This window comes from Neiella holothuriorum (assembly GCF_019457915.1).
GTDB lineage: Bacteria > Pseudomonadota > Gammaproteobacteria > Enterobacterales > Neiellaceae > Neiella > Neiella holothuriorum.
Genome location: NZ_JAHZSS010000003.1, coordinates 1 through 57671 on the forward strand (window position 1 = coordinate 1; position 57671 = coordinate 57671).

The 57671-nt window shown below is 47.3% G+C and carries 57 protein-coding genes (1 of these 57 running past the window's edge); 27 read left to right on the forward strand and 30 right to left on the reverse strand.

Annotated features, from left to right (window positions below; all coding sequences use genetic code 11):
- Positions 1–206 precede the first annotated feature (206 nt).
- Entirely contained in the window at positions 207–2885 is a 2679-nt protein-coding gene (adhE, locus tag K0504_RS03525; protein ID WP_220102788.1) for a bifunctional acetaldehyde-CoA/alcohol dehydrogenase, read from the reverse strand.
- 628 nt (positions 2886–3513) lie between these two features.
- Between adhE and K0504_RS03530 the strand changes: the two genes are divergently transcribed.
- Positions 3514–4149 (forward strand): YchE family NAAT transporter, encoded by a 636-nt coding sequence (locus tag K0504_RS03530; protein ID WP_220102789.1) that lies wholly within the window; start codon positions 3514–3516, stop codon positions 4147–4149.
- A 43-nt stretch (positions 4150–4192) separates the two neighbouring features.
- Here K0504_RS03530 and K0504_RS03535 read toward each other — a convergent pair whose 3' ends face one another.
- On the reverse strand, positions 4193–5482 hold the full coding sequence (locus K0504_RS03535) for an anti-phage deoxyguanosine triphosphatase (protein ID WP_220102790.1): 1290 nt from the start codon (positions 5480–5482) through the stop codon (positions 4193–4195).
- Positions 5483–5606: 124 nt separating this feature from the next.
- Between K0504_RS03535 and K0504_RS03540 the strand changes: the two genes are divergently transcribed.
- A complete protein-coding gene (locus K0504_RS03540; protein WP_220102791.1) occupies positions 5607–6641 on the forward strand; it encodes an HAD family hydrolase in 1035 nt (344 codons plus the stop codon).
- Positions 6642–6724: 83 nt separating this feature from the next.
- On the opposite strand, the gene rsgA is transcribed toward K0504_RS03540, so the two are convergent.
- Entirely contained in the window at positions 6725–7768 is a 1044-nt protein-coding gene (rsgA, locus tag K0504_RS03545) for a ribosome small subunit-dependent GTPase A (protein ID WP_220102792.1), read from the reverse strand.
- A 405-nt stretch (positions 7769–8173) separates the two neighbouring features.
- Positions 8174–9388, reverse strand: a complete 1215-nt coding sequence (locus K0504_RS03550) for a pyridoxal phosphate-dependent aminotransferase (RefSeq protein WP_220102793.1) — start codon at positions 9386–9388, stop codon at positions 8174–8176.
- Positions 9389–9679: 291 nt separating this feature from the next.
- On the opposite strand from K0504_RS03550, the gene K0504_RS03555 reads away from it, so the two are divergent.
- Positions 9680–10240 carry a GNAT family N-acetyltransferase gene (locus K0504_RS03555; protein WP_220102794.1) on the forward strand — a complete coding sequence of 187 codons (561 nt, stop codon included), beginning with the start codon at positions 9680–9682 and terminating at the stop codon, positions 10238–10240.
- Between the two features lie 33 nt (positions 10241–10273).
- Here K0504_RS03555 and K0504_RS03560 read toward each other — a convergent pair whose 3' ends face one another.
- From K0504_RS03560 to ubiG, 7 genes are all read right to left on the reverse strand, one after another.
- Positions 10274–10534 (reverse strand): hypothetical protein, encoded by a 261-nt coding sequence (locus K0504_RS03560; RefSeq protein WP_220102795.1) that lies wholly within the window; start codon positions 10532–10534, stop codon positions 10274–10276.
- A gap of 191 nt (positions 10535–10725) precedes the next feature.
- Positions 10726–11187: a hypothetical protein gene (locus tag K0504_RS03565; protein WP_220102796.1), complete on the reverse strand. Its 462-nt coding sequence runs from the start codon at positions 11185–11187 to the stop codon at positions 10726–10728.
- A 147-nt stretch (positions 11188–11334) separates the two neighbouring features.
- On the reverse strand, positions 11335–11628 hold the full coding sequence (yfaE, locus tag K0504_RS03570) for a class I ribonucleotide reductase maintenance protein YfaE (RefSeq protein WP_318837925.1): 294 nt from the start codon (positions 11626–11628) through the stop codon (positions 11335–11337).
- The gene (gene nrdB, locus K0504_RS03575; protein ID WP_220102797.1) at positions 11625–12758 is read right to left on the reverse strand and encodes a class Ia ribonucleoside-diphosphate reductase subunit beta; all 1134 of its coding nucleotides are present in this window, start codon (positions 12756–12758) and stop codon (positions 11625–11627) included. The genes yfaE and nrdB overlap by 4 nt, the downstream gene beginning before the upstream one ends.
- An 83-nt stretch (positions 12759–12841) precedes the next feature.
- Complete coding sequence (nrdA, locus tag K0504_RS03580; RefSeq protein ID WP_220102798.1) at positions 12842–15118, reverse strand: class 1a ribonucleoside-diphosphate reductase subunit alpha; 2277 nt, start codon at positions 15116–15118, stop codon at positions 12842–12844.
- A 309-nt stretch (positions 15119–15427) separates the two neighbouring features.
- Positions 15428–16078, reverse strand: coding sequence for an HAD family hydrolase (locus tag K0504_RS03585; RefSeq protein WP_220102799.1), 651 nt, complete (start codon positions 16076–16078; stop codon positions 15428–15430).
- 35 nt (positions 16079–16113) lie between these two features.
- Complete coding sequence (gene ubiG / locus K0504_RS03590) at positions 16114–16815, reverse strand: bifunctional 2-polyprenyl-6-hydroxyphenol methylase/3-demethylubiquinol 3-O-methyltransferase UbiG (RefSeq protein WP_220102800.1); 702 nt, start codon at positions 16813–16815, stop codon at positions 16114–16116.
- Between the two features lie 129 nt (positions 16816–16944).
- Between ubiG and K0504_RS03595 the strand changes: the two genes are divergently transcribed.
- Both K0504_RS03595 and K0504_RS03600 read left to right on the forward strand, forming a co-directional pair.
- Positions 16945–17295, forward strand: a complete 351-nt coding sequence (locus tag K0504_RS03595; RefSeq protein WP_220102801.1) for a hypothetical protein — start codon at positions 16945–16947, stop codon at positions 17293–17295.
- Between the two features lie 2 nt (positions 17296–17297).
- Positions 17298–18476 (forward strand): alpha/beta fold hydrolase, encoded by a 1179-nt coding sequence (locus K0504_RS03600; RefSeq protein WP_220102802.1) that lies wholly within the window; start codon positions 17298–17300, stop codon positions 18474–18476.
- Position 18477: 1 nt separating this feature from the next.
- Here the strand turns inward: K0504_RS03600 and nhaA are convergent, their stop codons facing one another.
- On the reverse strand, positions 18478–19668 hold the full coding sequence (nhaA, locus tag K0504_RS03605) for a Na+/H+ antiporter NhaA (protein WP_220102803.1): 1191 nt from the start codon (positions 19666–19668) through the stop codon (positions 18478–18480).
- 181 nt (positions 19669–19849) lie between these two features.
- Positions 19850–21439 (reverse strand): sodium/proton antiporter NhaB, encoded by a 1590-nt coding sequence (gene nhaB / locus K0504_RS03610; protein ID WP_220102804.1) that lies wholly within the window; start codon positions 21437–21439, stop codon positions 19850–19852.
- Positions 21440–21711: 272 nt separating this feature from the next.
- Here nhaB and fadR point away from each other — a divergent pair, with 272 nt between their 5' ends.
- A complete protein-coding gene (fadR, locus tag K0504_RS03615; protein WP_220103039.1) occupies positions 21712–22437 on the forward strand; it encodes a fatty acid metabolism transcriptional regulator FadR in 726 nt (241 codons plus the stop codon).
- A 69-nt stretch (positions 22438–22506) separates the two neighbouring features.
- Here fadR and K0504_RS03620 read toward each other — a convergent pair whose 3' ends face one another.
- The 6 genes from K0504_RS03620 to K0504_RS03645 form a co-directional block, all read right to left on the reverse strand.
- Positions 22507–23184, reverse strand: a complete 678-nt coding sequence (locus K0504_RS03620; RefSeq protein WP_220102805.1) for an OmpW family outer membrane protein — start codon at positions 23182–23184, stop codon at positions 22507–22509.
- 332 nt (positions 23185–23516) lie between these two features.
- Positions 23517–23831 (reverse strand): hypothetical protein, encoded by a 315-nt coding sequence (locus K0504_RS03625; RefSeq protein ID WP_220102806.1) that lies wholly within the window; start codon positions 23829–23831, stop codon positions 23517–23519.
- Positions 23832–23993: 162 nt separating this feature from the next.
- On the reverse strand, positions 23994–24407 hold the full coding sequence (arfB, locus tag K0504_RS03630; protein ID WP_220103040.1) for an alternative ribosome rescue aminoacyl-tRNA hydrolase ArfB: 414 nt from the start codon (positions 24405–24407) through the stop codon (positions 23994–23996).
- Positions 24408–24496: 89 nt separating this feature from the next.
- Positions 24497–25111, reverse strand: a complete 615-nt coding sequence (locus tag K0504_RS03635; protein WP_220102807.1) for a thioredoxin family protein — start codon at positions 25109–25111, stop codon at positions 24497–24499.
- Between the two features lie 52 nt (positions 25112–25163).
- Positions 25164–27254 (reverse strand): protein-disulfide reductase DsbD family protein, encoded by a 2091-nt coding sequence (locus K0504_RS03640; RefSeq protein ID WP_220102808.1) that lies wholly within the window; start codon positions 27252–27254, stop codon positions 25164–25166.
- Between the two features lie 120 nt (positions 27255–27374).
- On the reverse strand, positions 27375–28178 hold the full coding sequence (locus K0504_RS03645) for an acyl-CoA thioesterase (RefSeq protein ID WP_220102809.1): 804 nt from the start codon (positions 28176–28178) through the stop codon (positions 27375–27377).
- Positions 28179–28481: 303 nt separating this feature from the next.
- On the opposite strand from K0504_RS03645, the gene K0504_RS03650 reads away from it, so the two are divergent.
- The 4 genes from K0504_RS03650 (at position 28482) to K0504_RS03665 (ending at position 31965) form a co-directional block, all read left to right on the forward strand.
- Positions 28482–28721 (forward strand): hypothetical protein, encoded by a 240-nt coding sequence (locus K0504_RS03650; RefSeq protein WP_220102810.1) that lies wholly within the window; start codon positions 28482–28484, stop codon positions 28719–28721.
- A gap of 69 nt (positions 28722–28790) precedes the next feature.
- Positions 28791–28964 carry a hypothetical protein gene (locus K0504_RS03655; RefSeq protein WP_220102811.1) on the forward strand — a complete coding sequence of 58 codons (174 nt, stop codon included), beginning with the start codon at positions 28791–28793 and terminating at the stop codon, positions 28962–28964.
- Positions 28965–29183: 219 nt separating this feature from the next.
- The gene (locus K0504_RS03660) at positions 29184–29537 is read left to right on the forward strand and encodes a GFA family protein (RefSeq protein ID WP_220102812.1); all 354 of its coding nucleotides are present in this window, start codon (positions 29184–29186) and stop codon (positions 29535–29537) included.
- Positions 29538–29634: 97 nt separating this feature from the next.
- On the forward strand, positions 29635–31965 hold the full coding sequence (locus K0504_RS03665) for a putative bifunctional diguanylate cyclase/phosphodiesterase (RefSeq protein ID WP_220102813.1): 2331 nt from the start codon (positions 29635–29637) through the stop codon (positions 31963–31965).
- Positions 31966–32016: 51 nt separating this feature from the next.
- On the opposite strand, the gene K0504_RS03670 is transcribed toward K0504_RS03665, so the two are convergent.
- The gene (locus K0504_RS03670; protein WP_220102814.1) at positions 32017–32292 is read right to left on the reverse strand and encodes a DUF1289 domain-containing protein; all 276 of its coding nucleotides are present in this window, start codon (positions 32290–32292) and stop codon (positions 32017–32019) included.
- 130 nt (positions 32293–32422) lie between these two features.
- Positions 32423–33244, reverse strand: a complete 822-nt coding sequence (locus K0504_RS03675) for a transporter substrate-binding domain-containing protein (RefSeq protein WP_220102815.1) — start codon at positions 33242–33244, stop codon at positions 32423–32425.
- 374 nt (positions 33245–33618) lie between these two features.
- Here K0504_RS03675 and thrS point away from each other — a divergent pair, with 374 nt between their 5' ends.
- The 10 genes from thrS to K0504_RS03725 all read left to right on the forward strand — a co-directional run bounded on the left by thrS (position 33619) and on the right by K0504_RS03725 (position 42902).
- Complete coding sequence (thrS, locus tag K0504_RS03680) at positions 33619–35547, forward strand: threonine--tRNA ligase (RefSeq protein ID WP_220102816.1); 1929 nt, start codon at positions 33619–33621, stop codon at positions 35545–35547.
- Between the two features lie 3 nt (positions 35548–35550).
- Positions 35551–36093 (forward strand): translation initiation factor IF-3, encoded by a 543-nt coding sequence (infC, locus tag K0504_RS03685; protein ID WP_220103041.1) that lies wholly within the window; start codon positions 35551–35553, stop codon positions 36091–36093.
- A gap of 99 nt (positions 36094–36192) precedes the next feature.
- A complete protein-coding gene (rpmI, locus tag K0504_RS03690; RefSeq protein WP_087504852.1) occupies positions 36193–36390 on the forward strand; it encodes a 50S ribosomal protein L35 in 198 nt (65 codons plus the stop codon).
- A gap of 12 nt (positions 36391–36402) precedes the next feature.
- Positions 36403–36759, forward strand: coding sequence for a 50S ribosomal protein L20 (gene rplT, locus K0504_RS03695; RefSeq protein ID WP_220102817.1), 357 nt, complete (start codon positions 36403–36405; stop codon positions 36757–36759).
- A 617-nt stretch (positions 36760–37376) separates the two neighbouring features.
- A complete protein-coding gene (locus tag K0504_RS03700) occupies positions 37377–39443 on the forward strand; it encodes a TonB-dependent receptor (RefSeq protein ID WP_220102818.1) in 2067 nt (688 codons plus the stop codon).
- Positions 39444–39566: 123 nt separating this feature from the next.
- Positions 39567–40346 carry a TatD family hydrolase gene (locus K0504_RS03705; protein ID WP_220102819.1) on the forward strand — a complete coding sequence of 260 codons (780 nt, stop codon included), beginning with the start codon at positions 39567–39569 and terminating at the stop codon, positions 40344–40346.
- Between the two features lie 97 nt (positions 40347–40443).
- The gene (locus tag K0504_RS03710; protein WP_220102820.1) at positions 40444–40971 is read left to right on the forward strand and encodes a GNAT family N-acetyltransferase; all 528 of its coding nucleotides are present in this window, start codon (positions 40444–40446) and stop codon (positions 40969–40971) included.
- Positions 40972–40976: 5 nt separating this feature from the next.
- The gene (locus tag K0504_RS03715; RefSeq protein WP_220102821.1) at positions 40977–41471 is read left to right on the forward strand and encodes a GNAT family N-acetyltransferase; all 495 of its coding nucleotides are present in this window, start codon (positions 40977–40979) and stop codon (positions 41469–41471) included.
- A 113-nt stretch (positions 41472–41584) separates the two neighbouring features.
- On the forward strand, positions 41585–41953 hold the full coding sequence (locus K0504_RS03720; protein ID WP_220102822.1) for a SpoIIAA family protein: 369 nt from the start codon (positions 41585–41587) through the stop codon (positions 41951–41953).
- A gap of 94 nt (positions 41954–42047) precedes the next feature.
- Positions 42048–42902: a diguanylate cyclase gene (locus tag K0504_RS03725; RefSeq protein ID WP_220102823.1), complete on the forward strand. Its 855-nt coding sequence runs from the start codon at positions 42048–42050 to the stop codon at positions 42900–42902.
- Between the two features lie 69 nt (positions 42903–42971).
- On the opposite strand, the gene asnS is transcribed toward K0504_RS03725, so the two are convergent.
- On the reverse strand, positions 42972–44372 hold the full coding sequence (asnS, locus tag K0504_RS03730) for an asparagine--tRNA ligase (protein WP_220102824.1): 1401 nt from the start codon (positions 44370–44372) through the stop codon (positions 42972–42974).
- A 172-nt stretch (positions 44373–44544) separates the two neighbouring features.
- On the opposite strand from asnS, the gene K0504_RS03735 reads away from it, so the two are divergent.
- The 3 genes from K0504_RS03735 to K0504_RS03745 all read left to right on the forward strand — a co-directional run bounded on the left by K0504_RS03735 (position 44545) and on the right by K0504_RS03745 (position 49126).
- Positions 44545–44907: a hypothetical protein gene (locus K0504_RS03735; protein WP_220102825.1), complete on the forward strand. Its 363-nt coding sequence runs from the start codon at positions 44545–44547 to the stop codon at positions 44905–44907.
- A gap of 68 nt (positions 44908–44975) precedes the next feature.
- Positions 44976–45806 (forward strand): HDOD domain-containing protein, encoded by an 831-nt coding sequence (locus K0504_RS03740; protein ID WP_220102826.1) that lies wholly within the window; start codon positions 44976–44978, stop codon positions 45804–45806.
- A gap of 86 nt (positions 45807–45892) precedes the next feature.
- Positions 45893–49126: a mechanosensitive ion channel domain-containing protein gene (locus K0504_RS03745; RefSeq protein WP_220102827.1), complete on the forward strand. Its 3234-nt coding sequence runs from the start codon at positions 45893–45895 to the stop codon at positions 49124–49126.
- 3 nt (positions 49127–49129) lie between these two features.
- Here K0504_RS03745 and K0504_RS03750 read toward each other — a convergent pair whose 3' ends face one another.
- From K0504_RS03750 to K0504_RS03760, 3 genes are read right to left on the reverse strand one after another with little or no spacing between them, the layout of a single operon-like run.
- On the reverse strand, positions 49130–50287 hold the full coding sequence (locus K0504_RS03750; protein WP_220103042.1) for a glutathionylspermidine synthase family protein: 1158 nt from the start codon (positions 50285–50287) through the stop codon (positions 49130–49132).
- Between the two features lies 1 nt (position 50288).
- Entirely contained in the window at positions 50289–50858 is a 570-nt protein-coding gene (locus K0504_RS03755) for a DUF1190 domain-containing protein (RefSeq protein ID WP_220102828.1), read from the reverse strand.
- Between the two features lie 17 nt (positions 50859–50875).
- On the reverse strand, positions 50876–51280 hold the full coding sequence (locus tag K0504_RS03760) for a DUF350 domain-containing protein (RefSeq protein WP_220102829.1): 405 nt from the start codon (positions 51278–51280) through the stop codon (positions 50876–50878).
- Between the two features lie 201 nt (positions 51281–51481).
- Here K0504_RS03760 and K0504_RS03765 point away from each other — a divergent pair, with 201 nt between their 5' ends.
- Together K0504_RS03765 and rmuC are read left to right on the forward strand one after the other, a co-directional pair.
- Positions 51482–51754 (forward strand): hypothetical protein, encoded by a 273-nt coding sequence (locus K0504_RS03765; RefSeq protein ID WP_220102830.1) that lies wholly within the window; start codon positions 51482–51484, stop codon positions 51752–51754.
- 96 nt (positions 51755–51850) lie between these two features.
- Positions 51851–53323 carry a DNA recombination protein RmuC gene (gene rmuC, locus K0504_RS03770; RefSeq protein ID WP_220102831.1) on the forward strand — a complete coding sequence of 491 codons (1473 nt, stop codon included), beginning with the start codon at positions 51851–51853 and terminating at the stop codon, positions 53321–53323.
- A gap of 66 nt (positions 53324–53389) precedes the next feature.
- On the opposite strand, the gene K0504_RS03775 is transcribed toward rmuC, so the two are convergent.
- From K0504_RS03775 to K0504_RS03785, 3 genes are all read right to left on the reverse strand, one after another.
- A complete protein-coding gene (locus K0504_RS03775; protein ID WP_220102832.1) occupies positions 53390–53530 on the reverse strand; it encodes a hypothetical protein in 141 nt (46 codons plus the stop codon).
- Between the two features lie 256 nt (positions 53531–53786).
- Positions 53787–54086 (reverse strand): YciI family protein, encoded by a 300-nt coding sequence (locus K0504_RS03780; RefSeq protein ID WP_220102833.1) that lies wholly within the window; start codon positions 54084–54086, stop codon positions 53787–53789.
- A 3-nt stretch (positions 54087–54089) separates the two neighbouring features.
- Positions 54090–54665, reverse strand: a complete 576-nt coding sequence (locus tag K0504_RS03785; RefSeq protein ID WP_220102834.1) for a septation protein A — start codon at positions 54663–54665, stop codon at positions 54090–54092.
- A 137-nt stretch (positions 54666–54802) separates the two neighbouring features.
- On the opposite strand from K0504_RS03785, the gene K0504_RS03790 reads away from it, so the two are divergent.
- Positions 54803–55114, forward strand: a complete 312-nt coding sequence (locus tag K0504_RS03790) for a DUF3392 domain-containing protein (RefSeq protein WP_318837926.1) — start codon at positions 54803–54805, stop codon at positions 55112–55114.
- Between the two features lie 46 nt (positions 55115–55160).
- Entirely contained in the window at positions 55161–56177 is a 1017-nt protein-coding gene (locus K0504_RS03795; RefSeq protein WP_220102835.1) for an SMP-30/gluconolactonase/LRE family protein, read from the forward strand.
- Here K0504_RS03795 and K0504_RS03800 read toward each other — a convergent pair.
- Both K0504_RS03800 and trpA read right to left on the reverse strand, forming a co-directional pair.
- Positions 56166–57128 (reverse strand): substrate-binding domain-containing protein, encoded by a 963-nt coding sequence (locus K0504_RS03800; protein WP_220102836.1) that lies wholly within the window; start codon positions 57126–57128, stop codon positions 56166–56168. The genes K0504_RS03795 and K0504_RS03800 overlap by 12 nt on opposite strands.
- Before the next feature lie 99 nt (positions 57129–57227).
- On the reverse strand, positions 57228–57671 hold the 3' portion of the coding sequence (trpA, locus tag K0504_RS03805) for a tryptophan synthase subunit alpha (protein ID WP_220102837.1). It continues 378 nt past the right edge of the window; the window shows 444 of its 822 coding nt (coding positions 379–822); its start codon lies off the right edge, out of view — the gene reads right to left on this strand; it ends in the stop codon at positions 57228–57230.

A 57671-nucleotide genomic window follows, 5' to 3' on the forward strand; every position in this document is an offset into this window, starting at 1 on the left:
TGTTTATAGGTCATATCGCCTTTTTCAACTTGCTCAACAACAGACAATTTAAAGGCTAGTGAATAATCGCGCTGAGTGCGCTTTCTTATTGAAGAAATTCGCTTTTCCATCATAGGTCTCCAATGTGTAAACCTATTTCAGGACGGGACACTAGGCACAAAAAAGCCGCTCATAGGAGCGGCTTTTTTAGCTGTCGAGTAAGTTAATTACTTTTTAGCAGCAGCTTTCTTTTTTACAGGCGCTTTTTTAGCAGCAGCTTTTGCCATTGCATCGGCACTATCTTCAGGCTCTTGATATTTACGGCCGTAGTAAGTGTCTAGCAATACTTGCTTGAGTTCGCTAACGAGTGGGTAGCGCGGGTTAGCACCAGTACACTGATCATCGAACGCATCAACAGCAAGTTGATCAACTTTAGCTAGGAAGTCAGCTTCATTAACGCCAGCTTCTTGAATTGACAATGGAATGTTCAATTCTATCTTCAACTCTTCAAGCCAATCTAGCAAGGCATTCAATTTCGCTTCAGTGTTACCTTCAGTGAAACCTAAATGTTCAGCAACTTCTGCATAGCGAGCGCGGGCTTTCGGACGGTCATACTGAGAGAAAGCCGTTTGTTTGGTTGGCGTGTTGGTTGCGTTGAAGCGAACCACGTTAGCCAGCAATAAGGCATTCGCCAAACCGTGTGGGATATGGAATTCCGCACCGAGTTTGTGAGCCATTGAGTGACACACACCCAAGAAGGCGTTCGCAAATGCGATACCAGCGATGGTTGCTGCGTTGTGAACTTTTTCACGAGCAACAGGATCTGCTTTACCGTTTTTGTATGAGCTAGGCAGGTATTCTTTCAGCAGTTTCAGCGCTTGTAACGCTTGACCGTCTGAGTATTCGTTAGCCAGAACCGATACATATGCTTCCATCGCGTGAGTTACTGCGTCGTAACCACCGAAAGCACATAAAGAAGCTGGCATGTCCATAACCAAGTTGGCATCAACAACAGCCATGGTAGGAGTCAACTCGTAGTCAGCCAATGGGTATTTCTGGCCAGTTTTGTCGTCAGTAACAACTGCGAACGGAGTAACTTCTGAACCCGTACCTGAAGTGGTAGTGATACATACCAAGTCAGCTTTAGCGCCCATTTTAGGGAACTTGTAAATACGTTTACGGATGTCCATAAAGCGCATCGACAGATCAGCGAAGTCAGTTTCTGGGTGCTCGTACATAACCCACATGATTTTCGCAGCATCCATTGGTGAACCACCACCAACAGCCAGAATCACATCAGGCTTGTAGCTGTGACATGCAGCAGCACCTTTTTCTACGATAGATAGTGTTGGGTCTGCTTCTACGTCGTGGAATATTTCCACTTCCATGCCTTTGTCTTTCAGGATGGCGCGTAGATCATCGATGTAACCGTGGTTAAACAGGAAGTCATCGGTCACGATCATTGCACGTTTCTTACCGTCCAAATCGTCCATTGCTACTGGCAGTGAACCGCGACGGAAGTAAACAGATTTAGGTAGTTTGTGCCACAACATGTTTTCAGCTCGCTTAGCAACAATTTTCTTGTTGATCAAGTGTTTTGGACCAACGTTTTCAGAAATGGCGTTACCACCCCAAGAACCACAACCCAACGTCAGAGATGGGGCTAAGTTAAAGTTGTAGAGGTCACCAATACCACCGTGTGAAGACGGAGTATTCACCAGAATACGAGCGGTCTTCATTTTGTCGCCGAAGTAAGCGATGCGATCAGCGTTAGCGTCTTGGTCAGTGTAAAGAACAGATGTGTGACCAACACCGCCGATATCCAACACGATGCCAGCTTGGCGAACCGCGTCTTCAAAATCTTTGGCTTTATATACGCCCAGCGTAGGAGACAGTTTCTCGTGCGAGAATTCGTCATCGTAAGATGCTTCTAAGCCTTCACCAATCAGAATCTTGGTGGCTTTAGGAACAGTTACGCCGGCAAGCTCAGCAATTTTATAAGCAGGTTGACCTACGATTTTTGCATTCAAAGCACCGTCGATCATCAGTACTTTACGTACTTTGTTGGCGTCGGTTTTATTCAATACCGCAGCGCCGTATTTGGCGAAACGCTCAATCGTAGCGTCATAGACATCTTCAACAACGATAGCGGCTTGCTCAGAAGCACAGATAACACCGTTATCGAATGTTTTAGACATTAAGATAGAAGAAACAGCACGTTTGATATCGGCAGTTTCGTCAATAACTACAGGTGTGTTACCAGCACCTACACCAATTGCAGGCTTACCTGATGAGTAAGCAGCTTTCACCATGCCTGGACCACCAGTAGCAAGGATCAAAGCGATGTCTTCGTGCTTCATCAACGCGTTAGACAGCTCAACTGAAGGTTGGTCAATCCAACCGATAATGCCTTCAGGAGCTCCAGCGGCAACAGCTGCATCAAGAACAAGCTTGGCAGCGTAGTTAGTTGCATTTTTAGCGCGCGGGTGTGGCGAGAAGAAACAGCCGTTACGCGTTTTTAAGCTGATGAGTGCTTTAAAGATAGCTGTCGACGTTGGGTTCGTAGTTGGTACGATGGCACAAACAATACCAACTGGCTCAGCGATAGTAATAGTACCGCCTTCGTCGTTTGACTCGATGACACCGCAAGTTTTGTCATCTTTGTATTTGTTGTAGATAAACTCAGAAGCGAAGTGGTTTTTAATCACTTTATCTTCCATCACGCCCATACCAGTCTCTTCGGCGGCCATTTGAGCCAATTCGATACGAGCGGTTGAGGCAGCAAGAGATGCTGCACGGAAGATTTTGTCGACTTGCTCTTGAGAGAAAGACGCGAACTCTTTTTGGGCTGCTTTTACGCGTGCAATTGCCGCATTGAGTTCTTCTACATTAGTCACTTGGGACATTGTGTAACTCCGTTAAAGTTGAAATTTCTTGCCTAAACCAGCTTGCTTTTAGGTACCTGATATACGGTCCATCGCAATTATAGTAAAGAGTAATAAACTCTGTTTAAGCCTGAAATCTCGTGTGGGTTGCGCCAATTATATTTTTATTGGCCTGACCAAAATTGACTTCAATCAACTGTAAGTTAATTACGGGAATTGGTGGGATTCCCTGCAAAAACTTTAGATTGATCACGCAATTTCGATCCTTCAGTTTCAATTCAGTAACTCATCATTGATGCGCTTACCATAACGTAAAGATTTTTAATTTCAAGACTCAAATAATATAACATTGATCTCGATTAGTTTCTCAGCTAACAGAATAGCTGGTGTTTGTAAAAGTGTCTGAAATACTGCAAAAAAATATTAAATTAAATTGTTTAAATTATGTGCTTCGATAACTTGTTATGGGCCATCGAGAAGGTGTGCTCATCCACTTGCTTACAAATCCAGCAACATTCACCCACGTTTGCATTACAAATAGTTATTCGTACGGGCCAAAAACCGTTAAAAAATTTCAATCGTCTATTTTGTTAAAGCGGCGCTAGAATGCGCTTCCTTCTTGAACGAATACCATTAAGAGCTAACAGCTATGGTTTTTGACAGTGCTTTGTATTTGCAGTTCTTCATCGGTTTGATGGCGATCCTCAATCCGTTTGGTTTGTTGCCGGTGTTTATTGGCCTCACTAGTCACCAAAGCCATGTTGAACGGGCGCGTACTAACTCAGTAGCAATGCTGACTGTGGTGGTTGCCTTAGTGCTGGTGTTGCTGGTTGGCTCACTCATTTTGAAAATGTTTGGCATTAGCATCGACAGCTTCCGAATAGCTGGTGGCGCGATGCTGGTATTAATCGCAATTAGTATGCTTAAAGGGCAGCTTAGCGAGGTTCGCCGTAACCCTGATGAAGTAAGTGAGTCAGAAACTCGTGAATCGGTTGCTGTGGTGCCGTTTGCCATCCCATTAATTGCAGGGCCGGGGGCGATGACCACGGTTATCGTTTATGCCGCGGAAAATCCAGAATGGCCGCACTTGGTTGGTTTTAGCGCGGGGATCGTCGCTTGTGCCATTATTTGCTGGTTATCATTTCGTGCGGCGGGCTCAGTCGTTGATATTTTAGGCCAAACGGGTATTAACATTATTACTCGGATCATGGGATTGATTATGATGGCCATGGCCGTTGAGTTTATGGCGCAAGGGCTGAAAGGAATTTTCCCCGTCTTATCGTAATGACCGAGCATTAAGAGGCGCAGCCTCGTCTGCTCGGTTTAACTCAGGCAAACAATTCTTTATGAATTCGCACTGCTGACTGATCGGTTAAGGATGAAACCCAGTCAGCAATCACCCGCATGCGACTACTGTCAGTGCTTTGCTGGCGCCAACGTTCTTTTGCATCTGCCGGTAACAAACGGGCTGGATCTGACGCGTAAGCTTCAAAAATTGCCATGATCATTTGCTGACCTTTGTACTCAGCGGTTTGTACTTGATGGGATTGAATGACATGGTCAAATACAAACTTCTTAAATATTTTCAACGCTTGCAGCGCGGTGCTCGGAAGTGTGGCGTTGTAACTCAGTAACGGCTCATCAAAATCCTGATTGCGCGAGATCTCAATGGTGGTAATAAAATAGTTTACCAATGCGCCAATGGCATTTTTGCGGATATACGGGAAACGGCTAAATAACTGTTCACTAATGCTCATGACGTTTTCATTTATCCAAGGATCGTCAACTTCCATGAGTGCTAACTCTGCTTTAACCCACTGATCGCGCCGCACCATGTTCAGGGTTATAGCGTCCTCTAAATCATGAATGCCGTAGGCGATATCATCGGCCAACTCCATGATGGAGCAGTCCAGCGATTTGAACTGGGCTTTACGGTGGCCCTCATCTTTATCTTGGCTTTTGGTGAAGTTGGTGCGCTGGTAGCTTGTAAGTGGCGCGAGTAGCCAATCAAACCAGCGTTGATCGCAGTCATACAAGGCTTTGGCCGGGTGCCAGTGGGCAGATTTCAACTCTCTTGCATTACGGATATTGGTTTGTGCGTCAGGATTTAGCTTGCTGACATCACCCATCAAAACCGGATACTTCACCAGCCCCAATAAGCTCCGCCGCGCTAGATTCATGCCAAAAAACTCGGTATAGGGCTCTAATGTGGTAACAATCCGAAAGGTCTGGCCGTTGCCTTCAAAACCGCCGTGATGGCGCATCATATAGTGCAGGGCAACTTCTCCTCCGTGGCCAAATGGCGGATGGCCTAAGTCGTGGGCTAAACAGAGCGTTTCTATTAATTCAACGGGGCCAAGCAGATCGGCTAGGTCAGGATATTTTAGTTTGAGCTGAGCATGAATGCCGGAGCCGATTTGTGATGCTTCTAAAGAGTGCGTTAGGCGTGTCCGGTAGAAATCAGAGCTGCCCACACCATGGATTTGGGTTTTGGCCTGAAGTCGACGAAATGCTGCTGAATGAAGCACTCGGGCGCGGTCACGCTGAAAAGGCGAGCGGTGATCATCGCGGCGAGCTTTGTTTTCTTCTGAGCGGCGATCTTGCCAAGCGTCTGTCATGAGCAATTCCTGATTTTGTTCATTCTTTTAACAGCTTGTCACAGTCTGTGCAGTGCAACAAGCCACGCGAGAGTTAGCTGCTAAACTGCTTGTCATAACAATGATGTTGAAATGGGAATATGCCATGTCGCTTATGAATGATTTGGTGATTGATAAACAACGTGCGAGCAGACTTCCGATGGCGGCTGCTTGGTGCATCAAGCTATCACTGATGTTTGTTTTAATGGCAAGTGGAGCATTGCAAGCATCTGAATTGAGCTTATGGCAAGGCGATGCAAAAGCGCGAATAACGGGCTTTATCAACGCGGTTAGCGATCCCAAGTCACCTAGTTACGTGGCGCCAGCTGAGCGAGTCGCAGTTATTGATAACAATGGCACCATGTGGGCTGAGCAGCCTGCGTCGCCGCAACTGTTATTTGCCATGGCTCAGGCCCAAAACATGGTCAACGAAAATCCAGAGTTGCTAAATCAGCCGGTATTCAAAGCGGCCAATAATAATGACTTGGAGACGCTGCGTAGCCAAGGTATTACCGGTCTACTGCAGTTATTTATAGCCACTCACGTCGGCCTACCTATCGCTGAATTTGAAGCTCGCGTGAGCCGCTGGATTGCAACCGCTAAGAACCCGAAAACGAATCAATTGCACACGGATATGACGTACCTGCCAATGTTGGAGTTGCTGGCCTTATTGCGCAAACATGACTTTGATATATGGCTTGCCACCAGTGGTAGTGCAGGGTTTGTTCGTGCTTGGAGTGAACAGGTTTACGCCATTCCACCAGACCGAGTGATTGCTAGCGAACTGAGAACTGAATATCGCGTGCTCAATGGCCGCCCCAGTTTAATTCATATGCCGGAGGTTGGTTTTATCAATTCGAAGGGCAACAAAGTGGTAGCGATTAATGAACGGATTGGCCGCAGACCCATACTCGCTATTGGAAACTCAGACCACGATATCGCCATGTTGGAATGGACCACAAGCGGCGAGGGCAAGCGCTTGGGTATTTTGATTCACCATACTGACAGCAAACGTGAATTTGCCTATGACAAAGATGCCTACGCAGCGACCTTAGATGAAGGGCTAGCAACAGCTAAACAGCAAGATTGGCTTGTGGTTGATATGAAGCAGGATTGGACTCAAGTCTTTAAGTGGCAGTAATACCGCTGATTTGATGATGCATTGCTTTTGGGGTAATGAAAGTGGCCGAGCCGTTCAATACAAGAACGGCGCGGCCTTTTTAGTTAATAGCCTTTTTTAACGTGCCGAGAGGCCGTACCAACGGTTTTCACCATTTTCCCAAATGCCTTGTCTTTGGCTCTTCGCTCAGCAAGTGTGGCACTGTTTCTTGCTTGCTCAGACAACAGTTTGCGGTAGTTACTGAGTCGACGTGGATCTAATGCTTTACTTGCCAATGCCTGTTGAATAGAGCAACCAGGCTCAGTGGTATGCTGACAATCGCTGAACCGGCATTGACTTGCTAGCGCTTCAACATCCGCAAAGGTCTGTTTTACGCCTTGTTCGCATGCCGCCAGCTGCAACTCCCGCATGCCCGGTGTGTCAATCAATACCGCTCCGGAAGGCAGAAAGTGAATCGAGCGAGCCGTCGTTGTGTGGCGGCCTTTACTATCATCTTGCCGAATCTCACCGATTTGTTGGTCTGTTTGCCCCATCAGCGTATTCACCAAGGTTGACTTACCAACCCCCGAAGATCCGAGCAGCGCGATACTTTGACCTTGCTGTGTCCAGTCTGCTAAGCACAGACAACTGCTCTGATCGCGCGCATCTACCGATACCACACGAAGCATGGGATCGAGCTGTTGAACGGCCGAACATTTGTCTTCAGCATCATTGCACATGTCTTGTTTTGTTAGCACCACGACGGGCTCAACCTGAGCGTCATGGGCGAGTGCTAAATAGCGCTCGATACGGCTCAGGTTAAAATCGTGATTAAGAGAGCAAACAACAAACAAAGTGTCGACATTCGCGGCAATCTGCTGTGCTTTGGCTGCGCTACCTGCCGCTTTTCGACGAAATAGCGATTTGCGCTCAAGCCGGCGTATTAGCAGATTATTGGTATCAAGTAGCAACCAGTCGCCCACCGTGAACGATGCGGATTCGGTATCAATCGCAAGTTTTAATGTGGCGTGGTTTGTTTGCACTACATATTCATTCCGATGAATGGTAACAATGCGTGCAATGGTGGCATGTTCATACTCGTCAAGCGCGAGTTGTTGCTGAAAAAAAGGCTGCCAGCCTAATTGGTGTAGAGAAATTAAAGAATTCATTTTGTGTTGCCTGTGCGTACAGAAATACCCTGTGAAATCACAGAGGATCAAGCGCAATGAAACAATTTGCCTACGCTGTACTCGCAGCTCAAAGGCAGTTGTTCTATTGCGGAGCTAAAGCATCACCGGGTAAAGCAAACAACGAGAGGGCGTTGGCTCGCTCTAGTTAGAAACTATTACCGGGTGGGTTTGCAACACAATCATCAATTTCTCCGTTCATCTTTATTCAGTCGCAGGATTATAACGCGCAAACGGTACAATGCCGCTAGCAACGCATCGCTGAATTTTGATCTACTTCGGCTGAATTGAAAAAAAATATTGTGGCGCGCAAGCCCAACACAACAACGGCCTCGCAATGAGGCCGTTATTAAGAAACTTAGTCAGGATTGTTCTTAGGCGCCGGTCTTACTGGCGATAGTTCTCTAAGAAGCGGCCAATCCGAGCAATTGCATTACTGAGTTCGTCTGCGCGAGGCAGGGTCACAATGCGGAAATGATCGGTTGTGGGTAAGTTAAAGCCAGAACCTTGTACCACTAAGATTTTTTCTTGTAGCAATAAATCCAATACGAACTTTTCATCATCGTGAATTGGATACATTTCTGGATCTAATTTAGGGAATACATACATGGCGCCTTTTGGCTTCACACAGCTAATGCCGGGGATCTCGTTCAGCGCTTTCCATGCCGTTTCCATTTGGCGGTGGAGGCGGCCCGTGGGCAGCACCAAATCATTAATACTCTGATAGCCACCGAGCGCTGCTTGCACCGCATTTTGACACGGCACGTTGGCGCATAATCGCATTGACGAGAGAATGTTCAGCGCATCAATGTAATTTGACGCCCGACGCTTAGCGCCACTGAGTACCATCCAACCAACACGAAAACCGGCAACTCGATACGATTTTGATAAGCCGTTAAAGCTAACGAACAACAGATCGTCTGCCAACGAGGCGAGGGCAATATGCTCGGCACCGTCGTAAACTACCTTGTCGTAAATTTCATCGGCAAAGACGATCAGGTTGTGCTCGCGGGCAATCTCAATTAATCCCTCTAGCACTTTTCGTGGATAAACCGCGCCAGTCGGGTTGTTTGGGTTAATCACCAACAGGCCGCGAGTGCGAGGCGTGATCTTGGCGCGAATATCGTCTAAGTCTGGATGCCAGTCTTCACTTTCATCACAGTGATAATGTACCGCTTTACCACCGGCAAGCGTTGTTGCAGCCGTCCACAATGGGTAATCAGGCGCCGGGATCAGCATTTCGTCGCCGTCGTTGAGCAGGCCTTGCATGGCCATCATAATGAGTTCACTGACACCATTGCCCATGTAAACGTCATCTATTTCAACGCCCATAATGCGCTTTTGCTGGCAGTACTGCATGACCGCTTTACGGGCCGAAAACAGCCCTTTTGAATCGGCGTAACCTTGTGCTTTAGGCAGGTTATGAATGACATCGATAATCAGTTCTTCAGGCGCATCAAAACCAAATGGGGCCGGGTTACCAATGTTAAGTTTGGTGATCCGATGGCCGTCGTCTTCAAGACGCTTGGCTTCTTGCAAGGCGAGTCCACGAATTTCATAACATACGTGATCGAGCTTGCTTGAATGCTGATAAGAACTCATGGTGTTTCAATGTCCTTTTATGAGTAGAGGGAGGCTTCAACCTGCGATTAATGCGACTAAACACCATATCACTGTGAAGGCTTGTCAAGAAAGGAATTTTTCGAATTTATCACTCGATTTCGTGCGCGCTTTGAGGTGATTAACTGTGCCCGCTTAAACTGCCACAACATTAGGGTTAAAACGTGCAGGCTAGTTTGTTCGTCGTTTCGATTTTTTGTGGTTGAACCCTTGGCCTAATTACCGTTAAGGTGCTGACTGATCATGTAAATTAGGTATTCATGGAGTCAGGGGATGTTGCAGGTAAAAGAAACCAGCCGACTTTGTTTTGAATTAATGTCAGAAAACGATGCGGAGCTGATGTTCCAGTTGGACCAAGATCCGCAGGTGATGAAGTTTATTACACGCGGAAAATGCCCAACGCGCGACGATATTACCAACGTGTTTATTCCCCGCATGCAGGCGTACACCAATCCAGACAAAGGGTGGGGGCTGTGGAAGATTATGCGCCGAAATAGCGGTGACTTTCTGGGGTGGGTGTTGGTTCGACCAATGTACTTTTTTGATGATGAAAAACCTACCGCACTCGATGATTTAGAACTGGGTTGGCGCTTGCACCGCCGTTATTGGGGGCTAGGTTATGCCACCGAAGCTGCCCAAGCCATTGCTGATGCGTTAATCGCAACCGGTGAAATTAACTACCTTACAGCGCTAGCCATGGAAGAAAATGTAGGCTCAATTGGGGTGATGAAAAAGCTAGGCATGGCCTACGTAAAATCTGATACCCACCAAGATCCGCTGGGAGCGCTTGATGTTGCGTACTACCGTTGTGCGGTGAGTGAATTGACTGGTTAGAATTGACCGGAAACGACTTGTTTGGCGTGCAGATCAGCTGCCTGATTTTGCACGCTGTGCTAGCTCTCTTTGGTATTCCCGCTCAAAAATAAACCAAATGGCGCGCCCCAAGACTAGCCCGGCTAATGCGTAAATTGCGATTGTCCCGAGCAACTCCAGCGAGTTTTTTGGCCAATTGCTAGCTAATGACACGATCAAGAGCGGAACGCCGCAATAGAGGATACCGGTTAAGCTGAAATGCAACTTGCCTTTTAACCGGATGGTGCGCCATTTCTCAAATCGTTTGGCATTCATATTGATCCCTCAATGTTGTAAACCAAAGGCATCCTGCCTTTAGTCTTAGTTTATTCATTGCTGCCGAGTACGCCATCAGCTTATTGGCATTAACGCCCCAAGCAGGGGCAAATTAACGCAGGCTGAAATTAGGAGCGAAGCGACGGGAGCCTGCGTTATATTTGTCCCGCTGACTTGGCTTGTTAGGGCTACTATAGGCCCACTAGCCTTTTTATATATGGGTTCACAACCCAGAAGAACCAAAAAACCAACGAGCTTATCAAGAGAAGATCGCTGAACAGCGATGTATGAATCTGCTCATGTCCATCCAAGCCAAACAGCACGGAGATTAAAATAGTTGGTGGAACTAGAGAGACCACTGCAACTACGATGCTGTATGGAATTAATTTCAGGCTCATGAAGGCTGGGCGCTGATATGTTCCGCTACCATTATAAAAATACTTGTGTAGGTCAAACACCCTCATACCTGCGCTAATAATCATACAAATGAACGCAGGAACGACAGGGGTAAACACTACCAAAGACATATTTTGCAGTGCGCCACTATTAATTAAGCGTATTGCAACCAAGGTTACTAGAGCTGCAATCAACGCTATGGCATACCACCTTCCAAACTTATGACTGATTACTTCGAAGAATTCTGCTCGATTCACTCTTGGCCCTAACAACTTATTATCGCGACCTTACAAGCTCCATTACCTTGCAAGGTTGCTTCCAATTCACCTCAACCTACGCTGCTTGAAGAATCAATTCAACGACTTAAATCAAGTTGTGGCGTGGTGGGTAAACTAGTGGTTCGCTTAATCTTGAACCAGGGTTATATCAGTGGTCGGCTGGCAGCAGCAGGGCAGGATTTCACCTTTGCGAATAAAGGCGATGGGTTGGTGTTGGTAGTTAACATCACCGTCTAAGGTGGTGGTGCGGCAGGCGCCACAGTAGCCGCTGCGGCATTCAAAGTGCACAGGTACTTTGTGGGCTTCCATGGCTTCCAGCAGACTGTCGTGCTGCTGGGCGTCAAATTGAAAGGCTTGCTGGCCCTGAATAAACACCCAGGGCCGTTTGGTACTTGGTTTATCGTTTGGGTTGTCGGTCACAGGCTAAAGTCTGAGAGATCGTCAACGTCGACTGAGTTGTCGATTTGGCCAACCAGATAAGAGCTTACTTCCACTTCTTGCGGCGCAACTTGTACTGAGTCTGATGCCAACCAAGTGTTGATCCAAGGAATTGGGTTCTCACTGGTTTCAAAGATTTTTGGCAGGCCAATGGCTTGCATGCGTACATTGGTAATGTACTCAACGTACTGGCTCAAAATGGCTTCGTTCAAGCCAATCATCGAACCATCTTTGAACAGGTAGCTGGCCCAAGCTTTTTCTTGCTCGGCTGCAAAGCGGAACACTTCAATGGCGTCTTGGTGACACTCAATGGCAATTTCAGCCATTTCTGGGTCGTCTTCACCCGATGCCATGATGTTAATCATGTGCTGTGTGGAGGTCAGGTGTAGCGCTTCGTCGCGAGCAATCAGGCGAATGATTTTGGCGTTGCCTTCCATCAGCTCACGCTCGGCAAATGCAAAACTACAGGCAAAGCTGACATAGAAGCGAATGGCTTCGAGTACGTTGACTGACATCACGCACATGTACAGTTTGCGTTTTAGGGCGCGCAGGCTGACGGTGATGGTTTCACCACTTGGTAAGGTGTGTTCGCCTTCGCCAAATTCTTGATATTGGCGGGTGGCGTCAATCAACTCGTCATAGTAGCCGCTAATGTCTTCAGCGCGCTTTAGGATCTCTTCATTCAAAACGATATCGTCAAAAATCTCCGATGGATCTTTAACAATGTTACGAATGATATGGGTGTAGCTGCGGCTGTGAATTGTTTCACTAAAGGCCCAGGTTTCAATCCAGGTTTCTAGCTCTGGAATCGACACCAGTGGCAACAGGGCTACGTTTGGTGAGCGCCCCTGAATGGAATCGAGCAGGGTTTGATATTTCAAGTTGCTGATGAAAATGTGTTGCTCGTGAGCCGGCAGGCTTTGGTAGTCAATGCGATCTTTGCTGACATCGACTTCTTCCGGGCGCCAGAAGAAACTCAACTGCTTTTCAATGAGTTGCTCGAAAATTGGGTACTTCTGTTGATCGTAACGGGACACATTGACCGGGTTACCAAAAAACATCGGCTCTTTTAATGCGTCATTCTGCTCACGGCTAAACGTGGTGTACTTCATCGAACAAAAACTCTCACAGTTACAATTTAAAAGAAAAAGTGGCGGCTCATACTTAGTGAGCCGCCGCATTATTTGACTATTGATTAGATCTTACAAGCGCCGCCTGCACAGCCATCATCTTCTGGCTCCGGCTCTTGGGCATCGGCCGCACCGTCACGAGTGTTGTGATAGTACAAGGTCTTGATGCCTAACTTATACGTGGTTAATAGATCTTTGAGCAGTAACTTCATTGGCACTTTGCCATCTGGGAAGCCTGCAGGATCATAGTTGGTGTTAGCAGAAATGGTTTGGTCGATGAATTTCTGCATGATGCCAACCAATTGCAGGTAACCGTCGTTGCCACCCATTTGCCAAAGCAACTCATAGTTGTCTTTGAGGGTTTCAAACTCAGGCACAACCTGCTTCAAAATACCGTCTTTACTTTGTTTCACACTCACGTGGGCGCGTGGCGGCTCAATACCGTTGGTGGCATTCGAGATCTGCGAGCTGGTTTCTGATGGCATCAGGGCGCTTAGCGTTGAGTTACGCAAACCGTGCTCAACAATGCTGGCGCGTAAACCATCCCAGTCGAGGTGCAGTTGCTCATCGCAAACGGCATCCAAGTCTTTTTTGTAGGTATCAATTGGCAATTTACCTTGCGAGTACGTGGTCTCGTTAAACTTCGGACACGCACCGGCTTCTTTGGCCAATTGGTTTGATGCTTTGAGCAAGTAATATTGAATGGCTTCAAAGGTCTTGTGAGTTAAGCCATTGGCGCTGCCGTCTGAATACTTCACGCCGTTTTTAGCCAAGTAGTAGGCGTAGTTAATCACACCAATACCTAAAGTACGGCGGCCCATGGTGGCGTTGTAGGCAGCTTTTACGGGGTAATCTTGGTAGTCGAGTAGGCTATCAAGGGCGCGTACGGCCAAATCGGCCAAGCCGTCTAACTCGTCAAGCGACTCGATAGCACCTAAGTTGAATGCACTAAGCGTACATAAAGCAATTTCACCTTCATCATCATCAAAGCTATTCAGTGGCTTGGTTGGCAGTGCAATTTCCAAGCACAGGTTTGATTGACGAACCGGTGCAACGGTTGAGTCGAACGGGCTGTGGGTATTGCAGTGGTCAACGTTTTGCAGGTAGATACGGCCGGTGTTGGCGCGCTCTTGTGCAAATAGCGTAAACAGCTCAATCGCTTTTACCGCTTTCTTGCGAATGGACTCATCTTGTTCGTACTGAACGTAGAGTTTTTCAAATTTCTCTTGGTCTTCAAAGAAGGCGTCGTACAAGCCCGGTACGTCTGATGGGCTGAACAAGGTGATGTTGCCACCTTGCAGCAAACGTTGGTACATCAGGCGGTTCATTTGCACGCCGTAGTCGAGGTGACGGACACGGTTTTCTTCAACACCACGGTTGTTTTTCAGTACCAGCAGATCTTCAACTTCCAAGTGCCACATTGGGTAGAACAGGGTGGCTGCACCACCACGCACGCCACCTTGTGAACAGCATTTAACAGCCGTTTGAAAGTGTTTGAAGAAGGGCACACAGCCAGTGTGGAAGGCTTCGCCACCACGAATTGGGCTACCCAAAGCGCGAATACGGCCAGCATTAATACCAATACCGGCGCGCTGAGAAACATATTTTACGATGGCGCTAGAAGTCGCGTTGATGGAATCTAAGCTATCGCCACACTCAATCAATACGCATGAGCTGAACTGGCGTGTTGGCGTACGAACACCGGACATGATTGGCGTAGGCAATGAGATGCGGAACGTGGAGATCGCATCATAAAAACGGCGAACATAGTCTAAACGGGTGTTTTTCGGGTAGTGGGCAAACAAACACGCAGCAACCAGAATGTATAAAAACTGCGGGCTTTCATAGATTTGTTTGCTGACTCGATCTTGAACCAGATATTTGCCTTCAAGCTGCTTCACGGCAGCATAGCTGAAGGTGAGATCGCGCTGATGATCTAAGAACAGCGACATCTCATGGAATTCATCTTCACTGTAATCTTCAACCAGATGTGCGTCATAGCGGCCTGCGTCAACCATGCCTTTGACATGCTCATACAGCGCTGGTGGCTCGTATTGACCATAGGCTTGTTTGCGCAGGTGAAAGATAGCCAAACGGGCAGACAGATATTGATAATCTGGCGCAGAGGTTGAGATCAAATCGGCCGCCGCTTTAATCATGGTTTCATGAATGTCGCCGGTTTTAATCCCCTCGTAGAACTGAATTTGCGATTTGAGTTCAACCTGAGAAACCGACACTTTGTCGAGTCCTTCGGCAGCCCAAGTGATGACGCGATGAATTTTTTCCAGATCCAGTGGTTCTTGATCACCGTTTCGTTTGGTGACGAGGAGTTGGGTGTCCATGTATTTGAGTCAGCCTCTGTTGGTGCACTTAGCGATTGGCTAATTGTTAAGCACATCTAGTGTTATTTTGTTTTCGAGGCACAACATAATGTGCTTCTGACACAAATTCAACACCTAGAGGTGTCTCAAAAAGGGGCTCGGGGATGGTGCATTTAGGGCTTGATCTGGATGAAAGCCTTTCGCGTTAGGGGGTTGCGCTGCGCTGTTTTTTGGCAAATGCCGAAAAGCTAATATGTCATTTTTTTTATCTGCCGCACGGAACAAAAAAATGTTGCGAAATAGTGTATTTCTAGCTTGACAAGGTTGTTGCTATTTTAACCAGTCAAGGATTTCAAGGGGATGAGAAAGTTGACCATTGGCTTGCCATTGATCGGGTTGATCGTGCTCGTCAATATATCCCCACAATGCGAGTAGGGTTGTCATGGCCACTTTATTACCGGCTTGCATATCGCGCTCGGCATCACCGACATAAAGAATATCTTCGGGTGCAATGTTGAGCGCTTGTGCTGCTGTTGTCATTGGTAGCGGATCGGGCTTGGCTACGCCACAGGTATCGCCGCTAATGGCCACCTGACAGCGGTTGAATTGGTTAAAGTGCGGCAGCAACGCATCTGTAAGAAACGCGGGTTTATTGGTAACAATGCCCCAAGGCACATTTTGGCTATCGAGCGATTGTAGCAATGGCTCAATGCCGTCAAACAATTTGGAGCCGCTGGCAATATCGGCTTGATAGAAATCGAGCAGCAGCTGTCGCAGCTCAGTCACGTTGTAATGGTCTAAGCGTTCGCCCAATGCGCGTTTGAGAAGCCCTATGGCGCCGTGAGATGCGAAATGGCTGACATAGTCATAATCACATTCAGGCTCGCCAATGGCACGCAATACCTGATTGGTCGCTTTGACTAAATCCGGTGCGGTATCAAGCAGGGTGCCATCTAAATCAAATAATACGGCTTTAGCCATGAAGGGGCTCTCTATAGGGCATGTGGGCGCAACTATTATGCAGGCTTTTGGCACGCAACCATATAATTAACGGATACATCGCTATGAAGACTGAAGCGGTCAGTCAACGGGTTATAGCGGAATCCAGAAATGGCGCGGCTAAATAGGCCCAATTCATCGGTCATGGCCATTAACTCAGAAGGTTTGATGAACTTGCTGTGATCATGGGTGCCTTTAGGTAACCAATTTAGCACTTGTTCGGCACCAACAATCGCCATTAAGTAACTGCGTTTGGTGCGATTCAGTGTTGACAAAAATAACCAACCACCGGGCTTTAACATGTGCTCGCAGGCCGCAATGACTGACTGCGGAGAAGGCACGTGCTCGAGCATTTCCATACAGGTGATGACATCGTAGGTTGCGGTTTGTTCTGCCGCTAGTTGCTCAGCCGTTTGTTGTTGATAGTTAATTGTGAGCTGTGATTCTAATGCGTGAAGCTTGGCAACTTGGATTGATGCCGCAGCCATGTCTATGGCTGTAACTTCGGCGCCAGCTCTTGCCATACTCTCTGACAGCAGGCCGCCACCGCAACCAACATCTAATAGTTGTTTACCGGCAACGCCTTGGCTATGCAGCTCAATAAATTGGCTGCGCAGAGGGTTGATCTGATGCAACGGCTTGGATTGGCCTTGCGGATCCCACCAAGTGGCGGCTAAAGCTTCAAATTTACTAATTTCCTGCTGATCAACGTTATTCACGACAAACTTCCATTACTTCTGGTGGGGCTATTATAACGATCCGTGATGTTGAAGGTAGCGTGACCCTATGATTTATGTATTATTTGTTATCGATAACTATTGCAAACCTCACCAAGGAACGGTGCGTGCATGTCATTGGAACAGACTGATAGTAAAACCTCTTTTGCCATTGTGCTCGGTATTCTTGTGAGCATTATTGTGGCCATTATTTTATGGCCAAATCCCCACCGTGACCTCATGGAACTCGCTGACAAAGTGGGTCTAGAAGAACCTGAACGCTCTCGATTTATTTATTTGGTTAGTGAGTCTCGTCGCCAACCGTTTTTAAAGGACGAGCAAGCCTCAATTGTGAACGAGCAAGACAAAAATCATCAACTATTGGAAAACTTATCTGAGTTTATGACGCCAGATCAATTGGCTATGGTGGAACAACAATGCATTATTCCAGCTAGTCCGATTTGTATTACTTCTGGGAATTAAAAATGACTCGGTTTATCCAAACGATGGTGGCGTTGGCCACAGTTGTTAGTTTTGGTTACTGCTTTACGGCCTCAGCAGGGGCATACGATGGTTCTCGCCAAGCTTTTATCGACCACGTTAAAATTTATGCGCCGAACGCCCCCATTCCGAGTGAATTAAAAGTCAAAGAAATGAATGGAGCAGCCATTCGCTATGGCGTATGGCATACCCAACAGCCACGCCAAGGCCTGGTTGTCTTCCTTTCTGGTCGTACCGAATTTATTGAAAAGAATATACCGGCCTATACCGAACTACTGACGCGTGGTTTTGATGTTTATACCTTTGATTGGCGCGGGCAGGGGTTATCTGAGCGAGTGTTAAGTCACTCAGAGCTGGGCCATATTGATGATTTTGAGACGTTCATTGCCGATCTGCATGTGTTTGTCCAAGACATTGTTAAACCGGAAACGCATCCCGGTTTAACCCTACTGTTAGGGCATTCGATGGGCGGGCATTTAGGGCTGCGCTACATGAACCAATACCCTCATGTGTTCGACCGAGCTCAGTTCTCGTCGCCAATGATGGGGGTGAGTGCCAATTCATGGGCAAGCCGACAATTTGCAGGATTTCTAAATTGGGCCGGTTGGGGCCGTTCGTGTGCGCCGGGTACCGAGCCTGTTTGGCAAAGCTATCTCGACGAGAATGCATGCGAAGGGATTTTAAAAGGTACCGTTAGCTTGCCAGAGAAGCCTAATCAGGCGTTGCTGTACTCCAACAACTTAAATCACTTGGCACAAGCGAGTTGTTGGGTTGAACAAAGTTTAGCGAACAACCCTCGACACCATTTGGGGCTAGGTTGTCCCACGGTCGGTTGGGTTAAAGAGGCCTTCAATTCCATGGCCGACACTATGGGGAATTTGGACAAGGTGAAAGCGCCGGTCATTATCGTTGGCGCATCGAGTGACAAGGTGGTGACGTTTGATGCGCAACAACAGGTATGCGATGAACTTGCAAATTGCTGCTTGTGGCAGATTCAGGACAAGCCAGAAAAACCAGCTGCGCATGAAGTCTTAATTGAACTAGACGACTATGCGCAGCAATTTTGGATTGCATTTGAGGCGTTAACGCACGGCTCCGATGCGGGGTGCGCCTGCGCTGAAATTCGTGATCATTACCAACATCTCCAGTGCAGTGCGCTTTAGTTTAGCTATCGCTGGTAGCGGGCGTCTTCGGCAGAACTTTATTCAAGATCATGTAGCCGGCGATTGCAGCAACCAGCGAGCCCAGCAAAATTCCTAAGCGTTCGTCGAAATCATAGACGATTTCACCTGCTTCAAATGCCAGTGAGCTGATAAATAGGCTCATGGTGAAGCCGATACCGCACAGAACCGAGGCGCCGAAAATCTGTTTCCAGCAAACGTTGTCTGGCAGTTTGGCGCCACCAATCACTGTTGATAGCCAGCTAAACAACATGATCCCGATAGGCTTACCAAGCACCAGACCCATAGCAATGCCTACCGGCACAGGGTGTAGGGTCTGCTCTAAGGTCAAGCCGAGTAGCGGTAGCCCCGCATTAGAGAATGCGAAAATCGGCAAAATAATAAAGGCAACGGTGTGGTGCAGGTTGTGTTCAAGCTCTTTTGCGGGCGAATAATCTGGATTTTTCGGATCGCGCATGGGAATAAAGAATGCCAATACCACACCAGCTAACGTTGCGTGCACGCCGGACTTGAGTACCGCCCACCAAAGAATAAAACCAATGGTCAAATAAATGGACGAATTGACCACTTTCATCCTGTTTAAGCCAAAGAGCGCTGCGAGTGACACGCCAGCAACAACGAATGCTGTGGTGGATAGATCGCCACTGTAAAACAGGGCAATGATCAATATCGCGCCGATGTCGTCGAGGATAGCCAACGACAGTAAGAAAATTTTCAATGCGAGCGGCACGCGCTTGCCAAGTAAGCCCAGCACACCCAGAGCGAAAGCAATGTCGGTTGCTGCTGGGATTGCCCAGCCGCCAATTGCATTAGGATCACCCCAATTCATTGCCGCATAGATGCCAGAAGGGACGACGATACCGCCGATTGCAGCAAATGCAGGCATAATAATTTTAGAAGGCTCGTTCAGTTCGCCTTCAAGAAATTCACGCTTTAATTCCAGCCCTACATGTAAAAAGAAGATCGCCATCAGGCCATCGTTAATCCACAAAAGTAGTGGCTTAGAAATGTCTAGGTGGCCAATTTGAATGGCCAAAGGCATGGCCAAAAAACCTTCGCGTAGCCCTGCAAGCGGCGAATTGGCAACAATCAGTGCAAGCACTGTTGCGATGACCAATATAATGCCGCCTGCCGATTCGAGCTTCAGGAAGTTCATAATGTTCGAGTTTTGCATTCACGATCCTTCACAGGTTTCCATTGTGGATTCAGTGTAATAGTAATAGAACAAAGCTGAATATACGATGAATGTCACATAAAGTCGTATGCAATATTTCGATTATGAGCGTTGGCGCGAAAAGGCAGACATAAAAAAAGCTTCCCGAAGGAAGCTTTTTAATTTCTTAATATCGTTGAATTTAGTGGTGACCACCGCCAGCACTTGTTGCAGCTTCAAGGATGTTGTGGTGGCTAAGCCAACCGGCGTTATACATCCAGTCGGTGACCGGCATCAAGAACAACTCGGTGGCAATCAAGCTGACGATGATCAATACGATGGTGTAAGGCAAGGCCATCCACACCATGCGACCGTATGACAATCGAATCAATGGCGCGACCGCTGAGGTCAACAAGAACAAGAAGGCAGCCTGACCATTCGGAGTTGCAACACTCGGTAGGTTGGTACCGGTATTAATCGCTACCGCCAATAAGAAGAATTGGTCTTGGTCAATCGCGCCTTCTTTCAGGGCATCGACCATTTCAGAGATATACACAGTACCGACGAACACGTTATCACTAATCATTGATAACAAGCCGTTGGCAACAAACACACCAAAGAGCTGCTCACGACCATCAAACGACAATACATATTGGATGACTGGGGCAAACAAATCTTGCTGAATGATTACGGCAACAATTGCGAAGAACACGGTCAACAAGGCTGTAAACGGCAAGGCTTCTTCAAATGCGTGGCCCAAGCGATGCTCTTCAACAATACCTGTGAAGGCTGTAGCCAGAACGATAATCGACAAACCAATTAAGCCAACTGCAGCTAAGTGCATCGCCAATGCAATCACTAACCAAAGACCAACAAGCCCTTGAACGATTAACGCAGCACGATCTTTTGCAGTGCGTTCGCGGTCACTTTTCGCATCGAAATCGGCAAGAATCGTGTGAACTGCGGTTGGCAGTTTTGCGCCGTAACCGAACCAGCCCAATTTCTCTAAGGCGAAACAAGTGATGAGACCTGCAACGAGTGTTGGCATGGTAATGGCCGACATCCGTAAAAAGAACTCAATGAAATCCCACTGTGCGGCAGCGGCAATAATTAAATTTTGCGGCTCACCAACCTGAGTACAAACACCACCCAATGCAGTACCAACACCGGCATGCATCATCAAGTTACGTAAGAAGGCTCGAAACTCTTCTAATTCGTCACGGTGCTGTTGTTTGAGTTCATCATCTGAGGTGTGGTCATGGTCGTGATCTGTCGGTTTACCGGATGCGACTTTGTGATAAATCGCATAGAAGCCGGTTGCAACAGCAATAACCACCGCAATAACCGTCAGCGCGTCTAAGAAGGCTGATAAAAACGCAGAAGCGAAACAGAATGATAAAGAGAGGAGGGCTTTAGAACGAACTTTAACGAGCAGCTTCGTGAAAATATACAACAACAGCTGCTTCATAAAATAAATGCCAGCAACCATAAAGATCAGCAATAAAATTACTTCAATATTGGCTGAAATTTCGTGCATCACGACTTCGGGAGAAGCTAACCCTAAGAACACTGCTTCCATCGCCAGCAAGCCGCCGGGTTGCAGTGGATAACATTTGAGAGCCATTGCTAAGGTGAAAATAAACTCAGCAATTAATAGCCAACCGGCAATGAACGGATCAATGCTGGCTACGATGGGGTTAACAACTAAAAATAGAATGATGGCCTGCTTATACCAGAGCGGAGCATTGCCCAGGAAATTTGCGAAAAAGGCCTTTTGAACAGAACTAGCCATAGTTAACTTTATCCTACAATTGTTCAATGTGTGTGAATCGCGGGGTTGTTTGATTCTATCCCATACTTTTAATAAACCGGTTTAATTTTCGTAATTTTTCAACATAAATAGTTAAGTTAGATCACGTAACGGTTAAATATCGTTCAACTTTATTTCATTAAAAAAGTGTTGCGATGTTTGCTTGTTGCAACAATGGTGGCTCTGGTATGATGAGTCGTTTTTTTACTGACATGGGTAGAGTTGGCTTGTCTCATTTAGATCGCCGGGGAAGTATGGATGACGAGGGCGTCATCCAGGCAAAGAATCCCGCAGAATTCGCTGAAGAATATATTGTCCGCTCAATTTGGAACAATCGTTTTCCTCCTGGCACTATTTTGCCTGCTGAACGCGAGTTATCTGAATTAATTGGTGTCACTCGAACCACTCTCCGAGAAGTGTTGCAACGCCTCAAGCAAGATGGCTGGATCACCATTCAACATGGTAAGCCGACTCGCGTGAACAACTTCTGGGAAACGTCAGGCTTAAACATCCTCATGACGTTGGCACGGTTAGATCAGGACGGCATGCCAGATTTGGTACGTCACCTGCTTTCTGCGCGCACTAATATTTCAGCTATCTATATGCGAGCAGCAATTAAAGCTGCGCCAGAAGCGATTTTAGCTGGTCTTGAAGAAGCGCTGAACACCGCTGACGAAGGCGACGCATTTGCAAACGCTGACTATGAGTTGCATCAGTTAATGGCGCGCGAATCGGGCAACCCAATTTATGTGTTGATCTTGAATGGCTTTAGAAACTTATCAATGCGCATTGGTGGTCATCACTTTAGCTACCCCGATAGCCGAGAAGCCGCTCGCGAATTTTATAAGAACCTAAAAGAGATCACCCTAGCGAAGCGTCACAATGATGCTGTGGTAGCGGTGCGTGACTATGGTCGTCAGAGTGGTATGTTGTGGCAAACGCACCAACAAGATATTCCATCTGATTTAGTCGAAAAATAAATAGTCGCGCGAAAATAACATACAAAAAAGCCGCCTTATTTGAGGCGGCTTTTTTTATGGAAAACTAGTTTAGAAGCTATAGCCAGCGCTAATCATGTAGACGAACGGATCAATATCCACACTAACTTTGGAATCGAGATCGCCCACTTTGAATTCGGCGTCGGTTGAGATGTCGATATATCGGATCTGACCGTTTAAATGCCAGCTCTCATTTATCTTATAGTCCATACCAACTTGAACCGCCCAGCCAAATGAGCTGTCAAGATCGAGCGAATTAAACCCTTGCTCTTTACGGCTACCTTTAAAACTTTCATCAAAGAATACGGTGTAATTTAAGCCTGCGCCAAGGTATGGGCGAAACACAGAATCAGCTTGGCCAAAATAGTATTGAACCGACAGTGTAGGCGGCAAATGACTCACTTCAGCTAAGGTGCCATCACCGAGGCCTAACTCAGAGTTTTGCAAGTTGACGTCATGCGTAAACGGGGTGGCGGCTAACAATTCAATGCCCCAGTTATCGTCATACATGTAGACAAAGTTCAAGCCGATTTGGGTATTGCTATCAACGCCGACAGTCATGCCTGTTTCGCCAAGACTATCGACCGAAACGTAACCTGAACTGTCATCAGGAGAGACGTGAACAATACCACCACGAACCAAAATGTCGCCGGCTTGGTGCGCAAGCGCTGGGGTGGCTAAACCGAAAGTGGCCAAGGTTACAGCTGCAGCAATAATGGTTTTTTTCATATTGTTATCCATTTGTAATTGTTAAGTGTGTTTTATGTAGGTGCATGGAAATTGTCTCGGTGCAGCGCTAAGTGCTAATTGATCTAGATCAATTGGTAAACAGACTTAATATTCAGAAGTGTGAGGCAACACTTAAATGTTGTGTTTCAAATGAAACAACTCGTGCTACCCCGATTCTAAGGGGATTTTTTGCCAAGAATCGGCACAAGTATCGGCATAAAAATACCAGCATTTCTATTGCATTAGCTGTTGAGATAAACGGTGGTATTTTTGAGTTCGTTGTTGATTGAAAGCCAAGCCAAATGAGCCATTGTGCTTTTGGTTAACGGCATTTAACGCGGCTCGGACGGAATTAAAGCCAGCGCTTGTGGCCGAGTTAATGTGCATAGGGCTGGCTGTGGTGCCGCTAACTGGCTCGCAACTCCATGTAATTGATACAAGCCAATATCAATATATACGTTTTGCTCTTGAGACAACCTTGTGCTTTGCGGATAAACCAATAGCACTTGATGCCATTTACCTTGTTTCGATTTGTCGCTGGCCTGTTGAATATATTGTTGCCGCAACTGCTGTGAAACTGAGCTTGCCGATGTTGGAAGGCAATACAGGGCGATAAAGAAAATGAGTACATACTGCAACATTGTCATAGAGCTCAATTCACAATTTTTACGCTGGATTGCGACATAGAATAATAACAACTTGGTTACATTTGGATGAAAATTGAGACGTTGATCGCCTGTGAATATCGTTTCACATGATTAACGGTTTGATGACTTACTGTAAGAATATTTCTTCATTTTTATCGATGGCTAATAGCGGATCTGCTTGCGCATGCTCTTCACTTCACTACGCTGTGACTTTTGCTGTAGTCGACGTTGTTTTGATGCTCGCGTTGGTTTAGTGGCTTTGCGTGATTTAATCGGGCGAGTGGCTTCAATAATGAACGTTTTGAGGCGCGCGAGGGCGTCTTCTTTATTTTGTTGTTGGGTTCGAAATTGCTGTGCTTTGATGATCAGCTGGCCATCTTTGGTGATCCGCTGATCATTGCTTTTGAGTAAGCGTTCTTTATAAAAAGCAGGCAAGCTAGAGCGCTGGATGTCAAACCGTAAATGGATGGCCGACGAAACTTTATTGACGTTTTGACCGCCGGCTCCTTGTGCCCGAATGGCGGTTATGTCGACTTCCCAGTCGGAAATAGACACCGTATTTGAAATGACTAACAACGTGGCCATGAGGACAAATCACTGAGAATAATGGCTGCAGTCTATCGAGTTTGTTGGCAGCGTGCACGGTTAAGTGCACGCTGAATTCATTAATATTTAACGGAGCAGCCGTAAGGTTTGGTGAGCGGTTTAGACACGGCTTGACCCGCTTCTAACTCATTCATTGCTTGCGTGACATAGTTTGTTGCTCTAGCAATATCGGCCGGATCGGTTGATTTAATGCTGTCGATGGCGCCAATGTAAGCCAGCATGCCATCAGGTTTGATGATGTACATATGCGGCGTTGTTTTAGCACCGTACGTTTTACCAACTTGACCATCACCATCAAATAACACGTGCGTTGGGGCGGCTTCTCGGCTGGTTGTTAGCATGTTTGCTGCGGTGGCATCGACATAACCTTGCTTGCCTGGCGCAGATGAAATTATGGATAACCACACCACATCTTGGCCCGTATATTGTTTCTGCAACCCTTGCATGTTGCCGCCGCTATAGTGCTTTTTCACAAATGGGCAGTCGTGATTGGTCCACTCCAGAATGACGTATTTACCTTTGTAGTCACTCAACGAAATTGTTTCGCCATTGGATGATGGTAAGGCAAAATCTGGCGCCATTTGGTTTGGCTTGACGGCCGCTTGAGCGGTCAGCCAAAAGCTGATGGATAGAGCAGCGACAAGCCCACGATATATAGATTTCGAATTCAGCATTGCTTGTTCCTTTTCTAGTTTGGTTGTGATGGCGCGGCAAAGCCGCTTTCTTTTAGTTCGCTAAGGTTTTATCTAATTGTTCGATGACGCCAGCCGGTGTCAATAACTGCGGCAACACTTGCGTTTGCCCTTCATGGTTATATAGCACATACAAAGGAACGCCCGCGTGCTGAAACTGATCGAGGTAACGGCTGATTTGCTCGTCTCGATGCGTCCAGTCGCCCACCATATAGTGCACGCCATGTTGGCTAAATGCTTCACTCACCTGTGCATCGCTAAAGGTGACTCGTTCATTAACTTTGCAGGTTAAACACCAATCTGCGGTCATGTTGATAAATACCGGTTCATTCGCTGCCAATAGCTGCGCTAACTGTTCTGGCGAATAGGGTGTGGCAACGTCAGCCAAGCGTGACTCTTGTGCGCCGGGTTGCAGATACCAAATTCCCGGTACGGCAATGGTTGCAGCAAAGACAATGGCTGCCAAGCGAGGGTAATTGCGAGTTTTGAGCCACCAACAAAAGGCAACCAACAGTAGCAACAGCAATAACAGTAAGACGATATTTGGATCATGCTGTTGTAACAGCCAGAGTAACCAAATGGCGGTCAGTAACAGCGGGAATGCCAAGGCTTGCTTAAACGTTTCCAGCCAAGGCCCTGGTTTGGGCATTTTTGAGATCAGCGCAGGCCAGAAGGTGAGTACTAAAATCGGCAGCGCTAAACCAAGGCCCAGCGCCATTAAAATGAACAGCATACTGACAAATGGTAAGGTCAGCGCCACGCCCAGAGCGGGTGCCATTAATGGCGTCATACACGGGCTGGCAACGACAACAGCCAAGCAACCAGACAGCAGTGAGGCAGTATCATCTCCCTTGGACAACCGCTCGCTACCAACAGACATCCAGCTACCGGCCACTTCAAATGCGCCGAGTAAGCTGGCGGCCATGAGCACCATCACCAGCGTCAATATCGACAAGAACCAAGGATCTTGTAATTGAAAGCCCCAGCCGATGGCATTACCAGCTTGTTTTAAACCGCTGAGCGCGAGACCAAGCACAAATAAGGACAGCAATATACCGGTGGCATATAGATAACCATGACGCCTAGCTTGATGACTTTCTTTCCCTGACAACTTCACCAAACTCAGCGCTTTTAATGACAACACTGGAAAAACGCATGGCATTAAATTCAACAACATACCGCCAACAAACGCCATGAGTGCCAGCACAATAATGGAATGCTCACTATTGCTAACAGTGTCGCTGGAAGCAGTAAACGTTAATTTTGGTAAGGTTGCCTGTTTCGCGTCAAAAGCAATTCCTTTTACGCCATCAACATCGTCAATGCGCAGCACTATGTCGGTTGATGTTGGTAATTGATAAAAGTATTCGCTGGTCTGGAGGTTGGCTTGCCACCAACGCGAGCCATCTGGCGCCGTGCCTTTTTGCCACACTGGCGCTGAAGACGCTGCCAATAAGGTTTCATCGGCGGCAAATAAATCGTAGTTAGCCGCATCTGAACCGGCAGCAGAAAGCTGGAACGTGATTTGATTGGCATCATTGAGCGCTAAATCGTACCGTAGCGCTAATTCGGTTTGGTTTACCGGAACAACTTGTCGGGTGGTGGCAAATAAGTTTGCAAATTCAGTCAGCTCGTCCGATGGCGCTGTAGCAAGGGGCATCACCAACTCAAACTCGCCATTGCCCGGGATACAACTTTCTTTACACACTAACCAAGACGCGGATAACTGGATGGTGAGCCCTTCGCGTAATGTCTGTTCACTGATATTTAATGGTACTTGGACTGGCACCATTAACAGAGAGTCGCCGTCATAACCGAAGTTAGTAATGTCCGACACCACGATTCGCTCTGGTGTTGGCCACTGGATATCGCCAAAACTTAATTCAGGTTCATTGCTGGTAAAAGTGAGCTGCGTGGCTAGCCCGCTATCGCCCGGGTTTTTCCAATAGGTATGCCAGTGATGTTCGGGGCGCATGGCAACCCCAATCCATTGTGTGCTGCCAGGTTGCCACGTTGCATATTCAGTGATGAGCTCAACTTCGATGTGAGGGTGTTGCTGCGGCCCTGTGGTTGCGTGTGCCCATGTGCTAAGCAGGCATAACAGGGCTAGAAAACTGCGCATCATAAATGTCCCTAAAACGTTGCTGAGGTTGCCATGAATCAACCTGCTAAAGAGGTAATCAAGCTTATCTTGCTACGCAACCTTTACTAAGGTCAATTTTTTACGAATGATTCTCAATTTTGTTCAGTCAAAGATAGCAACAACTTGTCGGCTAATTGCCACCAGCTCACCATAACTGTCATAGATATCGGCTTCCGTATGACCATAGCCGTCGGAAGCCTGCCGAGTCAGTGCTTGGTAGGCAAACCAATTCTCACCGCTGACAGGCCGATGCGGATGAATGAACTCTAAGTTCCAACTCATGGTGCTAGCTGGCGCTGGCCACTTCAGCATTTGTAATATGGTTGGTGGCCAAGCATCAATTAAAGCGATCAGGTGGGCATCGGAAATGTTGGCGGGTGGTTGTTTGAAGCGCATCCAACCGCCAATCGTATGATGGCGCTTGCCAGTAAAAGGCCAGCCGCCTTCTTGTTTTGCTAAATCAATATGGCGGAGAAATTTGGGCGTTACTTTCGGAATTTGGGGTAAGAAGTTGGCTTTGGCTGGTTGTGGCATGTGGTGGCTGCGCTGATCTTGTACAGCAATTTTCGAAGGTCTAGCATCGCCAAAGCATGCCTGACAAACCGTTGTGGTTTTGCCGTTTTGAACAATACTCGCAAGCGCCTGAGTGGCGCTGCGGCCTTCTCGCAAAATATCGACATTGATTTCAAATTCTTGTTCGCTCGCCAATGGGCCAACAAAGTTGGTGGTTAAGGAGCGCAATACTCGTGGTGCGGCCAAGCGCTTTTCGATGGCTCGGAATGCTAATGCTGCCGTGATGCCGCCAAATACCGTGCGACCCTGACCCCAGCCTGCAGCTATGCTCATCCGAGTGACCGGCTGGGCAGCTTGCTCATCAACCGTTGCCAGTAATTGATCGATATGCATCTAGTTTATTCGTTAATGAAAGTTCTCAATAAAGGTACCAGTTTGACTGGTCGGATGTCTAATGGCCGTTATTAAACAGCTTGAATTAATTTATTATTTTGTCGAATTAAAAGCTCAAAGTAACAATATTGAAAGAATCTGACCGCAAGCTAAGTTCGTTCAGTTTCGGTTCAAACTAGCAGGGCAAAGTTGCGTGGCATTATTTCTTCACCGCCCATTAGGTCAGGCGTTGAAGTAGCGCGATGAACATGGATAGAACATCTGCAAACCATAGCAATTACTTTTTCCTGAGAGAGCGTCAACATGAACAGAGCATCTAAGCACAACTTTGGTACTTTATCGGCCGTCACCGTGACGAGCGCAGAGCTAATTATCGTCAATAACCAAAACGAACGAATCGTTATGAACGGGGAAGATTGGCAACAACTGCGTCCGATGATGCAAGCCAAAGCCCTGAACTTATTAAATGAAGAAGTGGTCATCACCACCCACAGTAATACTCGATCTGTGGGTTCTTTTTATGATTTAGAACCTGCGGCTTAATGTAGCGCCTGTCACTTAACGCTGCTTGAAGGGTTAGGTCAGTGGAGCCTAGCCCTTGGAGGAATAATCATGTTTGCAATTGCGGCATTGCTTTTTGCCTGTGGATTGCTCATTAGCGCGGGGTTTGCGACTCAACTTAAAAGTGAAGAAGCGTTAATGTTACAACGGCAGGAATTGTTACAGCGCCACCATGATGCGCCTCGGTTACTTGAGGAGTATTACCTCGAATACTATCAAGAGTAACAGCCAACTCTCGGGCTAACGTTTCACTGCGGCCAACCGTCTACCTCATTGCTTGTCTTCATTCTTGTTATCGTTGATCGCTGTTGTTGCTGACAGCGAACGTTTCAACATACCTCTGCTTTGTAGCCCGCCGGATCTGCTCTCTCAAATAAACTAAGCTATAGCCTGCTGTCCGTTCGGCTGGATACTAACCATGAAGAACATGTAACGAGGTAAATCATGAAGACCTATTCTGGACGTTGTCATTGCGGTGCCATTACCTTTAGCTTTGAAAGCGAACCTATCGCGATTGGCTTACGTTGTAATTGCTCTATGTGCCGTCGTAAAAGTGCGGTCATGTCGACTTTTGCATTATCGCCAGAGCAGTTGCGCATTGTGGTGAAAAACGACGCGCTTGCGGATTACCAATTTGGCAACCAAGTTGCTCATCACCACTTTTGTCGTGTTTGCGGCATCTATCCATTCCACCAAACCATGCGCCAGCCAGGGCATTATCGGGTGAACTTGGCGTGTATTGATGACATTGAACCACTGAGCTTACCCACCGAGCAGTTTGATGGCGCATCGCTTTAGCCGCTAGCTCAGATCCCTCAAATCTGCGAATTTAATTTGCACGCAAATGAAATAAAAGTAGTTTTGACTCTGTCTAGTCCAATACGTGGAACCCAACATGGCTCATGGAATGTTAATCAATACGACTCACCTAAATAGACGAGCGAACCTGATTTATGTGCTAGTTCTAGCCCTTGGCGTTGCGCTGACTCTCTATGTGAACTGGAGTGTTGGTCAGGTCAAAAATACATCGAATCGTCTTATCCAAAATCAACTTCCCATTCTTGAAGTGAGCCGCACCATCGATCGCTTGTTCGGTGAGCACGAACGATTGCTTTATGAATATTATGCAACGGTCGACACAACGCTGTTTACGGATGCCGCCGTGCCGCGTCAGAGTGAATTGAAAGAGGCGCTTGGCATGCTTGCGATGTATGCCGGTGAAGACGCTGTTGCCCCCATTCATCAGCAATTAGATATCGTTATTAAGGAATCCAACGCATTACATGAAAATCTAGATGGTCGCTCTATCGATTGGGATCTCTCTCGGGCTCAGCTGCGCGTTATTAGTGACGGCAGAAGAGCGGTGTTGCCAGCGCTTAGTGCACTTGAAGCCAGGATTGGCGGTGAAGTAAATCAAGGTGCACAAGATACACTGGGCCAAGTTAGCGAATTGCTCATTGTGGTGATTGTATATGGCGTGGTGGTGCTGATTTTCGCGTTTGCTCTTGGTTCTTACATTAAGCGATATTTGCTGTTAAGTAGCACCAATGAACGGCTGGCAATGTTTGCTGAGCGTAATCCAAATCCGGTGTTGAGCCTTGATGAATCAGGCCAGCCGCTCTATCAAAACCCCGCCACTTTCAAGTTGCTTGATAGATTACCGACGGTAGCCGAGCCATTGGCGTTGCTATCCGGCAGCATTGGCCAGCAGCTGTTTGATGCGCGCACAGATAACAGTAAAAGCCACCGCTACGAGCATCAGATTGGCGATCGCTACTTTAGTTACGAGGTGCACTGGTTAGAAGACTTAGCGGCGTTTGATGTCCACCTAAAAGACATCACCACGCAAAAACGCGCGCAACTTCAATTGTTGGAAAAAGCGTACCGAAACGATCAATCAGGCTTATACAACCGTCCACGATTCAACGACGACATTGGCGAGCTAATCAGGGAAGGGCAAGGCCTGACGTTGGTTCTTGTTGAAGTGGCGCAAATGGGCCAACTACAAGGTCACTATGGGCTAAATGGCGCAAGTGCCTGTGTTGATGGTGTTATGCATAGCCTTAAACGAATCTTTAACGAGGCGATCGAACAAAAATCGATGAAGGCCGAGCTTTACCACATTGCCGATGGAAGCTTTGCTTTAATCGTTCAACATTTAGCCAATAGCTCAGAGCTACAATATCTGACGCAGCGCATTGTCGAGTGTTTCCGTCACCCAATTGCCACTCAACTCGGCCAAATGCGTATCCAAGTTCAAGTTGGTGTCACTGAACATGCTCCTCAGCAGCGCACCGGAACCGACTTGCTGTTGGATGCCAAAATTGCGGTAGACCAAGCGCTGCGTAGTGGTGGCAACGACGTAAGTTACTTTGATGTGACTGTTGGCCAGGCCCATGCGCGTCGCGTTGAATTAGCGCGCAATCTAGAACATGCCATTGCTCGCGATGAACTCACGTTAGTGATGCAGCCGCAATTGTCTGCCGATGGCCGTCGATTAATTGGTGGCGAGGCATTGTTGCGCTGGCAGACCAATGGCAAATTCGTGTCACCGGCTGAGTTTATACCGGTTGCCGAGGAATCCGGGCTGATCTTAGAAATTGGTGATTGGGTACTGGATCGCGCGTGCCAAATGACAGCGCACTATCGGGAGCTAGGTCTGACTGATTTGGTGATTGCGATTAATATTTCGCCGCGTCAGTTTATGCAGGAAGGTTTTGTTGAGCGCGTTAACCAAGTATTGGAAACGTATCAGTTACCGCCGTCATCCATTGAATTGGAAATTACCGAAAGCACCATCATGGATAACGAAGATGGCGGCATGAAAATGCTGCAAGAGCTCAAGCAATTGGGCGTGTCTTTGGCAATTGATGACTTTGGTACGGGTTACTCATCACTTTCTTACCTCAAACAATTCCCTGTCGATAAGCTTAAAATTGACCGCAGCTTTATCCAATCGATTGATGTCAGTACTGATGACCAAGCGATCGTCTTGAGCCTTTGTCAGCTAGCTAAAAACTTGAACTTGTCAGTGTTGGCGGAAGGCGTTGAATCTCAGCCGCAATTAGATGTGCTAGCTCAATTCAATTGTGATGCGATTCAAGGTTACTTCTTTAGTAAGCCACTTGCCGATAGCGACTTTATTAATTTTTCCTTGCGCTATTTAGCGGACGATTCGGAAAAACTAGCCATCACAGAAAAAATCAACGGTGCTTTATCGACGTAATGGTTTGGGCTTGCTGAAGGTGGATGGTTCGTTTAACGACGCTTATTGCGGCTAAAACAGACTGTCGCTGCTGCCCGGAAGGTTGGCATCGGTAGGTGTCGTATTGCCGGTGTCGGCTTGTTTCTTTAACGCACGCTTCTTACGTTGGTCGCATAGTTTCAACACATAGAGCTTTTCTGCATCGCTGAACTGTTGCCAGCTAAAACGTTCTTCTCGCTTGCGAAAGCAACCAATGCAATAGCCTCTATCACCCGTCTGGCAAATTCCTTGGCATGGGTTGGGGGCATCAAAGAGGTGAAGTTGGTCGTGATTTTTAGTAGGGCTCATGGCGACCTGCATTAGCGACGGTTACATCAGTCTAACCAGCCAAGATCAGTGCTTCAAGCTTTAGCAAAGCGAAGCGGGCGCAAGCGCCCGCTCTTTTTATCTAAATGTTTATGCAATTTGCTGCTCAAACCTAGGGCAATTGTGCCAGCCATTCACCGTTTTCAAACCATTTGGCATGAAGGCGATCTGGCAAGCCTACACGATCATAAGAGACCATGAAGTTGCGTACTAAATTGAAAAAGTGAAGGTCGCCATGGGGCACTGCCACTGCGACGGGCTCCATCGAAAGTGGTTTCTTCAACGTAACAAAGTTATCACTTGGATTACGTAAAACGGCGAGTTTACACATGGCCATATCAGCAAACAGCGCATCTACCTTGCGCTCGCGGATTAGCTTTAAGCCTTCTTCGTAGTTTGAAATACCAACCACTTCGGCTTTTGGCATATTGAGTTGCACCATCGTTTTGCTGGTGGAGTTTGATAGCGCCGCGACTTTGATGCCAAGGCGATTAAAGCCGCCATCTTGCTCTAGCTGCATCATTCGTTCTTCGGTGGATACGAGTGATTTACCCGCCATCATGTAGGGCTCGACAAAGCTCACCGACTTAGAGCGCAATGAGGTGATCGACATACCTGAAATAATCATATCGGCGCGACCCGCTTCGATGGCGCTGATAAGTTCAGGAAACGGTACTTTGACGATCTCTAATTCAACGTTCATGGCGTTGGCCAATGATTGCGCAAGATCCACATCGTAACCAATGAAACGGCCACTACGACTAATCATATTAAACGGTGGTTGATCGCCGGTCATGGCAACTTTGACCACACCGCGGTCAAGTACTCGATCGAGCACAGGGCTTGCCGCGTGGCTAAACGAGCTAAACATGATCGGTAATAATGCGATGAAGCTAATGAATAATCGTCTGAGGGAACATACCGTCGAGGTCATAATGCTTTCTCCTTGAGCAAACTTAGGTTTCGGTATAGGCGTTTAAGCGTAGTCCTAAAACATCAACTTGTTCAAAAAGTTAGCTTGTTTTTTTTAAATCCCCAGTGGCGATGTAGGGCTAATATTGACGATAGGTTAAAAAACAAACGGTAATAACTGATTTCGCTGGTGTCATTCGCTTGGCTCCAGCGCCCTGATCCTTTATTATTGCGCCAGTCCGATTGGTAACGGACATAGCGAAGTATTTATATACGGCCCCTTTGTGGGCTTTTTTATTTCAAATTTTTCGTGCTGGTAATAAGACCATCAGTCTTGATAGTGGCACTTAGCAAGTGGCCCTTGGTATGGGTCACCACTGTATTGTAGGAAAACACATGCCTGTTATTACTCTTCCTGATGGCTCTCAACGCGCCTTCGATAACGCTGTATCAATTTTAGACGTCGCCATGGATATTGGTCCTGGTTTGGCAAAAGCCTGTATTGCTGGCCGTGTTAACGGTGAGCGGGTCGATGCGGTCGATCTCATTACCGAAGATGCCAACATTGAAATCATCACGGCTCGTGATGAAGATGGCTTGGAAATTATTCGTCACTCGTGTGCTCACCTGTTAGGGCACGCTATCAAGCAATTATGGCCTGATACCAAAATGGCGATTGGCCCAACCATCGATAAAGGTTTCTATTACGATGTTGATCGTGAAGAGCCAATTACCGAAGAAGACTTGGTTGCGCTTGAGAAGCACATGTTGAAGTTGGCTAAAACCAACTATGACGTCGTGAAAAAAGTGATGAGCTGGCAAGAAGCGCGCGATACGTTTGAAGCTCGTGGTGAAACCTACAAGATGGAAATTTTGGATGAGAACGTCAGTAAAGACGACCGTCCAGGCTTATATCATCACGAAGAATACATCGATATGTGTCGTGGCCCACACGTACCGAACATGAAATTCTGCCATCACTTCAAATTGATGAGCGTTGCTGGCGCGTATTGGCGCGGTAACAGTGACAACAAAATGCTGCAACGCCTTTATGGCACAGCATGGGCTGATAAAAAACAACTGAAAGCTCACTTAACTCGCTTAGAAGAAGCAGCCAAACGTGACCACCGTAAAATCGGTAAGCAGTTGGACTTATTCCACATGCAAGAAGATGCGCCGGGTATGGCGTTCTGGCATAACGATGGCTGGACTATTTTCCGCGAGTTGGAAGGCTTCATCCTGCAAAAACTGCGTGAATATGACTATCAGGAAGTGAAAGGCCCGTTAATGATGGATCGCTCCTTATGGGAGAAATCTGGTCATTGGGACAAGTACGCTGAGAACATGTTCACGACGCAATCGGAAAACCGCGAATATGCGGTTAAGCCAATGAACTGCCCTGGCCACGTTCAAATCTTCAACCAAGGCTTGAAGTCATACCGTGACTTGCCGCTGCGCATGGCTGAGTTTGGTTGTTGTCACCGTAATGAACCAAGTGGCTCGCTACACGGTCTAATGCGTGTTCGTGGCTTTACCCAAGACGATGCACACATCTTCTGTACTGAAGCACAAATTCAAGATGAAGTTAGTTCGTGCATTAAGATGGTTTACGACACGTATTCCACGTTTGGTTTTAAAGATATCGTTGTCAAACTCTCAACTCGCCCTGAACAACGGGTTGGCTCAGATGAGATTTGGGACAAAGCGGAAGCTGCGCTTGATGCTGCGCTTCAAGCTAATGATATTGAGTTTGATGTTCAGCCAGGCGAAGGCGCTTTCTACGGGCCGAAAATTGAGTTCACCTTGCATGATTGCTTAGATCGCGCATGGCAGTGCGGCACCATCCAGCTCGACTTCTCTATGCCGGGCCGTTTAGGGGCTTCGTACGTCACCGAAGATAACGAACGTGCGGTTCCTGTGATGATCCACCGTGCGATTCTGGGTTCATTGGAACGTTTTATTGCCATTTTGATTGAAGAATACGCTGGATTGTTCCCAACGTGGTTGGCGCCAAAACAAGCTGTAGTAATGAATATCACTGATAATCAAGCCGATTATGTGAATTCTGTCGTTCAAAAACTCAATTCAGCAGGCTTCCGTGCTATTTCTGACTTGAGAAATGAGAAGATTGGCTTTAAAATCCGCGAGCACACTTTGCGCCGCGTGCCATATTTACTGGTTGTTGGTGATAAAGAGGTCGAAGAAGGTGAAGTCGCTGTGCGCACTCGCCGCGGTAAAGACCTTGGAAAACTCAAAGTGGACGATTTTATCGACTTGTTGGCGAAAGACGTAGCCGACAAGAGTTCTGATTCTGTGGAGGAATAACCTATTAAAGGTGGAAGAAGAGGCCAGCAACAGCAGGCCGCGCATCGGATTAATGAGCACATTCGTGCACAAGAAGTTCGTTTAACCGGTCCAGAAGGCGACCAATTGGGCATCGTGACGTTGCAAGAAGCAATGACCGTTGCAGAAGACGCCGGTATGGATTTGGTGGAAATCAGCCCAAATGCTGAGCCACCAGTATGCCGAGTAATGGACTACGGTAAATTCCTCTACGAAAAGAGCAAGTCTCTTAAAGAGCAGAAGAAGAAGCAAAAACAGATTCAGGTTAAGGAAGTTAAATTCCGTCCTGGAACTGACGAAGGCGATTACCAGGTAAAACTGCGCAACCTGCGTCGCTTTCTTGAAGGGGGTGATAAAGCCAAAGTCACACTGCGTTTTCGCGGTCGTGAAATGGCCCACCAAAACCTTGGCATCGATCTTTTGAATCGCATCAAAACCGATTTGGAAGAACTGGCTCAATGCGAATCGTTCCCGAATCGTGTTGAAGGCCGCCAAATGGTAATGGTACTCGCCCCAACTAAGCGGTAATTAGGGCCTACAAGTAATCGAAGCGGCTCGTTTTCGGACGGGCCGCTTTTATTCGCCTTAATGACTATTTTTTTTACTAACAATGCGGAGTTGTATTCAATGCCTAAATTGAAGACCAACAAAGGCGCTGCCAAACGTTTTAAGCGTACTGGTAACGGCGGATTTAAACACAAGCAGTCTCACCTGCGTCACATCTTGACTAAAAAGAGCACCAAGCGTAAGCGTCAGCTTCGTGGTAAGCACCAAGTTGAGAAATGTGATGTTGCACAAGTGCAGCGTATGCTGCCGTACGCATAAGGGGAATGACTGATGGCACGAGTTAAACGTGGTGTGATCGCCCGAGCGCGTCACAAAAAAGTACTGAAGCAAGCTAAAGGTTACTATGGTGCACGTTCACGTGTATACCGCGTAGCTTTCCAAGCGGTTACTAAAGCAGGTCAATATGCTTACCGTGACCGTCGTCAGCGTAAGCGTCAGTTCCGTCAACTGTGGATTGCCCGTATCAACGCGGCATCTCGTCAAAATGGTCTGTCTTACAGCCGTTTTATTGACGGTCTGAAAAAAGCTTCCATTGACATCGATCGTAAGATCCTTGCTGATATTGCTGTTTTTGACAAATCAACCTTCACTGCGTTGGTTGAAAAAGCGAAAGCTGCTTTAGCGTAAGCTAATAAAAGCTAAGTTTTGAAAAATGGGAGGCCTTGGCCTCCCTTTTTTATGTCCAGGGATGGACGGTATGCCGCGGAAACACGGATGTTTAAGAGCGGCGATGTCCAGGGATGGACGGTATGCCGCGGAAACACGGATGTTTTAGAGCGGCGATGTCCAGGGATGAGCGGTATCCGTCCTTAGGTGCGTAAACAGCACATCCATGTGCTACTTCTGCCGCGGAAACACGGATGTTTAAGAGCGGCGATGTCCAGGGAAGGACGGTATCCGTCCTTAGGTGCGTAAACAGCACATCCATGTGCTACTTCTGCCGCGGAAACACCGATGTTTAAGAGCGGGGGGGCAATATTTCAGCTGTTTCCTTAGAGTTACCGATGGGAAAGCTAACCACCATTCATATTTCGACAAGTTCCTTTCGATAAACTCAAGACAGGCAATACGAACGATATCGTCTGCAGTCCTTTATTCAATCCATCCTGCCTCGAATCTCGTAGTTCAATTTGCTACCGTACTGCTGCTATAAAACACAATAAAGTTCCGGCTGTGATCACTGCTCATTTATTTCCTTATCGAGTAGCAGTGAAACGGTCATAACAAGCGCGAAAGGGAAACAAATGAGCCAAGTAAGGCGAGCCTTATTTTTTCTGGTTTTGGGCCATTCTACAGCTGTTTACGCAGCAGATAAGGCCGACAACATTGAGGTTATTACTGTTGAAGGCTCGCGCCATCTTGTGTTGCAGCAACAAAGTGGTGTGCATGAAATATCCCTCAGTGACGATGTACTTTCGCAAATCAAGCACCAACATATTCAACAGTCGTTAAACCGCTTGCCGGGGGTTAATTTGGCCCGCGGCAATGGCCAAGAATATTTGCCCTCGGTGCGCTCGCCTGTGCTAACAGGCGCTGGGGCCTGCGGCAGCATTCTCTCTGCGATTGATGGTATTTCGATACGTGCCGCTGGTTTTTGTAATATCAACGAATTATTTGAAGCGCCAACCGAATTGGCTGAGCGGATTGATGTCATTCGTGGCCCAGATTCTGTGCTATACGGCGCCAATGCGATGAATGGTGTTATTAATGTGGTCACCCCAGCTTTGGATTCAGAGCCTTCGCAATCGGCTCGGCTGGAATATGGTGCAGATGATTTTAAGCGGGCCGTTTACTCGGCAAATGGTGGTGCAGAAGCTCCAATTCGATTTGATGCTTTGATCGCATCAGACGGTGGTTACCGCGACAGCTCGGGCTACGATCAGCAAAAGTTTAATGTTAAGCACCAAAGCCAAATTGATGGCTGGGATTACATCGCAACGGTTAGTGGCACCAACCTAGAGCAAGATACAGCCGGTTATATTACCGGCTACAAAGCTTATGAATCGAAATCGCTGAGTAAGACCAATCCAAACCCAGATGCATATCGCGATGCCCAATCGCTACGCGCAGCCATGCATTTCACCAAACTAGATGAAAATGACGGTCAATGGTCGCTCATTCCTTACGCGCGTTATACCGACATGGAGTTTTTACAGCACTTTTTGCCGGGTACGCCTGTGGAGCAAAACCGTCATCATAGTTTGGGGATACAGAGCGCTTACCTCGCGCAGATTGGCGATAGCATCGAATGGACAGCCGGTATTGATGGTGAATGGACCGATGGCGAATTAAAGCAGACCCAAGCTGAACCGACCGAAGGCTCGGAATTCTTGCAGGAAACAATTCCTGTCGGTAAACAATACGATTATCAAGTCGATGCCTTGCAGCTCGCTAGTTTTGCGAATGTTTCATGGCAAGCAACAGAGTTACTTACATTGGCGGTAGGCGCTCGCCTTGAGTACATGGAATACGATTACAACAACCGCATGCTTGATGGTCGAACGCGAGAAGATGGTACCGAGTGTGGCTTTGGCGGTTGTCGTTATAGTCGCCCTGCAGATGACACCAATTCATTTACCAATTTTTCGCCCAAATTCAGCGCCGTGTATGAAGTCAGCGAGTTGAGCCAAGTTTATTTCAATCTGTCGCATTCGTTCCGACCACCGCAGGCAACGGAGTTGTATCGTTTGCAGCGGGAACAAACCGTCGCCGATCTCGACTCAGAGGAGCAGTTATCAACTCAACTTGGCTATCGCCTGACAACGAGTCAATTGGCGGCAGAAGTTGTCGGTTATTGGGCGGACAAGGAGAATGTGATTTATCGTGATTCTGATTACTTCAATGTTTCCGATGGGGAAGTACGCAGTCAGGGCGCAGAAGTATTACTGCATTACATCTTTAATAGTCGCTGGGATATACGTGGTGTCGCGAATTATGGCCGTCATCGCTACCGAAATCACCGAATCATTAACGGCGTTGAGATATATAACAACGATGTTGACTCCGCGCCGCGTCATTTTGGCAATCTGCAATTGGGTTATCAACTTGGCGAGCAAGGGCGTATTGAGTTGGAGTATCAGTACCAAGGATCTTATTACACGGACGCTGAAAACTTACATAAATACAATGGCCATGAGCTATTCAACTTGTATTCATCACTTAACTGGCAAGGGATTACGCTATCGCTGAATATGTTTAACCTATTCGATGAACGCTACGCTGAGCGCGCCGATTACACCTCTTTTAGCGGCGACCGATATTTTCCTAGCCGACCCCGCTCGGTATTTGCTGCGATTGAATTTTCGCTGTAATGGCCAAGAGGTAACAGATCGAATCAACTATGTGACTGTATCTATCGATAATCAAAACTACCTTAGCGGCATTGAAACACGTATCATTTGGCTTTATAGAAATTGCTACCCAATGAGTGTTCCATGCTGGTTGATTCCCATTGCCACTTAAATCGCCTAAAGCTAAAAGAGGGCGAGACCTTAGATGATATTGTGCAGTTCGCCCGTTCGCGCGACATTGAGCACATGTTGTGCGTCAGCGTTACGTTAGATGAGTTCCCAAGCATGCGCGATGTTGTTGCTAAGTATGACGACGTTTCGGTCTCTTGCGGTGTTCATCCTCTCGATTTAGAAAAGCCGTATCAATTTGAAACCTTGCAGACATTTTGTGCTGGTGACGACGTTGTGGCGGTTGGTGAAACCGGCTTAGATTATTATTACTCCAAAGACACGATTGCAGTGCAGCAAGCATCGTTTCGCGATCATATTCGCGTTGCCAAAGAATGTAATAAACCACTGATTATTCATACCCGCGATGCCCGCGACGATACCATCGCTATCTTGAAAGAAGAAGGTGCAGATCAAGTCGGTGGTGTGATGCATTGTTTTACGGAGTCATTGGAAATGGCCGAGGCTGCCATGGCGCTTGGCTTTTATGTTTCCTTCAGTGGCATTATCACCTTTAAAAATGCCGAAGAGTTGCGCCAAGTTGCGCAAGCTGTGCCGCTCGATAGGATTCTGGTTGAAACCGACAGTCCTTATTTAGCGCCGGTCCCATACCGCGGAAAACCCAATCAGCCCGGTTACGTGAAAGAAGTAGCGGAATATATTGCCACGCTAAAAGGCGTGAGTTACGAAGAGCTGGCAAGGATCACAACTCAAAACTTTTATCGTTTGTTTCCCCTTGCTAAACGTGAAGGCTAACTTGTTGATCCGGATAAACTCCGGTAAAACTAAATCAGTCGTTTGAATGAATTCGCATTGAGGCGAGTTTAAATATTGACTGGAGGCAACGGCGCCAATGAGTTTTGTGACGCAACACGAGCGACCGGAAGATCATAATCCAATCATTAATATTCATCGGCAAGCGTTCGCTCGCGATAACGAAGGGCGCTTAGTTCATCGGTTGCGGCGCGAGCAACAACTATTGTTGTCGATGATTGTGGCAGACAATGATCAGCCTATTGCTCACATCGCATTTAGCCCTGTCACCTTATCGGGATCAGAACGAGCGAAGTCGCTGCCCACCGGTGTGGCGTTAGGCCCCGTTGGCGTATTACCCAGTTATCAAGGGCAGGGGATTGGCTTGAATTTGATTCAGGCTGCACTCGATTCTGAAACGATAGCAGCGACCCCTTGGCAAGTCTTGGTTGGTGAACCTTCGCTGTATGGCCGTTTTGGCTTTGATGTTGCCAGCAAATATGGGTTGAAATGTGAGTTCAAATTGCCACCTGAGTACTTCTTGTTACGTGTGACGCCGGCCGCCGAAGTACCGCTTTTTGAGCAAGGTGAAACACTGCATTATCACAGTGCTTTTCATTCGGTATAACCATCATGATTGCAATGGCCTTTAGCCCGCCGTGCTTATTTGAACGACGCAATGGTATGGTGTTGACCTCCGATCCTAGCCGAATAAAGTTTGATTGGTTACACGATAAACTCTCGCGCCAGTACTGGTGTGAAAATATTCCAGCTGACATTTTACGGACGGCGATTGCCCATTCGTGGTGTGTGTCAGTCTTTGCCGACGATGCGCGTCATCAGCAAATTGGCTTTGCTCGTTTAATTACCGACTACGCAAGCTTTGCGTACCTAGCAGACGTTTATGTCGCACCTAAATTTCGTCGGCAAGGCATTGCGCGTTGGATGGTTAATGCATTCGTTAATTGCCCCGAACTACCACAGCTGCAAAAGTGGTTGTTGATTACCGCAGGTGATCCGTCAGTCTATCAGTCTGCTGGTTTTGAGAAAATCAGCTATCCCCATGCTTTTATGGAGATCCGTGGGGTGAGTGATTACAACGATGATGATGGCCGAAGTCAGAAATAATCTAGCTAAGCGATAACTTCTGACTAAAGCTAAAACAGATTTGATTTTAAATAACGTGTGCCGTTAGTATGGGTACATAATCAACTGGTACGATGAGTTAGACGGAGCCCCTCATGATTATTGTCCGCGACGACATGCCGGCTGGCGTAGTAGCCATGGAAGCTGTTGGTGAAGTAACCCGAGCAGACTATCAAGACATTATTCGTCCTGAATTAGAGCGAGCGTTTGCCTACGGTGAGAAGGTTCGCTTTTTGTATGTTCTGGGTAGCCAATTCAAAGGCTTTGAAGCGGCGGCTCTGATTGATGATGCCAAACTCGGCATTAAGCATTTGGGGGATTTTGAAAAAATTGCTGTGGTGTGCGATGTGAAGTGGGTGAATCATGCGGTGAAACTGGTGAATGTTGCCACGCCATGTCCGATCAAAACCTTTCGTGTTGAGCGTGAAGCTGACGCAGTAAGCTGGTTAACTTCAACGCTGTAAACCCGGTTGTGATAGCTGGCGTTAAGGGCCAGTTATCACGTAAGCTTATTTATGACTATGCTTATAGAACGGTTAAACGACTATTTGCTTGAGCATGCGTCAGATTTTACTCCTCGCTATACTATTGGTTGCCAACACGGTTTGCGCAGCCGCTAGAACCATTCAATACAACAACGATCCCTCACCAAAAGAGCAATACATCATTGGCTTGTTAGACTTAGCGCTGGAGAAAAGCGGCTCAGGTATGGTGATGCAAGCTAATCCTGAAGTTTGGCAAGAATCACGAATTATCCAGCACGTCGAGCGCGGTGAGTTTGATGTCTATTGGGGCGCAGCGTCAACCGATAATGAAGCTAAGATGCGGGCGATAAGGATCCCGCTGACAAAAGGCTTGTTGGGTTATCGCTTGTTTATCGTTAAACCCGATCAGCAGCACAGATTTACTGATATCAACACACTTAGTCAGCTTAAGCAGCTGAGTGCTGGTCAAGGACGGTTTTGGGGCGATACTCAAGTGTTGCAACACGCTGGGATCCCAACAGAAACGGCCATTAAATATCAAAGCTTGTTTCATATGTTAGAAGGCGAGCGATTTGATTATTTTCCGCGTGCGGTTCATGAGCCGTGGGCTGAAGTTGAAGCCTATCCAGAGCTCAATTTAACCGTTGAAAGTCACGTTTTGTTGACCTATCCGCTCGCCATGTATTTTTACGTCAATAAACAAGATGATGAATTGGCCGTAGCGCTTGAAGCTGGACTTGAACAAGCCATTTCAGATGGCAGTTTTGATGCGTATTTTTATGGCCACCCGATGATTCGAGATTCGCTCGCTAAGGCGAACATCGACAAGCGAACGGTGATACGAATCGATAATCCGTATTTACCAGACACTACGCCGCTCGAGCGCAAAGAGTTGTGGCTCGATTTGGCGGCGCTCAGACAGTATTAAAGCACTATTTGATTTAGCCATAAAAAAAGCCCGCAATTGCGGGCTTTTTTATGAAACTTGAAATTCGACTTAGAAGTCGGCTGAGCGAGGTGCGCGAGGGAATGGGATCACATCGCGGATGTTGCCCATGCCAGTGACATAGCTAACCAAACGTTCAAAGCCCAAGCCAAAGCCGGAATGAGGCACAGTGCCATAACGGCGTAAATCACGGTACCAGCTATAGTCTGCTTTATCCAAATCCATTTCTGCAAGGCGCGCGTCGAGTACATCAAGACGCTCTTCACGTTGGCTACCGCCAATGATTTCGCCAATGCCTGGTGCTAATACATCCATGGCGGCAACGGTTTTGCCATCTTCGTTCATACGCATGTAGAAGGCTTTAATGTCTTTCGGGTAGTTTTTGACAACAACCGGCGCATTAAAATGTTCTTCCGCTAAGTAACGCTCATGCTCAGATTGCAAATCGATGCCCCATTCAACCGGGTAATCAAATTGCTTATCGCACTTGAGCAAAATGTCGACGGCTTCCGTGTAATCAACTTGTACAAAGTCACTTTCCACGAAGCGCTCTAGGCGAGATACGGCTTCTTTATCGATGCGCTGAGCGAAGAACGCCATATCATCGGCGCGCTCTTCTAGAACTGCTTTAAATGCGTACTTGAGCATTCCTTCGGCAAGTTTGGCAACGTCGTCGAGATCAGCAAATGCGACTTCAGGCTCAACCATCCAGAATTCCGCCAAGTGGCGACTGGTGTTTGAGTTTTCTGCTCGGAAGGTTGGTCCGAAAGTGTAAACTTTGGACAGCGCGCAGGCATACGTTTCCGCGTTGAGCTGGCCGGATACCGTCAGAAATGACTCTTTGCCAAAGAAGTCTTGTTCAAAATCGATGGCGCCTTTGTCATCACGAGGCAGGTTTTCTAGATCGAGCGTACTAACGCGAAACATTTCGCCTGCGCCTTCACAGTCACTGGCGGTAACAATCGGGGTACTAACCCACACATAACCTTGCTCGTGGAAGAAGCGGTGAATGGCTTGAGCCAAGCAGTTACGAACGCGAGTGACAGCGCCACCAACGTTGGTCCGCGCACGCAAGTGGGCGTGTTCACGGAGGTATTCCATACTGTGGCGCTTTGGTGCCATAGGGTAGGTGTCTGGATCTTCAACCCAGCCTAACACCGCGACGTCAGTCGCATTCAATTCAAATGACTGGCCTTTGCCTGGCGACTCGACAACCTTGCCGGTCACCGCAACAGAGCAGCCGGTGGTTAATTTGGTTACTTCTGATTCATAATTGCTTAAATCGTTAGGTACAACGGCTTGTACCGGATCGAAGCTTGAGCCATCGTGGATGGCCAAAAATGAAATCCCTGCTTTGGAATCGCGACGAGTGCGGATCCAGCCTTTGACCGTAACGGTCGAATCAATTGAATAGTCACCAGCCAATACGGCGGCAACGGTTGCGTGCGTCATGAAGCAAATACTCCGAAGTTCCTGTATGTGTTCAAGATGAAAGACACACATCTTACAGGTAACATAGCCCGATACCAATCAGATTGATTCATTGAGTGTATGATTGGTCAAATCAACCTGTAGGAAATGGCTATGCAAATGAAAGGCACAGCCAAAAGGAGTATTGCTGGCGATGGTATGGGATGGCGTCGAACGCCGCAAAGGGCCTGATTGGCGTATTAGAGCGTTGCAAACAGTTGCCTTACTCGCTTGGCTATCGTTTATTGCTGGGCTGCTTTTGTTCCATTTGGCTCGCCCTGAAATGGACTCCGGAATTGCGCGCTATTATGAAATGGAAATACGCAGTTTTTGGGATCCGACCTACACTGGCCCATTGCTGTATTTTGTGTGGAGCAGCTGTGTACTCAGTTTGGTAAGTTTGATTGCAAACCGAAAACTAAGTCGACGAATTTATGATGCGCGTCGGTATAACCTGATCCTGCTCACTGTCATCACGGTATCTTTTGGCATACTGCTGACGTTTAAGTTGGCATAACAAAATCCAATCACTGTTTTAACATTCTGAAGTACAAAGCAAGCTGAAGCTGCTTTGAGGAGATACATGTGGCCATTGAACAAGCGTTGGTTTTAACCTTTAAAGACAAGCTCGCTCGTGATGTTTTGGTGATCCCAAGTTTGCCAGAAGTGGCCATGAGTGTTTGTGAAACAGTTGAACGAGAAGATGTGTCGCTCAAAGAAATTGGCGAACTCATTACTCGTGATGCTGGTATGGCTGCCCGCATTATTAAAATTGCTAACTCGCCGCTTTTTGGTGTTTCTCAGCGTATTAAAACGATTCATGATGCGGTCAATCGCATCGGCCTAACGGCGATTAAAAATATCGCGACAGCTATGGCTATGGAACAGCTTTACGTGAGTAACAATGAGCAGATCTTTGAAATGCTTGAACGCAACTGGAAACAAGCAGTTCGCGTTGCCAGCGGTGCTTGTGCATTGGTGGCGCTATACAACAAACCACTGACATTTAGCTCAGAGTTAATCACCCTCGCAGGCGTTGTTCACAATATTGGGGCACTACCAATCTTGTTAGAAATGGAAAAAATGTCGCAGATTATTGCTGATCCTGAAGTGATTGAGCGCGTTGTTCATTCACTGCAAAGTGAAATTGGTGGAAAGCTACTCAGTGTTTGGGAGTTTGATGATGCGGTGTTGGCTGCGATCAAACAGCTAGAAACACCTGCTCCAGCGAAGGGCGATGTGTGCTTAGGCGATTTTATTTGCGCGGCCGCCATTTCAGCCGGTGTTTACCCCGATGACAAAGCGGATGTACTACTTCAACCATTCGTTGCTAAAGGGGTGCTGAGCGATGGGGATGTGTTCAGCTCGCCGGACTATCTCAGCCTATACCGCGACACCTTCAACTCCTTTAATTAGGCGCCATAAATAGTTTTGTTGAATCCCGTCTAAACTCATAACATCAGGTCCTTATTCACTTTTCGGTCGACAGGAGATGGCAACAAATGCCGCAGTTGGTCAGTTCAATGTTGCGTTGTTTTTGGGGCGCATTTAGTTTTTTGTGTTTGATGGGCAGTGCCGGCGCTGCTCCGTTGTCGCTGGAAGATATCGAGCGAATAGCGCTTCAAGTTCCTGCCTCTGAGCCTAAGCTGGCCGAAATCTATCAAGAAACAATCCATTTGTTGAACGAACGCGATCATTTTGCCGAGCAAGCCAACGACTACCGTAACACCTTGGCGGGGTATGCTGAATCGGTGATTGCCGCGCGCGAACGTGCGGTATTCAATGAGCAGCAAGTGGACAACTCATTGAAGCTAATGAATGAAACGCTACTGGTCGAAAAAATTGGCAATCTGAATGCCGACATCACAATCACGCGCGAGCAACTGCAAGGGCAGCAAGAGCTGGGAGAGCAAATCCAAAACCGAATGGTTGAGCTACCGTTGGCGATTGATAACGTTGCCATCGAGCTAGATTCGTTAAACAGTACCGAATTAGAGCAAATGAATTCTGCTGGTATTCGCGAAGCTCGGCAATTTCAGCAAGATGCTCGTCGCGAAATGCTGCAGGCTCAGCATCAAATGTTGCAATTGGAAGCCAGCTCCGCGACCAAACAAATTGAACTCAACCGTTTAGCGACCGCTCAAACCAAGCAAGTACTGGATAATCAAGTACAAACGCTGCGGTTGGCCAACCAACAATTAGCATTGTTGCGCCAGCAAAATTCAGAAAAAGCACTCGCCGATATGAATTTGGCATCAGCTCATATGTCATCTGAAGATACGGCCACCAAGATTATTATTGATCGAAATATCGATTTAACTCAGGCGCTCAAGTCGCGTCAATTACAGCTACAAGATGCGCAACTTCGTTATCAAGGGCTATACCAGCTGTCCGCGCAAATCAATTCGTTGCTGCGAGAGCTGAGAAATAATATTGACCGCTTTGAACCGTCGGTGGAGTTTTCCAGCGCGATCATTGAACAGCTCGCGGCACTAAGCTCTATTCCAAGTATTCAAGAGTTGTCCAGAAGCCTCAACCAATTGCGAGTTGATAGCTTCTCTTACCGTAATGAATTGCGTAAAAACCGTCAGCATTTTCAGCGAGCAGGGCAGCAACATGAGCGAGAGTTGCTAGAGACTCAATATCAGTTGTTATCGGAGTTAAGTGGCACAACAAGCCAGCTTGAGCTGCTGTTAAAGCAAGCATTAATCAATATTGATCAACTCACGGTAAAACGAGCGCAGCTTGAAGAGCAGGCATTTCGTTTGCTGACATGGATCCCCAATATTCATTCTGTTCGCTATATGTTACCGCAGGCTTTTGCCGTAGATGCAGCTTCTATTTATACGCAGCTTTCGAGTCAATGGCGGGTTATTTCAGAGCGCCCAGGCGCTCATGTGTTCCCATTGGTGTTCTTGTTTTTACTGCTGGTGTATTTGCGGCGATTCTGCCATCAATACGATCACTACATGGGCCGTATTAGCGACCGAATTGGCAATGTGAAAAGCGATAAAGGGCACTACTCGGTGGTGGCTATTTGCGGTTTGCTGGCGTTGGGCTGTATGTTGCCGCTCGGCAGCTTAGTGGCAAATTGGTTAGCCAATCACTCGACGCCGATGATTCAGCAGCTGACCGGGCTTGCTGCGATTGCTGTTGGTTTGCATGTGGTTGCTCGTCAAGTACGGCAAGATAACGGTGTGTTCATTCACCACTTTCGGTTAAAGCCAAAAGCCATTCTCCTGATCAGCCAGTACGTGATTTGGCTATCGCCATTATTCCTTTCAGTGCTGCTTCTGTACCGTTGGTTATTAGACGGAAACTCGCTGGCGCTGTTTTCTGAAAGTGGTCGTTTTCTTCATTTAATCAATGCCTTGATGCTGACGTGGGCAACCGTGTGGTTGTTTCGATTAGTGAGTGACATGGTCAAAGAGCGGGGGCATGTCATTCGTTTGCCCCTGCGGATGTTGTGGTGGTTTGGTATTGCCGTTCCAGCATTTACCTCTGTGCTGCTGTTACTCGGTTATGTTGTCGCAGCGCAAATGTTACTCATTGGCTATATGTGGACGCTCGTTTCGGCGGTCGTGATCTGCTTACTCTATTACTTGTCGCTGCGCGGAATTGCCATCTTGTATCGGCGTATGGCATTTGAACGGGCGCTGGCCAAGCGCGCCGCATTGTTAGCTGCACGGGAAGAAGCGGAAGAGGGCACCGAAACCACCATAGAAGAGCCGCAAGAAAGCTATATCGAATTTGATGACATTGGCGCACAGGCGAGTAAATTATTACGAACCACCTTTGTTTTGTTGTTCTACTTTTCGCTATTGCCAATTTGGAATGATGCTTTTGATTCTCTCAGTGCACTCAATGACTTAACCCTGTGGACGGTTAAAGGCACAGATGGGCAAGGCCAGTTAGAACTCACCACCATTACCATCAAAGTATTATTAACGGCGATGGTCACGGGTGCCTTTACCCTGGTCAGTGTGCGCAATGTTCCGGGGATGTTGGAGTTGTTGATCTTACAGCGAATGCAACTCTCGCCGGGCACGGGCTATGCCATTACAACTATCTCAAAATACTTGATTTTGGTTGTTGGCGTACTGGTTGTTGTTGGGGCGTTAGGCTTTAGCTGGTCGTCATTGCAATGGTTGGTTGCAGCCTTAACGGTTGGTTTAGGTTTTGGTTTGCAAGAGATCTTTGCCAACTTTGTTTCCGGCTTGATCATACTATTTGAAAAGCCGATTCGAATTGGTGACACGGTCACGATTCGGGGAATGAGTGGTACGGTTACGCGAATTAATACCCGCGCGACAACCGTGGTCGATTGGGATCGTAAAGAGATCATCATTCCTAACAAGGCGTTTATCACCGAAGATTTTGTTAACTGGTCACTGAGTGATGCAGTGACACGTATCGTGCAGCGGATCGGTGTGCGTCATAATTCTGATGTGCGGTTGGTGACTAAATTGATTCTACAAGCCGCTGATGAGTGTGATTTGGTGATTGATGAGCCGATTCCTGAAGTATTCTTGCTGGAATACAGTGACAGTTCGTTAATCTTTGAGCTGCGCGCTTACACCAGCGATACCGCACACCGGCTGCCTTCAATTCACGATATTCATAGCCGCGTGATTAAGAAATTTGCAGCATTAGGCGTGGAAGTTGCTCACCCTCAACTTGATGTGCATGTGAAGCATGCGGCGGGCTTAAGCCAAGCAGCTACGGGCAAAGCGTAGCTGTTAGTCACCCAGAATAATATGTGGCACAAAGCGCGATGTGTCTTGAGTGATGGCTGTGTTGTCTTCGCGAATGGTTAAACCTGCAGGTTTATCGTCGACAAGCCAGCTGCCAATGAGGGTGTGGTTACCGTCAAACTGCGGCAGAGGCGCTGCTTGTTGCAGCACATAGCCTTCTTCGCCATAGCCTTGATCGGATGATGCCCAAGCCGACTGCCCGTCGCGCAACCATTCGATATTGGCGCCTTCGCGTCCTAATAACGGCTTACGAATATAATCTCCGGATAAATCGGGTGATTCATCGGCGAAATAAGCCGGTAGTAAATTCGGATGGTTAGGGTGGCGTTGCCAAAGTAACGGTAAGATCCCCTTGTTCGATAAAATCGCTTTCCACATGGGCTCTAAAAAGTGGCTATCAGACTTTGGCAGGTAGTGGCCAAAGCTATCATTAAACATCATTTCCCACGGGTACAATTTGAACAACGCTTTGATGGGGCTGTCATCTTGATGAATGAATTGGCCTCGATCATTGATGCCAATGTCATCAAGATAAACGAATCGCGTTGCGACGCCGCCCTGACGCGCACAATCTTCCAAATAAGCTACGGTACCGCGATCTTCATCGGTATCTCGGCAACAAGTAAAGGTGATTGGCAAACTTTTTAGTTCTGCAAAGCGCTGAATTAGTTTTTCTTGAATGGAGTTAAACTGGTCGGCATTGCGCGATAACAGGCCCGCATCTACTTGCTGCGCTAACCAAATCCACTGGAACGCTCCGGCTTCGTATACCGAAGTTGGGGTGTCAGCGTTGTACTCCAATAGTTTTGCTGGCGATTTTCCGTCGTAGCTGAAATCCATTCGGCCATACAGCGACGGGTAACCATTGTTCCAGCTATTGGCGATGGCATCCCAATAGTGAGGTGGGATCGCCAATCGCTCCATCAATTGCTGATCGCGAACCACATCGTTTACTAAGTCTAAGCACAGCTGGTGCAATGCCTCCGTCGGATCTTCCAAATCATTTTCAATTTGACTGAGGGTAAACTGGTAATAGGCAGACTCATCCCAATAGACATCACCATCAATGGTGTGAAAGTCGAAGCCATTTTGCGATGCCACTTCCGCGAGGTTTGGTCTTACGGCAATTGGGATTCGTAACAATTTAGCTGCCCCAACTGCGAGCGCTTTTGCCAAAGCCACCACGTTTCATGGCTGCTGCTCGCTTACCCATGCTATTTGGGCGGCTATAAAGGCTCGCTTGTGATGCCGACATTAGTCGATTCGGTGCACTGCGTGGGCGGGTATCACCTACGGCGCCAGTTTTCACATTATCAGAAGTGCGGAAGCTGCCGCGATCATCGGCGCTACGATACAGTGGTCGCGAATGAACCTGGCCAGATCGTAAACCAGACCCAACGGAGCCAGCTAATCGCGACATGAAAAAGCCCGCCATAAATGGCTGCCAGAAACTGCCATTGTGGTAGCACTGATCACGGCCAAAGTCTGTCTGACAATCTTGGCCATTTTGATACATAGGCGCGTCAGCCGCGGCTTGCTGTTGAGCTTGCTGATATTGTGCAACGCATTCTTGTTCGGAAAACACCCGATCATTAACGCAATCGCTGATATCGGAATAGTTTACAATTTGTTGGCGAGGCTCAGGCGAGCAACTGATTAAGCTGCCAGACGCCGCGCCCATAATCGTGAGTTGTAACCATTTAGATCGTTTCATAGCGTTCGTTAACTTCTTTAGTACGTCATACAAGCGGCATTAAGAATGCCCGTGGCTAAAGCGGCACAACCTAAAAACAGGCCTGCAGGAATTTGATCTTGGTTGATGCGGTCTACCAAGTCACGCATATACCAGCGTACGGTGGTAAACGTAATAATTTGTGCCACCAGCGCGACCACAGCCCAAACCACGTAATCGAGTATACCAACGGAGTTAATCGCGGCACTTGCAACAGGAATGGTGTAGCCAACCAGACTTAAGCCAAAAGCAATTGCAGCTGCAACATTATTGTTGCGCATTAAGGTCCATTCACAATAAGGCGTCACTTTGCCGTACAGCACGCAAAACACTAATACAAACGCATAACCAATGACAAAGTACAATGCAAAAGCAGGTAAGCCTTGGAGGGAATCAAGGATCATTTGAAGTTCCTTTAGAAAGTGGCCTTAGCTCGGCCACGGGTATCTGTTAGAAATCGCTTAAGCTATGGTAGCAGGTCGCTCATAACGGCAAAAGATCTCATTGTTAAGTATGCAACTTACTCTATTTGTATGCGGTCATGAAACTGTCACTTGGGCAGGATACAACTGTTTAAGATGACGTTGTAATGAGAATAAACATTGATGATATGGCGACTGCTAATGCACTGGTTTGGCTCTTCTTCCGATGACATGAGCGCGGTGAAATGTATTCGAGCATTGCGCGATTTGGCTACTATCGATGATGCCGATGCGGTCGATTTAATCGAGCGCTTGGAGTCGTTAACCGGCCACCCCGATATTGCTACTTATTTACACGACAACCAATGGCGTTTGGTCATGCCCAAAACCGTGGTGCGCGATATTATGGCGGAAGTGCGGTTGTTGCAGCAGCTAACTGACGATGATTTGAGCTAACGCTCGGTTAATCCAACAACTTCTTGTCGTGACTATTGGCAAACAACCCGTCAGGCAATAGGCTAAGGGCAATTTAATTGTTTGGAATGCCTGTTCATGTCGCCTGAGTTGTTAAAGTCCCCGCTGTTTCTTGCCATTTTCTTTATTGCTCTTCTTGTTGCTGTTGCTATTGGGTTTTGGCTCGCACGCTCCCAAAGCCAACGTCAACTGAAACAGATGGAAGAGCATCATCAGCAACTCAATGAGCAGTCAGAAGCGAGCATTGCCGACTTGCAACAGCAGCTGCAGCTCAGCCAGCAACAAGCAACGCAAACGAGCAACGCCTTGGCCGAGCAACAGGCACATGCGGCGGGTTTAACGACCGCAGAAAAATTGCTTCGAGAGCAACTGAACACCCAACAAATACGTTTGCAGCAAACGGAATCCGAGCAGCACGCATTACGTCAGCAATTGGCGCACAGCGAAACACAATACAGCACATTGCAAGAGCGCCACGTCAATCAAACCAAAGCGCTGGAAGAAAAGCAGGCGTTATTGCAAGAGTCTGAACAACGCCTTGCCAAGGAATTTGAAAACCTCGCCAATCGTATTTTTGAGCAAAAATCACAAGCGTTTAAATCTAATTCCGAATCGGGTTTGGAGTCATTGTTGAAACCTTTTCGGGAGCAAATTTCCGGTTTTCAACAGCAAGTTTCCAAACAGACCGAATCCGATCAGCAACAACACACCTTATTAAAGAAAGAGCTGGATGACTTAAAAGCGCTTAATTTGCGCATGTCTGAAGAAGCAACGAACCTCACTCGAGCTCTGAAAGGTGATAGCAAAACGCAGGGCAATTGGGGCGAGGTGATTTTACAGCGCCTGCTCGATCAAGCGGGGCTCACCGAAGGGCGTGAGTACGAGCTGCAAGTCTCGTTGAAGACCGAACAAGGCAAGCGTTACCAGCCTGATGTTATTGTGCGCTTACCACACGACAAAGACATTGTGATTGACTCTAAGGTCTCGCTAACTGCCTATGAACGCTTCACCAATGCAGAGTCTGATGCAGACAAAGCGGTGGCGTTAACAGAGCATGTCAGTTCCCTTCGGAACCATATTCGAGAATTAGGGAAAAAGAACTACCAGAGTTTACAAGGGGTGCGAAGCCTCGATTATGTGTTGATGTTTGTGCCCGTTGAAGCGGCGTTTTTGTGTGCCATTCAGCAAGAGCCAGAACTGATTAAAACTGCGCTCGACAGCAACATTATGTTGGTGAGCCCAACGAACCTGCTGGTGGCATTGCGCACCATTCATAATATTTGGCGTGTTGAACAGCAGAACCAAAATGCGCAGGAAATTGCTGATCGCGCAGGCAAGCTATATGACAAGTTCGTTGGTTTTGTGGATGACTTAAACAAAGTCGACACGGCGCTACAGCGTGCCAGTAAAGAATTTGATGCGGCTAAAGGCAAGTTGTCATCTGGACCGGGAAATTTGATACGCCAAACCACGATGCTGAAAGAGTTGGGAGTGCGTAGCAATAAGCAACTGAGTGCTGAATTGGTCGATAAATCGCAGAATGAGTGTTAAGGCTCATTAGCTTATGGACATAAGAAACCGCCAATTCGGCGGTTTCTTTGGTTCTGAGCTGGCTAATTAGTCGTCTGTACGTTCTGTTGTATAACGGAAGTAGCGGCCTTTGGTGCTTGGTGCAGAAACATGACTGCCATTTGCAGCTGACACCTGAGAAACTTTTTTACCGTTGAAATAGCCTAAAAATTCGATAAAACCTGACATAGGTTAACTCCTAGCGTTTGATGATATTGGCAGTTGTTTTAGCCTGTTGAACAACTGCAATCGTCACCTTGTTTGTCTTTATAAGTGTGATCTTGATCACTAAAATATTGAAAAGTGTGACGCATGTCAAATTATATTTTGGTTCCGAAATTAATCGCTGCCGCTAAGAGCATTACACATTTTGGCTAGCTAATTGATTTGTATTTGAATTTTTTGGGGAAACTAATCGCCGAGGGCAATGCCTCGGCAATTTGATTTAAGGAAGGAACTTCTTAAAGGGTTTAACCACGACTTTGGCATAAACGCCGGCTTCAACATAAGGGTCGTCATCGGCCCAGCTTTGCGCTTGATCGAGGCTATCAAACTCAGCTACCACCAGTGAACCTGTGTAACCAGCATCGCCTGGATCTGTGCTGTCGATAGCAGGCAAGGCACCGGCTAAAACCAGTCGGCCTTCCTCTTGTAAAAGCTGCAAGCGTGCTTTGTGCATGGCACGTGCTTTTTGCCGCAAGGGTTGGCTATCTGCGACATCTTCTGAGCAAATCATGTAGTACATGCTTCAGTCCTTGCTTTGTTCAATCTGTTTTTCGGTTGGTTGTTCTAATGCATCTTTGGGTAGGTAGCGCCAAATATAGAAACCTTGCATAACGGCAAATACCAAGGTCATTACCGTGAGGCCAAATACTTTGAAGTTAACCCAAGTTTCGAGCGGTAAGTTAAAGGCAACGTAGACATTGAGTCCAGCACAAAACATGAAAAATAGTGCCCATGCGTAACCTAATTTGACGAAGACATGGTGCGGCAGTTCGAGTTCGCCGCCCAACATGGCTTTGATTAAAGGTTTGTTGAAGACCCATTGGCCAATCAATAAAGCACCCGCCATGGCGCCATAAATTGCAGTGACTTTCCATTTAATGAAGGCATCATTATGGAAGAATAACGTCATAGAGCCGAACACTGTCACCATCACCAAGGTGATCCAATGGATCTTTTCAATTTTGTTCCAGATCCACTTGGCGGCAATTATCTGCACGACCGTGGCTGCGATCAACACGCCTGTCGCAGTATAAATGTCGTACATCTTGTAGGCGATAAAGAATGCCAATAACGGCAAGAAGTCAAAGAGTTGCTTCATTTACAGACCTGTAATTTACTAATTGTCGGCTGGCAGTGTACCTAGTTGAAACTGAACCGTCACCCACCAAAGCTATCAAAAAGTGCAGTATTATACCGCAGCATAATTAATCGAATAAGCTAATCTCGGGGAGTAACGTGACTAGTATTTCAAACTGGATTTATGGTGAATTAGCTACAATATCAACGGCTTTGCTCGCTTGCTCTATCGTTGTTTTTGGTGCTGACATCAATCAAGTACTACGCAAGGCAATGCGCGGACAACATTTTGTTGTCCGTACATCGGTATTTATTTTGATCAACGCATTTGGCTTTGGTTTTGTCATTGTAAAAATGGCGCCATGGCTGGCTTCTCAGCTTGCTCAGTTATCGCTGTACTGGCTCATTGGTAGCTTGCTCGTTGCATTTTTTGCCATTGGCAGCTGGGCACAACGTAATCGCCACGTCTAACCCGTTATAAACCCACATTAAATAACAACAATTAGGACTCTATCAGATGAAAGGAACCGCAATAATCACCGCCGCTTTCAGTGCGTTGCTCGTGCTGACTGCTTGCCAAACCACGACGGTGAATGAACCAACAGAGCCACATATCGTTATTCACAGCAAACAAGCGAATCAGCTGATAAACGAGAGCAGCGCCATTGAGGTACTTGGCGATGGTTACCATTGGTCAGAAGGGCCTGTATGGGTACCTAAGCTAAACGCACTACTGTTTTCCGATGTGCCTAATAACATCATTTATCAATGGCGCCCGGGCGTTGGCGTTACCGAATACTTGCGACCGTCTGGCTCTACTGGGATTCATCTTGATGCCAGCGGGCAAGGATCGAATGGTCTGATGCTAGATCTAAATGGCCAGCTTATTTTGTGCCAGCATGGTGACCGACGCGTTGCGCGAATGGCGGCCCCGCTCGACCAACCTGCAGCAGAATTTCAGACGTTAGCGTCGCTTTATCAGGGCAAACGTTTTAACAGCCCAAATGATCTGGCACAGAGTAAAGATGGAACCATCTGGTTTACCGATCCGCCATACGGTTTACCAAAAGGCCAAACCGATACCGCTCATAAAGAGCTTGATTACCATGGTGTGTTTCGTCTTGATATGAATGGCGATGTGCGCTTGGTGCATCAACACTTAACGCGTCCGAATGGTGTTGCTTTATCGCCAGACGACAAGACCTTATACGTTGCCAATTCCGATGATAAATTCGCAGTGTGGAAAGCATGGGACATTCAAACTGACGGCAATTTAGCCAACGAAAGGGTGTTATTTGATGCCACACCATTAACGGCAACAGGGCCGGGTAAACCAGACGGATTGAAAGTCCATCCGTCCGGTGTTTTGTTTGCCACGGGCCCTGGCGGCGTGTTGTTGATTAGTCCAACTGGAGAGCATTTAGCGACCATTCGCACCATTACGCCAAGTGCCAATGTGGCCTTTAATAGCGACTATTCAATACTATTTATTACCTCTGCAAATCGTCTGCTTAAAGTTGAATTATTGCCCTGAAGGAGCTTGAGCCTGACTTTCTTTGAGTAAGGCTTGGATTTCTGGCAAGTCAATATCATTGACCGTTATGTATGTTGATTCGGTTAAGGTGATGTCTGGCACATCGAAGCCCTTGTGCGCATCAGATGCTGACATCACCCCTCGGTAGCCCATCAAAAACGGTCTCTGTAAAAACAAGCTGTGCAGTTGCTCTGAGCGCAGTGCATCAACCAGCACTTTGTTGGCATCTACCCCAATATGAAGGATGGCGCTGGGGCTTGCTAAGTGTTGACGGGCAACCACGGTTGCCGTCGTGGTCGACTCATTTGGGGTGAACACACCAGCAATTTGCGGGTGCTTTCGCAATAGCTCATATACCTTAGTTTTTGTCGCTTCAGCCGAACTACCAATGTATTGGTCTAACACCAGGTTGAGCCCCATTTGTGCGGCACCATCAATAAATCCTTGTTCGCGATCTGTGGTAGAAACAACCGCTTTGTCCATTCGCAGCAGTGCAACCTGGCTGGCTTTGGGTAGCTCTTGGGCCATTGCAATAGCTGCACGCTCACCGGTGGCATAATTATCGGTGAGAATCGCGCTAACACGACCGCTTGTTTGGTCACTGGAAAGGTCTCGGTCGATAAACACGCTGATGATGTTATGTTGCTGCAAGCGCGCGACATCGTGTGCGCGATCGATTGAATTGGGCGCCATGACAACAGCAAAGCAGCCTTTGGCGATGGCCTCATCAACCAACTGACGCTGACTGGCCACATTGGTTTCGCTGGTATCGCGGCTAGCATGCAACGTAATGTCCAGTTCACTAGCAGCCTTTTGGGCGCCAGCAACAACTTCTTGCCAGAATTTAGAACCGCCGCCGGCGGTGATTAAACTAATGCATTCATTAGCTTGAGATAATGTAGACCAGAACATGGCGAGGATGAGTGCGACACTGCGAGAGGAAAACGTCATTAACTACCTAAAGTGTAACGAATAATTCAACTGAGATTAGTCGAAAAAAAAGCCTCCGTGTTTAGGAGGCTTTTAAATGGTTGATCCAGTGCAAATTAATTACAGTTGGGTTCCGGCTTTCATTTGCTGAATGTAGTTGGCCATTTCACTAACCAGCTGTTTCGGATCGGCAAGATTGTTTTCAATCACTTTGACGACCGCCGAGCCTGCAATGGCGCCAGCTGCGCCCGACTGAATAGCCTCTTGCACTTGCTCTGGCCGGGATATGCCAAACCCTAATAAGGGTTTTGGTGCATCAAATTGGGCCAGCCTTGCCAACAGCTCGCTGACCGGCATACCAGCTTCGGTTTCAGCACCGGTGACGCCTGCACGGCTGAGCAAATAGGTATAACCGCTGCCTAGTTCGCCTAATTTTGCCAAGCTGGCATCATCGGCATTGGGGGGGGCGATGAAAATAGGGTGAACGCCATGTGCTTTAGCGGCTGTTGCAAACGGCTCGCTCATTTCAATCGGCACGTCGGCAACAAGAACGGAGTCAACACC

What these genes read in the sequence shown, in the direction of transcription:
- adhE (WP_220102788.1), bottom strand. Translation starts at nt 2,885, where the DNA reads ATGTCCCAAGTGACTAATGTAGAAGAACTCAATGCGGCAATTGCACGC.
- K0504_RS03530 (WP_220102789.1), top strand. Translation starts at nt 3,514, where the DNA reads ATGGTTTTTGACAGTGCTTTGTATTTGCAGTTCTTCATCGGTTTGATG.
- K0504_RS03535 (WP_220102790.1), bottom strand. Translation starts at nt 5,482, where the DNA reads ATGACAGACGCTTGGCAAGATCGCCGCTCAGAAGAAAACAAAGCTCGC.
- K0504_RS03540 (WP_220102791.1), top strand. Translation starts at nt 5,607, where the DNA reads ATGTCGCTTATGAATGATTTGGTGATTGATAAACAACGTGCGAGCAGA.
- rsgA (WP_220102792.1), bottom strand. Translation starts at nt 7,768, where the DNA reads ATGAATTCTTTAATTTCTCTACACCAATTAGGCTGGCAGCCTTTTTTT.
- K0504_RS03550 (WP_220102793.1), bottom strand. Translation starts at nt 9,388, where the DNA reads ATGAGTTCTTATCAGCATTCAAGCAAGCTCGATCACGTATGTTATGAA.
- K0504_RS03555 (WP_220102794.1), top strand. Translation starts at nt 9,680, where the DNA reads ATGTTGCAGGTAAAAGAAACCAGCCGACTTTGTTTTGAATTAATGTCA.
- K0504_RS03560 (WP_220102795.1), bottom strand. Translation starts at nt 10,534, where the DNA reads ATGAATGCCAAACGATTTGAGAAATGGCGCACCATCCGGTTAAAAGGC.
- nrdB (WP_220102797.1), bottom strand. Translation starts at nt 12,758, where the DNA reads ATGAAGTACACCACGTTTAGCCGTGAGCAGAATGACGCATTAAAAGAG.
- nrdA (WP_220102798.1), bottom strand. Translation starts at nt 15,118, where the DNA reads ATGGACACCCAACTCCTCGTCACCAAACGAAACGGTGATCAAGAACCA.
- K0504_RS03585 (WP_220102799.1), bottom strand. Translation starts at nt 16,078, where the DNA reads ATGGCTAAAGCCGTATTATTTGATTTAGATGGCACCCTGCTTGATACC.
- K0504_RS03595 (WP_220102801.1), top strand. Translation starts at nt 16,945, where the DNA reads ATGTCATTGGAACAGACTGATAGTAAAACCTCTTTTGCCATTGTGCTC.
- K0504_RS03600 (WP_220102802.1), top strand. Translation starts at nt 17,298, where the DNA reads ATGACTCGGTTTATCCAAACGATGGTGGCGTTGGCCACAGTTGTTAGT.
- nhaA (WP_220102803.1), bottom strand. Translation starts at nt 19,668, where the DNA reads ATGCAAAACTCGAACATTATGAACTTCCTGAAGCTCGAATCGGCAGGC.
- nhaB (WP_220102804.1), bottom strand. Translation starts at nt 21,439, where the DNA reads ATGGCTAGTTCTGTTCAAAAGGCCTTTTTCGCAAATTTCCTGGGCAAT.
- fadR (WP_220103039.1), top strand. Translation starts at nt 21,712, where the DNA reads ATGGATGACGAGGGCGTCATCCAGGCAAAGAATCCCGCAGAATTCGCT.
- K0504_RS03620 (WP_220102805.1), bottom strand. Translation starts at nt 23,184, where the DNA reads ATGAAAAAAACCATTATTGCTGCAGCTGTAACCTTGGCCACTTTCGGT.
- K0504_RS03625 (WP_220102806.1), bottom strand. Translation starts at nt 23,831, where the DNA reads ATGACAATGTTGCAGTATGTACTCATTTTCTTTATCGCCCTGTATTGC.
- K0504_RS03635 (WP_220102807.1), bottom strand. Translation starts at nt 25,111, where the DNA reads ATGCTGAATTCGAAATCTATATATCGTGGGCTTGTCGCTGCTCTATCC.
- K0504_RS03640 (WP_220102808.1), bottom strand. Translation starts at nt 27,254, where the DNA reads ATGATGCGCAGTTTTCTAGCCCTGTTATGCCTGCTTAGCACATGGGCA.
- K0504_RS03645 (WP_220102809.1), bottom strand. Translation starts at nt 28,178, where the DNA reads ATGCATATCGATCAATTACTGGCAACGGTTGATGAGCAAGCTGCCCAG.
- K0504_RS03650 (WP_220102810.1), top strand. Translation starts at nt 28,482, where the DNA reads ATGAACAGAGCATCTAAGCACAACTTTGGTACTTTATCGGCCGTCACC.
- K0504_RS03655 (WP_220102811.1), top strand. Translation starts at nt 28,791, where the DNA reads ATGTTTGCAATTGCGGCATTGCTTTTTGCCTGTGGATTGCTCATTAGC.
- K0504_RS03660 (WP_220102812.1), top strand. Translation starts at nt 29,184, where the DNA reads ATGAAGACCTATTCTGGACGTTGTCATTGCGGTGCCATTACCTTTAGC.
- K0504_RS03665 (WP_220102813.1), top strand. Translation starts at nt 29,635, where the DNA reads ATGGCTCATGGAATGTTAATCAATACGACTCACCTAAATAGACGAGCG.
- K0504_RS03670 (WP_220102814.1), bottom strand. Translation starts at nt 32,292, where the DNA reads ATGAGCCCTACTAAAAATCACGACCAACTTCACCTCTTTGATGCCCCC.
- K0504_RS03675 (WP_220102815.1), bottom strand. Translation starts at nt 33,244, where the DNA reads ATGACCTCGACGGTATGTTCCCTCAGACGATTATTCATTAGCTTCATC.
- thrS (WP_220102816.1), top strand. Translation starts at nt 33,619, where the DNA reads ATGCCTGTTATTACTCTTCCTGATGGCTCTCAACGCGCCTTCGATAAC.
- rpmI (WP_087504852.1), top strand. Translation starts at nt 36,193, where the DNA reads ATGCCTAAATTGAAGACCAACAAAGGCGCTGCCAAACGTTTTAAGCGT.
- rplT (WP_220102817.1), top strand. Translation starts at nt 36,403, where the DNA reads ATGGCACGAGTTAAACGTGGTGTGATCGCCCGAGCGCGTCACAAAAAA.
- K0504_RS03700 (WP_220102818.1), top strand. Translation starts at nt 37,377, where the DNA reads ATGAGCCAAGTAAGGCGAGCCTTATTTTTTCTGGTTTTGGGCCATTCT.
- K0504_RS03705 (WP_220102819.1), top strand. Translation starts at nt 39,567, where the DNA reads ATGCTGGTTGATTCCCATTGCCACTTAAATCGCCTAAAGCTAAAAGAG.
- K0504_RS03710 (WP_220102820.1), top strand. Translation starts at nt 40,444, where the DNA reads ATGAGTTTTGTGACGCAACACGAGCGACCGGAAGATCATAATCCAATC.
- K0504_RS03715 (WP_220102821.1), top strand. Translation starts at nt 40,977, where the DNA reads ATGATTGCAATGGCCTTTAGCCCGCCGTGCTTATTTGAACGACGCAAT.
- K0504_RS03720 (WP_220102822.1), top strand. Translation starts at nt 41,585, where the DNA reads ATGATTATTGTCCGCGACGACATGCCGGCTGGCGTAGTAGCCATGGAA.
- K0504_RS03725 (WP_220102823.1), top strand. Translation starts at nt 42,048, where the DNA reads ATGCGTCAGATTTTACTCCTCGCTATACTATTGGTTGCCAACACGGTT.
- asnS (WP_220102824.1), bottom strand. Translation starts at nt 44,372, where the DNA reads ATGACGCACGCAACCGTTGCCGCCGTATTGGCTGGTGACTATTCAATT.
- K0504_RS03735 (WP_220102825.1), top strand. Translation starts at nt 44,545, where the DNA reads ATGGTATGGGATGGCGTCGAACGCCGCAAAGGGCCTGATTGGCGTATT.
- K0504_RS03745 (WP_220102827.1), top strand. Translation starts at nt 45,893, where the DNA reads ATGCCGCAGTTGGTCAGTTCAATGTTGCGTTGTTTTTGGGGCGCATTT.
- K0504_RS03755 (WP_220102828.1), bottom strand. Translation starts at nt 50,858, where the DNA reads ATGAAACGATCTAAATGGTTACAACTCACGATTATGGGCGCGGCGTCT.
- K0504_RS03760 (WP_220102829.1), bottom strand. Translation starts at nt 51,280, where the DNA reads ATGATCCTTGATTCCCTCCAAGGCTTACCTGCTTTTGCATTGTACTTT.
- K0504_RS03765 (WP_220102830.1), top strand. Translation starts at nt 51,482, where the DNA reads ATGATATGGCGACTGCTAATGCACTGGTTTGGCTCTTCTTCCGATGAC.
- rmuC (WP_220102831.1), top strand. Translation starts at nt 51,851, where the DNA reads ATGTCGCCTGAGTTGTTAAAGTCCCCGCTGTTTCTTGCCATTTTCTTT.
- K0504_RS03775 (WP_220102832.1), bottom strand. Translation starts at nt 53,530, where the DNA reads ATGTCAGGTTTTATCGAATTTTTAGGCTATTTCAACGGTAAAAAAGTT.
- K0504_RS03780 (WP_220102833.1), bottom strand. Translation starts at nt 54,086, where the DNA reads ATGTACTACATGATTTGCTCAGAAGATGTCGCAGATAGCCAACCCTTG.
- K0504_RS03785 (WP_220102834.1), bottom strand. Translation starts at nt 54,665, where the DNA reads ATGAAGCAACTCTTTGACTTCTTGCCGTTATTGGCATTCTTTATCGCC.
- K0504_RS03795 (WP_220102835.1), top strand. Translation starts at nt 55,161, where the DNA reads ATGAAAGGAACCGCAATAATCACCGCCGCTTTCAGTGCGTTGCTCGTG.
- K0504_RS03800 (WP_220102836.1), bottom strand. Translation starts at nt 57,128, where the DNA reads ATGACGTTTTCCTCTCGCAGTGTCGCACTCATCCTCGCCATGTTCTGG.